At 70.9% G+C, this 57,671-nt stretch carries 49 protein-coding genes (2 of these 49 running past the window's edge); 29 read left to right on the top strand and 20 right to left on the bottom strand.

The features are described from left to right. On the bottom strand, positions 1-213 hold the beginning of the coding sequence (locus ACPPVO_RS42825; RefSeq protein ID WP_426504284.1) for a LysR family transcriptional regulator. It extends 657 nt beyond the left edge of the window; only the first 213 of its 870 coding nucleotides appear in the window; it begins with the start codon at positions 211-213; its stop codon lies off the left edge, out of view. A gap of 74 nt (positions 214-287) precedes the next feature. Here ACPPVO_RS42825 and ACPPVO_RS42820 point away from each other — a divergent pair, with 74 nt between their 5' ends. From ACPPVO_RS42820 to mctP, 3 genes are all read left to right on the top strand, one after another. After that, on the top strand, positions 288-1,202 hold the full coding sequence (locus tag ACPPVO_RS42820; protein ID WP_426504283.1) for a threonine ammonia-lyase: 915 nt from the start codon (positions 288-290) through the stop codon (positions 1,200-1,202). 130 nt (positions 1,203-1,332) lie between these two features. Continuing rightward, the gene (locus tag ACPPVO_RS42815; protein ID WP_426504282.1) at positions 1,333-1,551 is read left to right on the top strand and encodes a DUF3311 domain-containing protein; all 219 of its coding nucleotides are present in this window, start codon (positions 1,333-1,335) and stop codon (positions 1,549-1,551) included. Between the two features lie 6 nt (positions 1,552-1,557). Continuing rightward, the gene (gene mctP / locus ACPPVO_RS42810) at positions 1,558-3,216 is read left to right on the top strand and encodes a monocarboxylate uptake permease MctP (RefSeq protein ID WP_426504281.1); all 1,659 of its coding nucleotides are present in this window, start codon (positions 1,558-1,560) and stop codon (positions 3,214-3,216) included. A 53-nt stretch (positions 3,217-3,269) separates the two neighbouring features. Here mctP and ACPPVO_RS42805 read toward each other — a convergent pair whose 3' ends face one another. Next, positions 3,270-4,064 carry a GntR family transcriptional regulator gene (locus ACPPVO_RS42805; protein ID WP_360382319.1) on the bottom strand — a complete coding sequence of 265 codons (795 nt, stop codon included), beginning with the start codon at positions 4,062-4,064 and terminating at the stop codon, positions 3,270-3,272. A 56-nt stretch (positions 4,065-4,120) separates the two neighbouring features. Between ACPPVO_RS42805 and ACPPVO_RS42800 the strand changes: the two genes are divergently transcribed. After that, on the top strand, positions 4,121-5,125 hold the full coding sequence (locus tag ACPPVO_RS42800; protein WP_426504280.1) for an NADP-dependent oxidoreductase: 1,005 nt from the start codon (positions 4,121-4,123) through the stop codon (positions 5,123-5,125). 681 nt (positions 5,126-5,806) lie between these two features. Then, complete coding sequence (locus ACPPVO_RS42795) at positions 5,807-7,708, top strand: DUF4118 domain-containing protein (protein ID WP_426504279.1); 1,902 nt, start codon at positions 5,807-5,809, stop codon at positions 7,706-7,708. 282 nt (positions 7,709-7,990) lie between these two features. Here ACPPVO_RS42795 and ACPPVO_RS42790 read toward each other — a convergent pair whose 3' ends face one another. Beyond that, a complete protein-coding gene (locus tag ACPPVO_RS42790) occupies positions 7,991-8,749 on the bottom strand; it encodes a DUF6928 family protein (RefSeq protein WP_426504278.1) in 759 nt (252 codons plus the stop codon). A 361-nt stretch (positions 8,750-9,110) separates the two neighbouring features. Then, entirely contained in the window at positions 9,111-9,317 is a 207-nt protein-coding gene (locus ACPPVO_RS42785; protein WP_426504277.1) for a hypothetical protein, read from the bottom strand. Positions 9,318-9,617: 300 nt separating this feature from the next. Here ACPPVO_RS42785 and ACPPVO_RS42780 point away from each other — a divergent pair, with 300 nt between their 5' ends. From ACPPVO_RS42780 to ACPPVO_RS42765, 4 genes are all read left to right on the top strand, one after another. Continuing rightward, positions 9,618-10,688: a protein NO VEIN domain-containing protein gene (locus ACPPVO_RS42780; RefSeq protein WP_426504276.1), complete on the top strand. Its 1,071-nt coding sequence runs from the start codon at positions 9,618-9,620 to the stop codon at positions 10,686-10,688. A gap of 282 nt (positions 10,689-10,970) precedes the next feature. Then, the gene (locus tag ACPPVO_RS42775) at positions 10,971-13,562 is read left to right on the top strand and encodes an Hsp70 family protein (RefSeq protein ID WP_426504275.1); all 2,592 of its coding nucleotides are present in this window, start codon (positions 10,971-10,973) and stop codon (positions 13,560-13,562) included. A 287-nt stretch (positions 13,563-13,849) separates the two neighbouring features. Continuing rightward, positions 13,850-14,329, top strand: a complete 480-nt coding sequence (locus ACPPVO_RS42770) for a hypothetical protein (RefSeq protein ID WP_426504274.1) — start codon at positions 13,850-13,852, stop codon at positions 14,327-14,329. Between the two features lie 653 nt (positions 14,330-14,982). Continuing rightward, positions 14,983-15,306, top strand: a complete 324-nt coding sequence (locus ACPPVO_RS42765) for a hypothetical protein (RefSeq protein WP_426504273.1) — start codon at positions 14,983-14,985, stop codon at positions 15,304-15,306. A gap of 75 nt (positions 15,307-15,381) precedes the next feature. Here ACPPVO_RS42765 and metH read toward each other — a convergent pair whose 3' ends face one another. Both metH and ACPPVO_RS42755 read right to left on the bottom strand, forming a co-directional pair. Continuing rightward, positions 15,382-18,894: a methionine synthase gene (gene metH / locus ACPPVO_RS42760; protein WP_426504272.1), complete on the bottom strand. Its 3,513-nt coding sequence runs from the start codon at positions 18,892-18,894 to the stop codon at positions 15,382-15,384. A 9-nt stretch (positions 18,895-18,903) separates the two neighbouring features. Next, positions 18,904-20,535, bottom strand: coding sequence for a hypothetical protein (locus tag ACPPVO_RS42755; RefSeq protein WP_426504271.1), 1,632 nt, complete (start codon positions 20,533-20,535; stop codon positions 18,904-18,906). Positions 20,536-20,682: 147 nt separating this feature from the next. Between ACPPVO_RS42755 and ACPPVO_RS42750 the strand changes: the two genes are divergently transcribed. Further along, entirely contained in the window at positions 20,683-21,564 is an 882-nt protein-coding gene (locus tag ACPPVO_RS42750) for a PAC2 family protein (RefSeq protein WP_426504270.1), read from the top strand. Between the two features lie 16 nt (positions 21,565-21,580). Then, a complete protein-coding gene (locus ACPPVO_RS42745) occupies positions 21,581-24,643 on the top strand; it encodes a hypothetical protein (RefSeq protein ID WP_426504269.1) in 3,063 nt (1,020 codons plus the stop codon). A gap of 2 nt (positions 24,644-24,645) precedes the next feature. Here the strand turns inward: ACPPVO_RS42745 and ACPPVO_RS42740 are convergent, their stop codons facing one another. Further along, complete coding sequence (locus tag ACPPVO_RS42740; protein ID WP_426504268.1) at positions 24,646-25,860, bottom strand: pyridoxal phosphate-dependent aminotransferase; 1,215 nt, start codon at positions 25,858-25,860, stop codon at positions 24,646-24,648. A gap of 81 nt (positions 25,861-25,941) precedes the next feature. On the opposite strand from ACPPVO_RS42740, the gene ACPPVO_RS42735 reads away from it, so the two are divergent. Further along, entirely contained in the window at positions 25,942-26,904 is a 963-nt protein-coding gene (locus ACPPVO_RS42735) for a ketopantoate reductase family protein (protein ID WP_426504267.1), read from the top strand. Between the two features lie 130 nt (positions 26,905-27,034). Further along, a complete protein-coding gene (locus ACPPVO_RS42730) occupies positions 27,035-27,673 on the top strand; it encodes an HAD family hydrolase (protein WP_426514797.1) in 639 nt (212 codons plus the stop codon). Positions 27,674-27,804: 131 nt separating this feature from the next. On the opposite strand, the gene ACPPVO_RS42725 is transcribed toward ACPPVO_RS42730, so the two are convergent. The 7 genes from ACPPVO_RS42725 to ACPPVO_RS42695 form a co-directional block, all read right to left on the bottom strand. Continuing rightward, on the bottom strand, positions 27,805-30,357 hold the full coding sequence (locus tag ACPPVO_RS42725; protein ID WP_426504266.1) for an ABC transporter permease: 2,553 nt from the start codon (positions 30,355-30,357) through the stop codon (positions 27,805-27,807). Between the two features lie 5 nt (positions 30,358-30,362). Further along, positions 30,363-31,118 (bottom strand): ABC transporter ATP-binding protein, encoded by a 756-nt coding sequence (locus ACPPVO_RS42720; RefSeq protein ID WP_360382335.1) that lies wholly within the window; start codon positions 31,116-31,118, stop codon positions 30,363-30,365. 248 nt (positions 31,119-31,366) lie between these two features. Further along, positions 31,367-33,928 (bottom strand): ABC transporter permease, encoded by a 2,562-nt coding sequence (locus ACPPVO_RS42715; protein ID WP_426504265.1) that lies wholly within the window; start codon positions 33,926-33,928, stop codon positions 31,367-31,369. A 5-nt stretch (positions 33,929-33,933) separates the two neighbouring features. Further along, entirely contained in the window at positions 33,934-34,713 is a 780-nt protein-coding gene (locus tag ACPPVO_RS42710; protein ID WP_426504264.1) for an ABC transporter ATP-binding protein, read from the bottom strand. A 91-nt stretch (positions 34,714-34,804) separates the two neighbouring features. Then, positions 34,805-35,410 (bottom strand): LuxR C-terminal-related transcriptional regulator, encoded by a 606-nt coding sequence (locus ACPPVO_RS42705; RefSeq protein ID WP_426514796.1) that lies wholly within the window; start codon positions 35,408-35,410, stop codon positions 34,805-34,807. A 65-nt stretch (positions 35,411-35,475) separates the two neighbouring features. Beyond that, positions 35,476-36,684: a sensor histidine kinase gene (locus ACPPVO_RS42700; RefSeq protein ID WP_426504263.1), complete on the bottom strand. Its 1,209-nt coding sequence runs from the start codon at positions 36,682-36,684 to the stop codon at positions 35,476-35,478. 863 nt (positions 36,685-37,547) lie between these two features. Then, complete coding sequence (locus tag ACPPVO_RS42695; RefSeq protein ID WP_426504262.1) at positions 37,548-38,393, bottom strand: RecB family exonuclease; 846 nt, start codon at positions 38,391-38,393, stop codon at positions 37,548-37,550. Between the two features lie 71 nt (positions 38,394-38,464). Here ACPPVO_RS42695 and ACPPVO_RS42690 point away from each other — a divergent pair, with 71 nt between their 5' ends. From ACPPVO_RS42690 to ACPPVO_RS42680, 3 genes are read left to right on the top strand one after another with little or no spacing between them, the layout of a single operon-like run. Then, positions 38,465-39,676: a site-2 protease family protein gene (locus ACPPVO_RS42690; protein ID WP_426504261.1), complete on the top strand. Its 1,212-nt coding sequence runs from the start codon at positions 38,465-38,467 to the stop codon at positions 39,674-39,676. Further along, positions 39,673-40,620, top strand: a complete 948-nt coding sequence (locus tag ACPPVO_RS42685; RefSeq protein WP_426504260.1) for a tRNA (adenine-N1)-methyltransferase — start codon at positions 39,673-39,675, stop codon at positions 40,618-40,620. The genes ACPPVO_RS42690 and ACPPVO_RS42685 overlap by 4 nt, the downstream gene beginning before the upstream one ends. Continuing rightward, complete coding sequence (locus tag ACPPVO_RS42680; protein ID WP_223094089.1) at positions 40,598-41,167, top strand: hypothetical protein; 570 nt, start codon at positions 40,598-40,600, stop codon at positions 41,165-41,167. Before ACPPVO_RS42685 ends, ACPPVO_RS42680 begins: the two co-directional genes overlap by 23 nt. A 56-nt stretch (positions 41,168-41,223) precedes the next feature. Here ACPPVO_RS42680 and ACPPVO_RS42675 read toward each other — a convergent pair whose 3' ends face one another. Continuing rightward, positions 41,224-41,514 carry a ferredoxin gene (locus ACPPVO_RS42675; protein ID WP_426514795.1) on the bottom strand — a complete coding sequence of 97 codons (291 nt, stop codon included), beginning with the start codon at positions 41,512-41,514 and terminating at the stop codon, positions 41,224-41,226. Positions 41,515-41,723: 209 nt separating this feature from the next. Between ACPPVO_RS42675 and arc the strand changes: the two genes are divergently transcribed. From arc to prcA, 5 genes are all read left to right on the top strand, one after another. After that, positions 41,724-43,490: a proteasome ATPase gene (gene arc, locus ACPPVO_RS42670; protein WP_426504259.1), complete on the top strand. Its 1,767-nt coding sequence runs from the start codon at positions 41,724-41,726 to the stop codon at positions 43,488-43,490. 116 nt (positions 43,491-43,606) lie between these two features. Beyond that, positions 43,607-45,124 carry a depupylase/deamidase Dop gene (dop, locus tag ACPPVO_RS42665; protein ID WP_426504258.1) on the top strand — a complete coding sequence of 506 codons (1,518 nt, stop codon included), beginning with the start codon at positions 43,607-43,609 and terminating at the stop codon, positions 45,122-45,124. Between the two features lie 46 nt (positions 45,125-45,170). After that, positions 45,171-45,386 (top strand): ubiquitin-like protein Pup, encoded by a 216-nt coding sequence (locus tag ACPPVO_RS42660; RefSeq protein ID WP_345129507.1) that lies wholly within the window; start codon positions 45,171-45,173, stop codon positions 45,384-45,386. Positions 45,387-45,679: 293 nt separating this feature from the next. Continuing rightward, entirely contained in the window at positions 45,680-46,420 is a 741-nt protein-coding gene (gene prcB, locus ACPPVO_RS42655; protein ID WP_426514794.1) for a proteasome subunit beta, read from the top strand. 50 nt (positions 46,421-46,470) lie between these two features. Further along, positions 46,471-47,322, top strand: coding sequence for a proteasome subunit alpha (gene prcA / locus ACPPVO_RS42650; protein ID WP_426504257.1), 852 nt, complete (start codon positions 46,471-46,473; stop codon positions 47,320-47,322). 50 nt (positions 47,323-47,372) lie between these two features. Here prcA and ACPPVO_RS42645 read toward each other — a convergent pair whose 3' ends face one another. The 4 genes from ACPPVO_RS42645 to rfbB form a co-directional block, all read right to left on the bottom strand. After that, complete coding sequence (locus tag ACPPVO_RS42645; RefSeq protein ID WP_426504256.1) at positions 47,373-48,074, bottom strand: glycosyltransferase family 2 protein; 702 nt, start codon at positions 48,072-48,074, stop codon at positions 47,373-47,375. Then, entirely contained in the window at positions 48,061-48,453 is a 393-nt protein-coding gene (locus ACPPVO_RS42640) for a DUF2304 domain-containing protein (RefSeq protein WP_426504255.1), read from the bottom strand. Before ACPPVO_RS42640 ends, ACPPVO_RS42645 begins: the two co-directional genes overlap by 14 nt. Further along, positions 48,450-49,295, bottom strand: coding sequence for a dTDP-4-dehydrorhamnose reductase (rfbD, locus tag ACPPVO_RS42635; protein WP_426504254.1), 846 nt, complete (start codon positions 49,293-49,295; stop codon positions 48,450-48,452). Before rfbD ends, ACPPVO_RS42640 begins: the two co-directional genes overlap by 4 nt. A gap of 80 nt (positions 49,296-49,375) precedes the next feature. Beyond that, positions 49,376-50,368 carry a dTDP-glucose 4,6-dehydratase gene (gene rfbB / locus ACPPVO_RS42630; protein WP_426504253.1) on the bottom strand — a complete coding sequence of 331 codons (993 nt, stop codon included), beginning with the start codon at positions 50,366-50,368 and terminating at the stop codon, positions 49,376-49,378. A 95-nt stretch (positions 50,369-50,463) separates the two neighbouring features. Between rfbB and rfbA the strand changes: the two genes are divergently transcribed. The 5 genes from rfbA to ACPPVO_RS42605 all read left to right on the top strand — a co-directional run bounded on the left by rfbA (position 50,464) and on the right by ACPPVO_RS42605 (position 54,245). Continuing rightward, complete coding sequence (gene rfbA, locus ACPPVO_RS42625; protein ID WP_426504252.1) at positions 50,464-51,333, top strand: glucose-1-phosphate thymidylyltransferase RfbA; 870 nt, start codon at positions 50,464-50,466, stop codon at positions 51,331-51,333. 34 nt (positions 51,334-51,367) lie between these two features. Further along, the gene (locus ACPPVO_RS42620; protein ID WP_426504251.1) at positions 51,368-51,967 is read left to right on the top strand and encodes a dTDP-4-dehydrorhamnose 3,5-epimerase family protein; all 600 of its coding nucleotides are present in this window, start codon (positions 51,368-51,370) and stop codon (positions 51,965-51,967) included. 35 nt (positions 51,968-52,002) lie between these two features. Beyond that, entirely contained in the window at positions 52,003-53,361 is a 1,359-nt protein-coding gene (gene pafA / locus ACPPVO_RS42615; protein WP_426504250.1) for a Pup--protein ligase, read from the top strand. A gap of 96 nt (positions 53,362-53,457) precedes the next feature. Further along, complete coding sequence (locus ACPPVO_RS42610; RefSeq protein WP_360382375.1) at positions 53,458-53,667, top strand: hypothetical protein; 210 nt, start codon at positions 53,458-53,460, stop codon at positions 53,665-53,667. Next, positions 53,664-54,245, top strand: a complete 582-nt coding sequence (locus ACPPVO_RS42605; RefSeq protein ID WP_426504249.1) for a hypothetical protein — start codon at positions 53,664-53,666, stop codon at positions 54,243-54,245. The genes ACPPVO_RS42610 and ACPPVO_RS42605 overlap by 4 nt, the downstream gene beginning before the upstream one ends. Positions 54,246-54,441: 196 nt before the next feature. Here ACPPVO_RS42605 and ACPPVO_RS42600 read toward each other — a convergent pair whose 3' ends face one another. Beyond that, on the bottom strand, positions 54,442-55,524 hold the full coding sequence (locus ACPPVO_RS42600) for a DUF3866 family protein (protein WP_426504248.1): 1,083 nt from the start codon (positions 55,522-55,524) through the stop codon (positions 54,442-54,444). Positions 55,525-55,631: 107 nt separating this feature from the next. Here ACPPVO_RS42600 and ACPPVO_RS42595 point away from each other — a divergent pair, with 107 nt between their 5' ends. The 3 genes in view from ACPPVO_RS42595 to ACPPVO_RS42585 are tightly spaced (at most 10 nt apart) and all read left to right on the top strand, a layout consistent with a single transcriptional unit that may run on beyond the window. After that, positions 55,632-56,630, top strand: a complete 999-nt coding sequence (locus tag ACPPVO_RS42595; protein WP_426504247.1) for a helix-turn-helix transcriptional regulator — start codon at positions 55,632-55,634, stop codon at positions 56,628-56,630. After that, the gene (locus ACPPVO_RS42590) at positions 56,627-57,574 is read left to right on the top strand and encodes a helix-turn-helix transcriptional regulator (protein ID WP_426504246.1); all 948 of its coding nucleotides are present in this window, start codon (positions 56,627-56,629) and stop codon (positions 57,572-57,574) included. The genes ACPPVO_RS42595 and ACPPVO_RS42590 overlap by 4 nt, the downstream gene beginning before the upstream one ends. A 10-nt stretch (positions 57,575-57,584) precedes the next feature. Next, positions 57,585-57,671, top strand: the 5' end (the start) of a protein-coding gene (locus ACPPVO_RS42585; protein ID WP_426504245.1) for a hypothetical protein. 192 nt of this gene lie beyond the right edge of the window; 87 of the gene's 279 nt are visible here — the first part of the coding sequence; its start codon is at positions 57,585-57,587; its stop codon lies beyond the right edge, outside the window.

The raw sequence follows: 57,671 nt of genomic DNA, 5'->3' as shown, positions 1-57,671 counted from the left end.
CTCCTCGCCCCGCTCGGCCAGCAGCCGCCCGGCCGGCGTCAGCCGCACGCCGCGGCCCACCCGCTGCAGCAGCTGCGCCCCGGTCTCCGTCTCGAGGCGGGCCAGGTGGTGGCTGACCGACGGCTGCGCATAGTGCAGCGCCTCGGCCGCCGCCGTCACCGAGCCGTGCCGCGCCACCGCCACGAGCACCCGCAACCGCGTCAGATCCAGCATCCATCAATCGTGTCTATGAAAATTCCGCAAAACAAGCATTAGACCTATCAGTTGTACCGGTGGAAGCTCACCCCATGCTCACGATGCGCGACGTGCTCCAGGCCCGCCGGACCATCGCCGGCCACCTGCCGCCCACCCCGTCCTGGTCCTACCCGCTGCTCGACGCGGCCGCCGGCCGCCGGGTCGTGCTCAAGCACGAGAACGCCCAGCCCACCGGCGCGTTCAAGGTCCGCGGCGCGCTGAACCTGCTGGCCGGGACCGAGGCCGGCGACGCCCTCGTCACCTACTCCACCGGCAACCACGCGCGCGCCATCGCGTACGCCGCGCGCGAGTACGGCCGCCCCGCCACGATCGTCATGCCCGAGCACGCCGACGAGGTCAAGGTGCGGGCCGTCGAGGCGCTCGGGGCGGCCGTCGTGCGGCACGGCGCCGACATGGGCGAGGCCGAACGGTTCGCGCAGACCCTGCCCGGCCGCCTGGTCAGCCCGGGCGACGAGCCGGCCCTCATCGCCGGCGTCGCCACGTTGTACCTCGAGCTGCTCGAACGCCACCCCGAGCTCGACACGCTCGTCGTGCCCGTCGGCTCGGGCACCGGCGCGGCGGGCGCCTGTCTCGTCGCGGCCGCGGTGGCGCCCGGCTGCCGGGTGATCGCGGTGCAGTCGCAAGCCGCTCCGGCCGCGCACGACTCGTGGCGGGCGGGCTCGTGCGTGTACCGCCAAAATCGCACGACCATCGACGGGCTCGCCACCGGGCGGGGCTTCGCCGGCCCGCAGGAGATCCTGCGCGCGCACCTGTCGGACTTCGTCCTGCTCGGCGACGACGCGATCGGCGACGCCCGGCGGCTGCTCGCCCGCCGCGCGGGCACCCAGGCCGAGGGCGCGGGCGCGGCGGCCCTCGCGGCCGTGCTCGCCCGGCCCGAGCTCATGGGCTCCGCCGTCGGGGTGGTAGTGACGGGGGCCAACGCCACCGAATTGGAGCTTGCCCGTTGAGCGCATCGTTCGTACCGTTCGCCGATTTCCGGCCCGGCCGTGCTCGGCCGGTGACGGGAATCCGGTTACGTCGATCATTACGGACCTGCCGCCCAGGTCCGGAACACCCCCGTCGAAGGAGAGGTCTGTCGTGACCGGTCCTGAAGAGCGGAAGGCCCCGGCGAGTGACCGCAGTCCCTGGAATTGGCTGCTGTTCATCCCGATCGTGGTACCGCTGCTCACGTTCTTGTTCAACGCCGACGGACCCCGGTTCCTCGGCTTCCCGCGGTTCTACTGGCTCCAGCTGGCCTTCATCCTTCTGGGCGTGGGCGTCACCACGCTCGTCTACCAGATGACGAAGAAGAGGTGAGCGGCCATGTGGCGTGACCATGTCCTCGAAATCGTCATCTTCGTCGTGCTGTTCCTCACGGTCAGCGCCATGGGCTTCTTCGCCGCCCGCTGGCGCCGCCCCGACACGCTGAACCACCTCGACGAGTGGGGCCTCGGCGGCCGCAACTTCGGCGGCTGGATCACCTGGTTCCTCGTCGGCGGCGACCTGTACACCGCGTACACCTTCGTCGCCGTCCCGGCCCTGCTGTTCGCCTCGGGCGCGGCCGGCTTCTTCGCGGTGCCGTACACGGTGATCATCTATCCGCTGGTGTTCCTCGTGCTGCTGCGGATGTGGTCGGTGTCGCACCGGCACGGGTTCGTCACCCCGGCCGACTTCGTGCGGGCCCGGTTCCAGTCCCCGACGCTCGCCCTGGTCATCGCGATCACCGGGATCGTGGCGACGATGCCGTACATCGCGCTGCAGCTCGTCGGCATCGAGTCGGTCCTCAAGACCATGGGCGTCACCGGGTCCGGCACCCTCGCCCGGCACCTGCCGATCATCATCGCCTTCGCGATCCTGGCCGCCTACACGTACTCCAGCGGCCTGCGCGCCCCGGCGCTCATCGCGTTCGTGAAGGACATCCTGATCTACGTCGTCATCCTGGTCGCGGTCTTCTACCTGCCGTCCAAACTCGGCGGCTGGGGCGCGATCTTCGACGCCGCCGACGCGAAGTTCGCCAAGACGCCGGCCACGACGGACGGCATCCTGCTCAACGGCAACAACCAGGTCCAGTACTTCACGCTCGCCCTCGGCTCGGCCCTGGCGCTGTTCCTGTACCCGCACAGCATCACCGGGGTCCTGGCGAGCCGGAACCGCGACGTGATCAAGCGGAACATGTCGGCGCTACCGGCGTACAGCTTCCTGCTCGGCCTCATCGCCCTGCTCGGCTTCGCCGCCATCGCCGCGGGCGTGACCCCGCTGACGAACCCCAACGGCACCAACGACAACAACACCGTGGTACCGCTGCTGTTCGACAAGCTCTTCCCGGACTGGTTCGCGGGGGTCGCGTACGCCGCGATCGGCATCGGCGCCCTGGTGCCGGCGGCCATCATGTCCATCGCCGCCGCGAACCTGTTCACCCGCAACATCTACCGCGAATACCTCAAGCGCGACGCCACGCCCGCCCAGCAGGCCACGGCCTCGAAGGTGATGAGCCTGCTGGTCAAGTTCGGCGCCCTGCTCTTCGTCGTCTTCGTCGACCCGCAGTTCTCCATCGACCTGCAGCTCATCGGCGGCGTCATCATCCTGCAGACCCTGCCCGCGGTGGCGCTGGGCCTGTTCACCCGGTGGTTCCACCGCGGCGCCCTGATCGCGGGCTGGATCGCCGGCATGGGCCTGGGCGTGTGGATGCTGTACAAGGTGGTGAACCCGACGACCCACCACCACTTCGCGAGCTCGGCGTTCCCGCTGAGCGAGTGGGGCTTCGACACCAAGAAGACCATCTACGTCGGCTTCGTGGCGGTCCTGGTCAACCTGGCCGTGGCCGCGATCGTGACGCTGATCCTGCGCGCCTCCTCGGTGGCCGACGGCGGCGACGACACGACCCGCGACGACTACTTCGCGGACGAGGGCGACCCGCGCATCAGCGACACCCCGACCTCCCCGGCCCCGGTGGCGACGGCCGCCCCCGACCCGATCACCTGACCGCTCCCGACCGGCGCCGGCCCTGCGACCCAGGGCCGGCGCCCGGACAGGGCCTAACCCAGCGCGAGGCCCGGCTCGTCGTCGGGCAGGCCGGGGCGGGGCGCCGGGATCCGGTACTCCTCCGTCAGCTGCGTCATCGGCCCCGGCCAGGCCGCCTGGGCGACCTCGAGGACCTTGTGGTCCTCGTCGTACGCCACGTGCAGCAGCACCAGTACCGGCGTGTCCGGCCGGATCTGCAGCAGCTCCGACTCCTCGCGCGAGGGCAGCCGGGCGCTCACCTGGTCGCGTGCGCTCGCGTAGCGGCGGCCGAGCTCCTCCTCGACCTCCTGGTACAGCGGGCGGTCGAACACGTCCGGGCGCTCGATCGAGGTGCCGCGGACGTCGTTGGGGCGGAACCACGACGCGCCGACCTCGACGGGGGAGTCGCCGGTGCGCACCAGGTGCCGGCGCACGAGCAGCGGCGCGCCGGGGTCGACGCCGAACGCCTCGGCCACCTCGGCCGGCGCCGGCATCTGCGCGACGATCATGAGATGCTGGCGGTACCGGGCCGCGAGCTCCGCGTGGTAGCCGCGCTGGGAGCCGTAGCGGCCGCGGGAGAGCCGGTTCATGCGCCGCTTCGTGCCGCGCACGAACGTGCCCGACCCGGGGCGCGTGATCAGCAGCCCCTCGATGCGCAGCTGGTCGATCGTGCGCTGCACCGTCTGCTTGGCCACCCCGAACTGCGCGGCCAGGGCCGGGATCGACGGCAGGCGCTCGCCGGGGGCCCAGTCGCCGCGCTGGATCTGCGCGCGCAGCTGCGCCCCGATCTGCCGGTGCGGAAACTCGGCGGCGCCCGGGTTGATGGTCATAGGGCTCAAACTAGCCTCCTAGGAAGCCGAGCGCAACGTGTTCGAGGGGGAGTTTGGTGCCGGCCGCACGAGGGCAGCGGGGCGACGTGACGAACGAGCCGATGAGCACGATGCACGCCGTGCGGGCCCACCGCCGCGGCGGCCCCGAGGAGCTGGTGTACGAGGAGGCGCCGCGCCCCGAGCCGGCGCCCGGCGAGGTGCTTGTGGCCGTGCACGCCGCGTCGATCACCCCCGGCGAGCTCACCTGGGACGCCACCTGGACCGACCGCCGTACGCCGGGGGGCCGCGAGCGCACGCCGATCGTCCCCGCGCACGAGATGTCGGGCGTGGTCGCCGCGCTCGGCCCGGGGGTGACCGGGATCGCGGTGGGCGACGAGGTGTTCGGGCTCATCCCGTTCGTGCGCGACGGGGCCGCCGCCGAGTACGTCACCGTGCCGGCGGACGTCCTGGCCGCCAAGCCCGCGACCGTCGACCACGAGGCGGCCGCCGCCGTCCCGATGCCCGCGCTCACGGCCTGGCAGGCGCTGGTCCGCCACGCCGGTCTGCAGGCCGGGCAGCACGTGCTGGTCCACGGCGCGGCCGGCGGCGTCGGCTCGCTCGCCGTGCAGGTCGCGGCGGACCTGGGGGCGCGGGTCACCGCGACCGCCGGCGCGCGGGACCGGGGCTTTGTGACCGAGCTCGGCGCGCACGAGGTCGTCGACTACGCGACCGAGCGCTTCGAGGACCGCGTCACGGGCGTCGACGTGGTCCTCGACCTGGTGGGAGGCGAGACGCAGGAGCGTTCGTGGGCCGTGCTGCGGCCGGGGGGCGTGCTGGTGAGCGTCGCCGCCCCGCCGGATGCCGGGGAGGCCGCGGCGCACGGGTCCCGCGGGGTCTTCTTCATCGTCGAGCCGGACCGCGCCGAGCTCGAGACGATCGCGCGGCTCGTCGAGACCGGCCGGCTGGCCCCGGTGGTGGACCGGGTCGTCCCGCTGGCCGGCGCGCGCGCCGCCTACGAGGAGCTGGAGACCGGGCACCGGCGCGGGAAGGTCGTCATCGGCGTGGCCCGGCCGGCCGCCTGATCGGGGCCGGCCGGGCGGTGCCGGCTACTTCGCGTTGCAGTGTCTCCACTCTGCCGCAATACCGGACGAACGCCGTGGATTGAGGGCCTGAGCTGCACGGACTCTTACCATCGATGGTGGTCTTTGGTGACCTTTGGCCGACGTCTGACGGCCTGGCGACGGCCTGGAAAGCATCTCGATGTGGACCAACGACGCCTTGACCCCAGCGACGCGCAATGGGTCTGCGGGCGGCTCTTTCCGAGCTTGCAACGCTCGATGAGGTTCTATGTGGGTGGCACTGGGTTGGTCGGCTGGTGTGGTCTGGCTGCCTGTGGTGTGCGGCGGGAGGCCGCGGCGGATCTTGGCATCCCGGAGCGTCGGGTCCAGGGCGGGTAGCCCTGGCCGCGGAGGCCGCCATTTCCGGGTCGTAGGGCCGGAGGCCCTACCCGCCGGAGGCATCGCGTCGTCTTCCGCCCGCCCGGCGCGTTCGTGGTTCGAGCGTCGAGCCGGTCAACCGGTCGGTTGTCACCCTTCGTTTCGCTCGATCGCGCCGGGTGAGCGGCATGGCATGACGTGCGGTGGCCGACATGATGGTGATGGGGGTAAGCACAACGCCCTCATCCCGGGCGTCCAAATAGCGAAGGCGGGATGGTCGCTGGGGGCAACGCGGGCGCATCGCTCGCGTTGCACCACGAACTGGTCGTGAGCGCGACCAGAGAGGACGCTGGTGGTGGGGCGATCGAGAGTGGGCGGTCGGTGATGTTGGTACGCCTGGCCGGCCGGCTGCTACGGCCGTCACCGCCACCGCTGGCGTTGGGGATCGCGGTCGCCGCGCTGCTCGTCGTGTTCGAGATGCTGCTGGCCTATGCGCTCGGACGCGTAGCGTCGAGGGACATCCTGGTGGTGTTCTTCCTGCTCGGCGTGCTGGCGATCTCCACGATCTGGGGCCTGCGGCTGGCGTTGCCGATGGCGTTCGTGAGCGTCGCGGCCTACGAGATCGGCTTTGTCCCGCCCGTCCGGGACCTCGCTGTCAGGCAGACACGGGCGTGGGCGGAACTCACGGCGTTCCTCGTCGCGACGGTACTGGCCAGCTTGATGGGCGAGGTTGCCCGCGTTCGAGCGGTCGAGGCGATCGAGCGCCGCGAGGAGTCCGACCTCTTCGCCGGGGTGGCCCGGCTCTTTCTGGCTGTGCACGATCTGCGGTCGGCGCTGCCGGAGGCGTCGCGCCGCCTGGCGCGGACGTTGCGGCTGCCGTTCGCGGCGATCGAACTCGACAGCGTCCCAGCCGACGAGCACCAAGTGGCACTCCCGCTGCGGTACGGCTCGCAGACCGGCACCCTGCTCGTCCCCGCCGACCTGCCGGAGCCGGTCCAGCAGCGGCTGCGCGAACGAGTGGTGTCAAAGTTGGAGTTAGTCCTGCGGGCCGCGGCCGAGCGCGATGCCGTGGGCCGCTCGCTGCGCGAGCTGGCGGCGGAACAGGCCAGCCTGCGGCGGGTGGCGGTGCTCGTCGCGCACGGTGCGCCGCCCGAAGAGGTCCTGCCCGCGGTCGCCGCGGAGACGACGTCGCTGCTGGAGGCGGACGCCTCGAGGCTGGTGCGCCACGAGGCGCCCTCCGGCACGGTCAGCGTCATCGCCGAGTACGGCATGGAGAGCGTGCCGGGCCTGCGATATCCCGTCGAAGGCAGTGCCGCGGAGCTCGTGCAGCGCACCGCGCTGCCGGCCCGGGTGGACAGCTACGACGACCGCCCTGGTGCCTTCGCCGCCGTGGCGCGCAAGGAAGGGTTCCATACATCGGTTGCCGCGCCGATCATGATCGAAGGCAGGGCGTGGGGGTCACTGGTTGTCCTGTGGAAGCGGCGAACGCCGTCACCACCCGGCACCGAGGACCAGCTGGCGCAGTTCACCGAGCTCGTCGCCACCACGATTGCGAACGCTGAGAGCCGCGCGCAGCTCGACGCGTCGCGGGCCCGGATCGTCATGGCCGCCGACGAGGCCCGCCGCCGGATCGAACGCGACCTGCACGACGGTGTCCAGCAGCGCCTCGTGTCGCTCGGTCTCGAAATCCGCGCGGCCGAGGCGTCCATTCCGGGCGAGCTCGATGAGCTCAAGGCGCGGCTCGGCCGGACGGCCGAAGGCCTGGCCAACACGTTTAAGGAACTGCAGGAGATCTCGCGGGGCCTCCACCCGGCCATCCTCTCCCAGGGTGGCCTCACGCCGGCGCTGAAGGCGCTCGCCCGCCGCAGCCCCATCCCGGTCACGATCAACCCAGCCGCCCAATGCCAGCTACCCAGCAGCGTCGAGGTCGCCGCTTACTACATCGTGTCCGAGGCACTCACGAACGCGGCCAAGCACGCCCACGCCACCAAGATTGACGTGGAGGTCGACATCACCACCGACGACGACACGGCCCGTGAGGTCCTCATACTCTCTGTCCGCGACGACGGGGTCGGCGGCGCCGACCCCGCCCTCGGCTCGGGGCTCACGGGTCTCGTCGACCGGGTCGAGGCGCTCGGCGGACACCTGCAGCTCTCAAGTCCAGCAGGTGCCGGGACGACGATGCTCGCCACGCTACCGACGGACATCGGCCCAGCGTCTACTGCTTGACACTCCAGTCCGCTGATCGCCCCGACTCCTCACGGTGTGGATGTCCGGGGCTTCGGCGTGTCCGCTCGGGCTCGCGCGTCCGCCGGGGGCCGCCGCGCCGGGAGCGAAGCGGCAAGGCATGGCGAGTCCCCCGAGCGGGCGCGCAGCGGCCCGAAGGGCCGCCTTGAAGACGTATGGAAAGTTTGCGCCCGGTGGAGTGCGGCATGTGTCCGGTCTCGGGACCTGCGTGACACATCGGTATCAGGACATGCGTGACACTCTGCCGACCGAAGGGCAGGCCAATCAAAGGCTGTCGCGGCTGACCTCGTGCCACGTCCCGTCCGGTCCCAATTTGAACGTCTGCCGCCGCATCGTCCGTGCCAACGCGAGCATGGCTCCGCGCGCAGCCTGTTCCTCTCCGGACGGGTCGGTTACGTGGAAGCCGTGCAGGTGAACCGCTTCTGTGTCGATGTCGTCCGGGTCGGGACGGCCCTCGATGACGAAGCCAAACAGCGCGCGCAATGCTTCCTCGCCGAGTTCAAGGGGATGGAACGGCAGTGGGTACGGGCCCTGGCCGGGCAGATCGCCGGGACCGGGTTCGACTGGATGCTCGCCTGCCCAGTACGGCAGTTCGAAGTCATAGGGCTTGCCGATGTTTTCCTGGATGCCGCCGTCGGGTGAGAGGCTCAACGATCTGATGAGCGCGCCGTCTTCCCAGACGGCGAAACCGAGCCAGTCCGCGGCCGAATGCATCCCGTGCATGATGATTCGTCTGCCCGCTCCGGCTTGGCGCAGGTGTTCCGGCAGCTGAGATGGGCGGTCGAGCACGAGCCGTCGATCGCAGTACAGCTCGGCCCCGGCCAGCAAGGTCGCGTAGGTGATGTCGTCGGGAGGGTATTCGTTCTCGAACAGTGTGCCGTCGTCGGCGGGCGCGACGACGTAGCCGGGGTGGACCTGACGTACCAGTGCCTCGGTCTCGGCTCGGTCCGAGCGCGTCGCGCCGCGCAACGCGGGTCTGATGTCCCCGTCGGCGAACGCCAGCAGGCCTGTCTTTGCGCCCACGTCGCTCCTCCAGGTCGTTGGTTGCGGAGAAACGCCTGCACAGTACATGCCCGACAAGCCTTCGAGTCAGGCGCTCGGGAGGTCCAGCCGGGATCATCTAGCCGGACGTGTCACCCATGTCCCGAGACTGATCTGTCACGCACGTTCTGAGACCCGACATGGAGTGCGGCATGGAGTGCGACATGGAGTGCGGCGCCCAGCAGGTCACGTGCCGGTGATGAATTCCTGTACGGGATCAAGGCGCCGCTGACGCGGCGCACCGCGGCGCCCGGGGGGCGCTTCGCGCCCTGCCGCTTCGGCTGGCGCCTCCGCGGCAGGCAGGCCCCCGGCGTCCGCACCGGAGTCAGCGACGCAAGATCGATCATGAGTGTTGGCGATACAAGGCCCACCCTGCGTGCGTCAGCGCCCAGTACCCACGCCCAGCCGACTTGACGGGCTGTAGAAGCCCTTCTTTCACCATGGTGTTGCGCTCAAACGAGGTACGGTTCGCCCAGTTGGCTTCGAAGGACCGCTCCGACGGCGAGCGCCAGTCCTCCTCGGTGAATCGGCCGTGGAAAGCCTCCTCCATTGCTCGAAGGACCGCACTTCGCGTCGCCCTTCCGCCACTTGTCTGTCTCGGGGCGGCGACCGACACCCTCGGTCTGACCAACGTCGGCAGCGGCCTTGGTTCGTGCGGGTCTACGCCGCCGAGCGGCCGACAGCAACAACGACAGCAACCGCCGCGCACAACGACGATCGCCACCGACACCGGCCGGACACCCGAGCGCAGCACTCAGCCGTCTGACCGTTGCGACGTTCGTGTCTTCTAATCCCATGGTCGGGAGCGCCGGGATCAATCCGTAGGGGACCGGTACGGCAGGATGTCGGCATGGACGCCTTCTGGTGGTCGGGACGGGCCGATGAGAACCTGTTCATGGAGATCACGCGGCGGGAGGACATCGGACGTGATCTCAGAGCTCCACTCGCCGCACGGGGTGGGGTGGACACGCCCGGCTACACGCTCGTCAGCGCGGTCCAAGCAGGCAGCGTCGTCGTTCATTACGACAGCGCAGCCGAGCAGATCGTGGGCGTCAGCCGTGCGACTGGCGAGCGCTTCAACCAACCGATTTGGTGGGCTGCCCGAGGGTCATACGCGCGGAAGGCAGGTGTCAGGCCCGAGTGGCTCCCAGGTCTCGTCGTCGCGCTAGAGGACTACCGGCGGCTGGCCACCCCACTGTCGCTAACGGCAATCCGCCAACGCCGAGCAGCTCTGCTTGCTATCCGAGACGCACTCCAGGCTGAGCATCCAGGACACTCGCTGTACTTTCCCTGGATCCCATACCAGGGCTCGCTGCGAACGTTCCAGACGTACCTTGCCAAATTGCCGCGGGCGGCGCTCGACGTCCTGCCCGAGGTACGCACGGCCGCGGCCGAGCTGGTCGATGAGCCGTCGCTCCCAACGTCCGTTCAGCCCGAAGTTGACGAAGCCGAGCGTGACGTCGCTTCGGCTGCCGGCCGCCCACGGCCCCCTCGCAAGGGCAAAGGTCAAGGCTTCGCTACGAGCCAACGAGCGAAAGTCGTCGTTGAGGCTTACGCGATGAACGCGGCCCTTCTCTACTACGGCAAGATCGGCAAGGTTACTGACACATCCCGGACTGAGAGCTACGACTACGTTATCGAGATCAACGGCGAATTGTGGCACGTTGAGGTCAAGGGCACGACGGGCGATCCGGAGGATGTACTCCTAACGCCCCGCGAAGTCGAACATGCCAACAAATACCCTCGTGTGTCCCTGTTCGTACTGAGTAACATCACCGTGACCCGCGACGAGCATGATGAGCTCACGGCGAGCGGAGGCAAAATGTCGGTCTTCCATCCTTGGTCGCTTGACCCGTCTCGACTGTCACCCCTGGGGTATAAGTACCGGCTGCCCGAAAAGGGCAAGCTGTCAGGTCTTTAGGACGTACAGCAGCGGAGTACAGCAACCGACCGGACCGAGCCCAACTCAATCCTGCCTATAAGTGTTGTAGCGCAACGGGATCAACTGCACCGAACTCCATTGCCGGGAATCGGAAGGTTGGCGGCTTCTCGGTCCGAGCGGGCCGCGGTGCGCGGTCCGAGTGTCGCTGGACGGCGTCTGGCTCCGCCCGGGCGACTTGACCGCCGCCCGCGAGCCGGTTCATCGCCTCCGATGGCTCGCAACCCCAATAGCGCCGATTCGGCCGATGTCGTGGCTAGTTGCGTGGCCCTACTGTTGCTGCGCGTGGCGGATCTTCATCTGGGTATCGATTACGGCACCTCCAACACGGTCGCGGTGCTGCGGTGGCCGGACGGGCGGAGTCGGCCGTTGCTGTTCGACAGTTCGCCGTTGCTGCCCTCAGCGGTATTCGCAACCGTGGACGGCCGGTTGCTAGTCGGTCGTGACGCCGAACGAGCCGCCCGCAATGACCCGGCCCGGTTTGAGCCGAACCCGAAACGTCGCATCGACGAGCTTGACCTGCTGCTTGGCGACCGCGTCTTTGCGGTGGCCGAACTGGTCGCGGCGGTGCTGGAACGGGTGGGCATCGAAGCCCGAAGGATCGCCGATGGCCCAGTCGACCGGGTCACCCTCACGCACCCCGTGGCGTGGGGGCCGACGCGGCGCAAGGTGCTCATGGACGCGGCGCAGCGGGCAGGGCTGCCAGCGCCGGTGTTGCTGGCCGAGCCGGTCGCCGCCGCCGCCTACTTCACTACGGTGCTGGGCAACAGGGTCGGCGTGGGGCAGAGCGTCGTGGTCTACGACCTAGGTGCGGGCACGTTCGACGTGAGCGTCGTGCAGCGCACCGGCGACGGGTTCGAGACGTTGGCCTACCGCGGGTTCGACGACATCGGCGGCCTGGACCTGGACGCACTGGTCGTGTCGCATGTCGGAGCAGTGCTGGCCGATTCGGCGCCGCAGGTCTGGCGGACCCTCGACGACCCGACGAACGCGGACGACCGTCGCCACCGCCTGCAACTATGGCAAGACGCGCGCGAGGCCCGAGAGATACTGACCCGCGAATCGACCGCAATGATCTACGTAGCCGCGGCCCAGCGCGACGTGATCCTCACCCGGGAAGAGTTCGAACGCGCCGCGACCGACGTGCTCAACAGGACCATCGCGACCACGCTGGCAACAGTTCGGGAGGCCCGCGTCCGGCCGGACAGCGTGGCGGGCTGGTTTCTGGTCGGCGGCGCTACCCGCACACCGCTGGTGGCCACGATGCTGCACCGGGCGACCGACCAACCCGCAACGGCAATCGAGGAGCCACAACTAGTCGTCGCCGACGGTGCGGTCCACTCGACCTCAGCCGAACCTGTCAACGGCACAATCCCCGCTGTCGCCTCCCGCCAAACTCAGCCTCCGTCGGACGCTGCCGACCATCCACACCAGCCTTCGGCCCTGGCACCTGCGCTGGAGGCGGCCGTTGCATCAACGGCGATGGCTGCGGCCAGCGTCGACGACTGGACGACACGCCCCGTTATCGCGGCAGAGATCACCGTCAACACGCCGCAAGATGCAGGCCTCAATACCGGCACGTCTCCGACAGAGACACCGCTGGCCGACAACATCGCGACTGGCGATACGTCCGCGGTCGCGCAGGTCCTACGCGCCGATATTTCCGACGTTCCGACGCCGCCACGAGGCCTCAGTGATATCTCCAGACGGATCCGCCAACCCGGACCGCTACGCTCGCGTCGCTGGCTTGTCGCCGGCCTAGCCGCCATCGTTGTTGTCCTCGCCCTCACTAGCCTGCCATTCCTGACCCGACCTGGCGACGCCACCGGAGGAGGCTCCGGTCACCCGAGCGGTTCCGCCCACCCGGCCGGTTCCGTCAGCCCTTCAAGCCCGTCCCAACCCGCCGGCGCCCCCGGCTCGTCGAGCCCGACTATCCGGACGCTCACCGCCACCCTCACCGGCCACACCGAGTCCGTGGAATCGGTGGCGTTCAGCCCCGACGGGCGCATCCTGGCCACCGCCAGTCTGGACAACACCGCCAGGCTGTGGAACATCACCGATCCGACCCACCCCACGCCCACCGCCACCCTCACCGGCCACACCAACAACGTGTTCTCGGTGGCGTTCAGCCCCGACGGGCGCACCCTCGCCACCGCCAGTCTGGACAACACCGCCAGGCTGTGGAACATCACCGATCCGACCCACCCCACGCCCACCGCCACCCTTACCCAGACCGACAGCGTGACCTCGGTGGCGTTCAGCCCCGACGGGCGCACTCTGGCCACGGTCACCTACCACGACACCGCCAGGCTGTGGAACATCACTGATCCGACCCACCCCACGCCTGCCGCCACCCTCACCGGCACCGTGACCTCGGTGGCGTTCAGCCCCGACGGGCGCACCCTAGCCACCGTCGCCAATCTGGACGCAAACGCCAGGCTGTGGAACATCACTGATCCGACCCATCCCACGCCTATCGCCACCCTCGCCCACACCGACTGGGTGGACTCGGTGGCGTTCAGCCCCGACGGGCGCACCCTGGCCACCGTGTTGCGGGACAAGGACAACACCGCCGGGCTGTGGAACATCACTGATCCGACCCACCCCACGCCTATCGCCACCCTCGCCCACACCGACATGGTGTCCTCGGTGGCGTTCAGCCCCGACGGGCGCACCCTGGCCACCGCTAGCTACGACAAGACCGCCAGGCTGTGGAACATCACCGATCCGACCCAACCCACGATCACCACCACCCTCACCGGCCATACCTCCATCGTGGAATCGGTGGCGTTCAGCCCCGACGGGCGCACCCTGGCCACCGCCAGCAACGACAGCACGGTCAAGCTGTGGCGGTAAGATGACAGCGCATCCTCGGCCAGGTCGTGCCGGTCCGACCGGAGTTGCAGGTGACTTCAGGCGCGACGTACAGCAGTGGAGTACAGCAACCGACCGGACCGAGCCCAACCCGGTCCGGCCCATACCCGTTATGGCGCAACGGGATCGACTGCACCGAACCTTATCGCCGGGAATCCCTTTGTCCGGGGTTGGCCCCGGGTGCTGATGCCTTCATAACGACACTTATGAGGGCATTGAGGCTCGCAACCGGGACAGCGCCGTTTGCGCCGTCCATCGATGATGATCGGGTGAAGGTGTCCTGGGATGCGCGTAGCACCGATCCGCCGCTGCCCGACCGTTCGGTGGTCGACGGCGCCACCCTGGCGGAGCCGGTCACCTTGGTCGTCGAGCAGCTCTTTGTCCACGACCGTCGGCGGCAGGTCCGCATTCCGTTGCTGGCCGCCCAGGAAGAGCGGTTCCTTTCGCACGGCAAGGGTTTGCCCAACGACGTTGTACAGAATTGGTTCGTCCTGGTTCTTGTCGCTTTCAACCTGTTCGGCGTCGTGAGCCTCTTCTTCACACCCGACGCCATCCGCATATGGACGGGGATATCCACGACAGCCAAGATCATCGTTGCCTTGTGCGTCGTCTCCCTGGTCCTGCGGCCCTGGCTACGACCACCGCAGTACCCCCTCCGGTGGCGCGGACGGATCATCCTCCGGAAGGTGCACCCGGAGACAGCGCGCGAATGGCAGCGGGTCGCCGGCGACGCGATACGCATCGAATGATGATCGCGTGAAGGTGTCGTGGGACGCGCGGCGAGCAGCTGCCCCCAGTCCGCGAACGCGTCGCTGGCCCGAACACCTGGGCAGGCTCGGGTCGCCGATTCACCCGGAAGGGGCGCTGTCCGACAGCAACGATGACAGCAACCGCAGCCCACATCGACGGTCGCCGCCATCACCAGCCGGATTCGCGAGTGCTGACCGCGACAGTCCGACCGTTGCCGCGATCGTGTCTTCTAATCCCAAGGTCCGACTCCCAGGGCTGCGCTCGGGTGTACAGCAGCGAAGTACAGCAACCGATGGTGCCGAACCCGGCCCAGTCCGGCTTGCAGCCGTTGCAGCGCAACGCGATCGACCCCACCGAAGCGCATCGCCGGGAATCCCATTGGTAGGTGGCCGGCCGACAGCGACGCTGACAGCAACTGCCTCAGACGCGAAGCGTTCAGGTACAGGACCGTAATCGTCGGTGAAAAGGAGGTCGTTGTCGCCAAGTCCGGCTGTGGTAGGGGAATGCGTTATCGGGTTCGCTACATTGCCCCGGACGGCACAGAACGGTCGGAGTCGTTCCCGGACCGGCGCAAGCGGGACGCTCAGGCGTACTTGGCCAAGGTGCAGGCAGACATTCTGCGGGGTGCATACATCGACCCTGACGCGGGACAATGACATTCCGCCGCTACGCGACTGAATGGCTGGCGTCGGCCCGATCGGACCAGAACACCCGGGATCGCCTGGAGCGCGAGTTCCGACTGCACGTGTATCCCGTCTTCGGCGACCGGCCGATGAGTACTGTGCAGCCGGCGACGGCACACCTACGCGTCGGTCCTGCTCGACGCCGGCGAGAGCGTCAAAGCGCTTTCGCTGTATCTCGGCCACGCCGACCCGGGCTTCACCCTGCGTACTTACACCCACCTGCTGCCGGCCAGCGACAGCCGGACCCGGCGGGCGATCGACCATGCGCTGGGCTACCAGTCGTCGACGGTTGACGGCCTGGAGACGGCCTGATGTCGAAAATCGGCCGTCTCCAGGAGCGTTTCCGCAGTTCAGCTCTGGTGTTGCGCTTACTTCGCGTTGAAGTACGACGCGTCGGGGTGGTGCACGATGATCGCGTCCGTCGCCTGTTCCGGCGTGAGCTGGAACTCCTCCGTCAGGGTCACGCCGATGCGGGACGGGTCGAGCAGGGCCACGGTCTTCGCGCGGTCCTCGAGGTCGGGGCAGGCCGGGTAGCCGAAGCTGTACCGGCAGCCGCGGAAGTCGGTGCGCAGCAGGCCGTCGAGGTCCTTCGGGTCCTCCTCGGACATCGGGCGGCCGTCGGGCAGGACCAGCTCCTCGCGCACGCGCTTGTGCCAGTACTCGGCCAGGGCCTCGGTCAGCTGCACCGACAGGCCGTGGACCTCGAGGTAGTCGCGGTAGGCGTTGCCCGCGAAGAGCTTCGCGGTGTAGTCCGCCACCGGCTGGCCCATGGTCACCAGCTGCAGGCCGATGACGTCCAGCGTGCCGGCGTCGCGCGGCTTGAAGAAGTCGGCGATGCACAGGCGGCGGTCGCGGCGCTGGCGCGGGAAGGAGAACCGGGCCCGCTCGCTGTTCGCGTTCTCGTCGAGCACGACCAGGTCGTTGCCCTCGGAGTAGCAGGGGAAGTACCCGTAGACGACCGCGGCCTCGAGGACCCGGTCGGAGGCGAGGCGGTCCATCCAGTACCGCAGCCGGGGCCGGCCCTCGGTCTCCACGAGCTCCTCGTAGGAGGGTCCGGTGCCGCCGCGGGCGCCGCGCAGGCCCCACTGGCCCAGGAAGGTGGCGCGCTCGTCGAGCATGGACGCGTAGTCGGCGAGCGGGATGCCCTTGACGACGCGGGTGCCGAAGAACGGTGCCACCGGTACCGGGGCCGAGTAGTCGATGTCGGACTTCACCGAGGTGTCGTCCAGGGCCGGCAGGTCCTCGCGGATCTCGACGGTGCGGGCGCGGCGCTCGCGGCGGGCGGCCAGGGCGGCCTCCCGCTCGGCGTCGATGACGGGGGCGCCGCCGCGCTTGGCGGTCATGACCCGGTCCATGAGGGAGAGGCCCTCGAAGGCGTCGCGGGCGTAGTGCACGTCGCCGTGGTAGATGGCGCGCAGGTCGTCCTCGACGTAGGCGCGGGTGAGGGCGGCCCCGCCCAGCAGCACCGGCCAGCGCTCGGCGACGCCGCGGGTGTTCATCTCCTGCAGGTTCTCCTTCATGATCACCGTGGACTTGACGAGGAGGCCCGACATGCCGATGGCGTCGGCCTGCTTCTCCTCGGCGGCCTCGATGATCGCGGAGATCGGCTGCTTGATGCCGATGTTGACGACCTCGTACCCGTTGTTGGACAGGATGATGTCGACGAGGTTCTTGCCGATGTCGTGCACGTCGCCCTTGACGGTGGCCAGCACGATGCGGCCCTTGCCGGCGTCGTCGTCGGCCTTCTCCATGTGCGGCTCGAGGTAGGCGACGGCCGTCTTCATCACCTCGGCCGACTGCAGCACGAACGGCAGCTGCATCTGCCCGGAGCCGAACAGCTCGCCGACGGTCTTCATGCCGTCGAGCAGCACGTCGTTGATGATCGCGAGGGCCGTCAGGCCCTGCAGGGCCTCGTCGAGGTCGGCCTCGAGGCCGTTGCGCTCGCCGTCGATGATGCGCCGCTTGAGCCGCTCGTGCAGGGGCAGCGCGGCGAGCTCCTCGGCGCGGGAGGCCTTGGCCGAGGCGACGTCGACGCCCTCGAACAGCTCGATGAAGCGTTGCAGCGGGTCGTAGCCCTCGCGCCGGCGGTCGTAGACGAGGTCGAGGGCGACCTCGCGCTGCTCGTCGGGGATGCGGCTCATCGGCAGGATCTTCGAGGCGTGCACGATGGCGCTGGTCAGCCCGGCCTCCTGGCACTCGTGCAGGAAGACCGAGTTGAGCACCTGGCGGGCGGCGGGGTTGATGCCGAAGGAGACGTTGGAGATGCCCAGGGTGAAGTTGATCCCGGGGTACAGCCGGGTGATCTGCCGGATCGCCTCGATCGTCTCGATGCCGTCGCGCCGGACCTCCTCCTGGCCCGTGGTGATCGGGAAGGTGAGGCAGTCCACGAGGATGTCCTGGACCCGCAGGCCCCACTTGGTGGTGAGGTCGTCGATGAGCCGGGCGGCGACGCGGACCTTCCACTCGGCGGTACGGGCCTGGCCCTCCTCGTCGATGGTGAGCGCGACGACGGCCGCGCCGTGCTCCTTGACCAGCGGCATCATCCGCGCGTAGCGGGAGCCGGGGCCGTCGCCGTCCTCGAAGTTGACGGAGTTGACGATGCAGCGCCCGCCGAGCATCTCCAGGCCGGCCGCGATGACCTCGGGCTCGGTCGAGTCGAGCATGATCGGCAGGGTGGAGGCGGTGGCGAAGCGGCCCGCGATCTCGCGCATGTCCTGGGCGCCGTCGCGGCCGACGTAGTCGACGTTGACGTCGAGCATGTGGGAGCCGTCGCGGGCCTGCTGGCGGGCGATCTCCACGCAGGTCTGGTAGTCGGCGGCGAGCATCGCATCGCGGAACGCCTTGGAGCCGTTGGCGTTGGTCCGCTCGCCGACCATGAGGACGCTGGCCTCCTGGTGGAACGGCACGTGGTGGTAGATGCTCGCGATGCCCGCCTCGATCTGCGGCTCGCGGCCCACCGGGGCCCGGCGGCCGAGCTTGCGGGCGACGGCGCTGATGTGGGCCGGAGTCGTACCGCAGCAGCCGCCGACGAGCCCGGCCCCGTAGTCGACCACGAAGCGCTGCAGCGCGTCGGCGAGCTCGTCCGGGGTCAGCGGGTAGTAGGCGCCGTCGGCGGTGAGCTGGGGCAGGCCGGCGTTGGGCATGACCGACACGGGAACCTTGGCGTGCTGCGCGAGGTACCGCAGATGCTCGCTCATCTCGGCCGGCCCGGTCGCGCAGTTGAGCCCGATCAGGTCGATGCCCAGCGGCTCCAGGGCGGTGAGCGCGGCGCCGATCTCGGAGCCCAGCAGCATGGTGCCGGTCGTCTCGACGGTGACGTGGCAGATGATCGGCACCGTGACGCCGGTGGCGGCGAAGGCCCGCTGGGCGCCGATGATCGCCGACTTCGTCTGCAGCAGGTCCTGGCAGGTCTCGATGATGAGCCCGTCGGCGCCGCCCTCGATGAGCCCGGCGGCGTTGTCGAAGTACGCGTCGCGCAGGGCGGCGAAGGGGGCGTGCCCGAGCGTGGGCAGCTTGGTGCCGGGGCCGATCGAGCCGAGCACGAACCGGGGCCGGTCGGGGGTGCTGTGCGCGTCGGCGGCCTCGCGGGCCAGCCGGGCGCCGGCCTGCGACAGCTCGCGGATGCGCGATTCGATGCCGTACTCGCCGAGGTTGGCCAGGTTCGCGCCGAAGGTGTTCGTCTCGACGGCGTCGGAGCCGGCCGCGAAGTACTCCTCGTGGACCTGCCGCACCACGTCGGGGCGGGTCACGTTGAGCACCTCGTTGCAGCCTTCGTGGCCCTCGAAGTCCTCGAGGGTGAGATCGGCCGCCTGCAGCATGGTGCCCATCGCGCCGTCGGCGAGGAGCACCCGCTCAGCGAGGGTCTTCAGTAGGTCCGCCATACCCAAAGGCTATCGGGCTCCGGGGGCCGACTCCGCCCCGGGCGGACGCGATTCCTGCCACGTATCGGAACGCAACTCCCGCTGGCTGGGAACTTCCGTGGTCAGGGGGTCACTCCCAGCAGCACTTTTCGCGGCCGGCGCTTCGGCCGGCGCCTCCTCGTGGGGCACCCGCCAGAACACGGCGGCGGTGAAGACCAGCCCGGCGACCATGATCAGCAGCGGGGTGACCGAGCCGGTCGCCGGGTGCCACTCGCCCGCGAGGGGGTTGAACCAGCCGAGCCCGGCGCTGTTGGGCAGGCCGCGCTGCCAGCGCACCATCGCCCAGACGAGCAGCACGAAGTGGATCGGCAGCAGGAAGATGATCATCGTGCGGGTCAGGGTGCGGGACTGGGCCGCGTCGAACAGCCGCCGCTCCAGCGTCCACGCCGCGAGCAGCGGCAGGCCGGCCAGCAGCGGCAGCATGTACCGGCCGTTGATGATGAATCCGGTCATGTTGGCCTGGCTGACCTGCAGCATGCCGGGCAGCGCGACGCCACCGAGCAGGATGACGAGGTACCGCCACCGGGTCGTCCAGTCGCCGAAGATTCCGCCGAGGAAGACCAGCCCGCCCACGAGCAGCGCCCAGACGACGTAGAACGGCGCCCACATGAGCACGTCGAACCAGCCGGCCACGCCGATCATGCCCTCGATGTACACCCACCAGCTGTTCACGTAGATCGCGATGGCCTCGCCGGTCTTGTACTGGTACAGGCCGGGGGGTGGCGGGACGAGCTCGCCGGTCTTCATGCCGACGATCCAGGCGGCCGAGAGCACCGCGGCCAGGATGACGCCGCCGACCCACAGCTTGACGCGCAGCAGCCGCCAGTACTCCCGCAGCCACTTCCACCGCACCGGCACCGCGAGGGCGAAGAACGCGAACGCGAACCAGGCCGGCCCGGCCGAGCGCAGCGTCAGCAGCAGCACCGAGCTGATCCCGAGCAGCGTGATCAACGATCGCTTGCGTACCAGGTCAGGCGGCTCCAGCAGCAGCGGTATGCCGGCCGCGAAGAATGCGATGCCGGCCGCGATCTCGACCGAGTTGGGGTTCACGCCGCCGGCCAGGTGCGCGAGCATCGGGGTGGCCACGCCGAGCAGCGTGGCGGCGGCCAGGCCGAACCGGCTCCAGCGCAGCAGCGACACGAACGCCGAGGCCAGCAGGGCCGCGCAGATCGCCGAGCTGATCAGCCGGGCGACGACCAGGCCGCCCCAGTTCGGCCACAGCCGCAGCGGCACGCCGACGGCGAAGTAGTAGAGCGGGTTGTACCGCCCGGCGCTGGTGCTGACCTCGCCGACCGGCCCGCCCTGCAGCCCCTTGGAGCAGGCCGCCGACACCTGGGGCTTGAACCCGAAGCACACGGCGTGGGCGTCCATGCCGACGGGTACCCGCTGGTAGGCGCCCATCCCGTCCTTCTCGAACGCGTCCGGGACGGTCCTCGGCCGCGCGAAGATCTGCCCCGGGTCGAAGGAGGCGACCCCGGCCGCGCGGATGGTGTGCTGAACCTCGTCCGCGGGCCCGTCGAAGGGTGCGGCGAAGCACCAGGCCCCGAAGACCAGGAAGAACGCCGAGAAGGCGAGCAACCAGGACCTGCGTCCGTTTCGCATTCCCGGATGCTATCGGGAGATCTTGGGCGCTCTGCTACTGGGCGTGACAATCACCCGGCCCCGGTAGCCCTCGGTATCCACTTTCGTCGGGGTCTTCCGGGCGCGGTCGACGGGCCATTGCGCGGGCATCCACGTAGGCTGGGTCTCGTGACCGAGTTCGACGGCCTGCCCGTGTTGCGCTCCCCTGTCGCGATTGCCGCGTTCGAAGGGTGGAACGACGCTGCCGACGCGTCGACCGCCGTCGTCGAGCATCTCGAGCAGGAGTGGGGTGCGGAGACCATCGCCTCGCTCGACCCCGAGGACTTCTACGACTTCCAGGTGAACCGGCCGACGGTCGTGATGTCGGAGGGCGAGACCCGGCGCATCGAGTGGCCGACGACCCGCTTCTCGGTCGCGCGCCCGCCCGACGCCGAGCGCGACATCGTCCTGATCCGCGGCATCGAGCCGAGCATGCGCTGGCGCACCTTCTGCGAGGAGGTCCTCGAGGTCTGCCACTCCCTCGAGGTGAGCCGCGTGGTGCTGCTGGGGGCCCTGCTCGCCGACGTGCCGTACACCCGCCCGCTGCCGGTGAGCGGCTCCGCCCCGGCCGGCGCCTCGACGGAGACGTCCGAGCGGCTGGGCCTCATTCCGACCCGCTACGAGGGCCCGACGGGCATCGTGGGCGTCCTGCACGACGCGTGCGTGCGCGCCGACCTCGAGGCCGTCTCGTTCTGGGTGCACGTGCCGCACTACGCGAACAACCCGCCCTGCCCGAAGGCGACCCTGGCCCTGCTGCACCGCGTCGAGGAGATCCTGGACCTGCCGGTGCCGACGGGCGACCTCGCCAAGGAGGCGGCGGAGTGGGAGGAGCGGCTCAAGCAGGCCGCCGAGCAGGACGCCGAACTCGCCGAGTACGTGCGGGAGCTGGAGGAGCGCTCGGGCGACGCGGGCCTGCAGCCCCTGTCGGGCGACGAGATCGCGCAGGAGTTCGAGAAGTACCTCCGCCGCCGCGGCGGCCAGGCAGGCCCCTCGGCCACCGGCGCCTGGTAGTCCGCTCCGGTCGTACATGTCCGAATTCTCGGTCGACATCACCCACAGCGCCGGCATCCAGGTCGGCGACCACAACACCCAGATCTTCAACGCACCCGCGTTGCCGACCCTGGACCAATGGTGGTCGCAGGTCTGGCTGCCCCTGACCGACCCGCCCCTGACCGAGGAGATCGTGCTCGCGGGCCGGCAGGACACCGCGGCGCAGCTGCGCGCCGTCCTCGACGACGGCCAGGCGCTGCACGCCGTGCAGGGTGATCTCAGCGTGCTCGAGCTCAAGGCGTTCATCGCCGCGGCGCTCGGACCGGGGCGGGACCGGGCGGTGTTCGTCCACGACGCCGCGGAACTCGCCGCCGCGCCGGCCGGGCCGTCCCTGGTCGTCCTCGCCGCGGGCTCGAGGCCACGCGAACTGGCGGTCGGCGGGCCGCGCCGGTTCCTGCTGTACGGCCGGGAGGTCGCCCACCCGTCCGTCCGGGTACCGCGGGTGAACGGCGACGACGTCGGCGGCCTCCTGGCCGCGGGCGGGCTGTCACCGGCCCGGGCGCGGGCCTTGGGAACGCTCGCGCGGCGGGGCCTCGAACAGCTTCGCCGCGCCCTGACCCGGTACCCCGGATATCCGGAGGCGGCCTGGGCCACCGAGCCGGACCGCGCCACCCGCCGCCTGGCTCTGCTCGGCGCGTTCATCGAGGCCGACCGTGACCTCGTCGCCGGCTTCACCGGCCTGACCCCGGCCGAGCTTCCCGACGCCGCCCATCGCCTGGCCGCCGACCCGGACACCCCGCTGCTCGGGCGCCTGCACGACCACTGGTACGTCAACGCCCCCGAAGACGCCTTCGTCCTGATCATGGGCGCGCTGCACGACGACGACCTGGCGGCGTTCGCCACGCTCGCCGCCGGTGTGCTCGGCGGAGCCGTCGCCGGCTCCGCGCCGCTGCGGCGCGGCGTCGCCGAGACCCTGGTCCTGATGGCCGTCCACGGCGGCGACATCCGCCACGGTCGCCGTCTCGTCGCCGACGCCGCCCGCCTCATCGTGCGAGACCTGCTGGCCGGCGCCCCGGCCGGGCGGTGGGCCGCGCTCACGGACGTGATCCAGCTGCTGGCGGAGGCGGCGCCGGAGGAGTTCCTGACCGCGTTGTCCGGTTCGCCGGACTGGCATGCCGGCATGTTCGCCCAGGACCGGACCTATCCGCCGGTCCTCTGGGCGCTGGAGATGCTGGCCGGCCCGGCCGAGTACCTCGGCCCGGCGGTCGGGATCCTGGCCCGGCTCGCCGCGGTCGACCCGGGCGGCCCGCTGTCGAACCGCCCGGCAAACTCCCTCGCCCGGATCTTCGACTGCCTGTTCCCGCAGACCGAGGCGGCCCGGCCCGTGCGGCTGCGGGAGCTGCGCCGGCTCCTGCGAGGCCAACCGACGGTGACCCGGACGCTGCTGCTCGACCTCCTGCCAGACGGTCACATGATCCGGACCGTCCATCCACGGCCGCGGTTCCGCGCCTGGCCGGCACCGGCCGTGGCGTCGGCGGACGAGGCCCGTCAGGGCCTCCGGGATGTCGCGGGCCTGGCCGTCGACGACGCGGGCACCGACCCCGCGCGCTGCCTGCGGCTCATTCCCCGGATGGCCGGGATGCCGCTGGAGGAGCGCACCGCGTTCGCCGGGGCACTGGCGACGCTCGACCTTCCCGACGACCCGATGCGGCGGGAGCTCCACGAGGCCCTTCGCGACCTCGTCGCCCGCCACCGCGAGTTCGCGCACGCGGCCTGGGCGCTGCCCGCGGCTGAGGTCGACGCGCTGGCCGGCCTCGCCGCCGTGCTGCGGCCCGGCCGCGCCGCCGACCGGCATCGCTGGATGTTCGCCGACGACTGGCCGGACGGCGTCGCCGGCCCCGAAGACCTTGCCCGGCGGCGGGCCGGCGCGGCCCGCGAGATCCTGGCCGAGGGCGGCCTCGACGCCGCGGCCGCGCTCGCCGACGACACGAACGCGGCCGCGGCAGTCGGGGCGGCCCTCCCGGCGCAGGACGACGAGCAGCAGCTCATGGCCTGGCTGGCCGGCGAGCGCCCCGAGCTCGCCGCCGGGTACTTCGCCGCCCGGATGCGCGAGGAGCCCGCGCGCCGCGACGACCTGCTCCGGCGCGCCGGCGACGCACCTCGGCGGGCGGCGATCCTGCTCGCCGCGGGCGATCCACGCTGGGCCTGGAGCGAGCTGGCCGGCCTGGACTCCGGGACCGCCGATGCCTACTGGGCCGGGTTCTCGCCGTACGGCCTGGGCAGTGACTTCGACGGCGTCGCCGAGGCCGCCGCCGGGCTCAACGGCGCCGGCCGGTTCGACGCCGCGCTGAACCTGATCGCCGTGTACGCCCGCCGGTTCGACTCCCCGGACATCGCGGCCCAGGCGCTCATCGCGGCGGAAGAATTTCGGACGGCCGGCGGCTGGGTGCGGCCGCACCTGCTGCAGGTGGTGGTCGACCTGCTCTGGCGGCATCGCGACGCGATCGAGCTCGCGCGCCTCACCGCCGTCGAACTGGGCCTCGCCGACCGGCTCGGCTACGGGGCCTCGTTGCCGGCGACGTCGGCCCGGCTCGGGACGGACCCCGAATTCTTCGCCGAGCTGGTGGCCGCCCGGTCGGACGCGGCCTACCGGGCGCTGCACGCCTGGGCCGTGTGCCCCGGCACCGCCGGCGACGGCACCGTGGACGTCGCCGTGCTGCGCGACTGGGTCGTGCGAGCCCGCGACTCACTCGCGGCGGCCGGCCTTGCGGCGCTGGGCGACGCCGAGATCGGCCGGATACTCGCGGTGGCACTGCCCTCGCCCCCCGACCCGGTCTGGGAGGTGCTGGAGGACGTCGGCCGCGACGACCTCGACCGCGCCGTCTGGCGCGGGCTGTTCAACAAGCGCGGCGTCACGAGCCGCGGCCTGACCGACGGCGGCGAGCAGGAGCGGGCGCTCGCCGAGGACTGCCGGGAGCTTGCACGGCAGGCGGCGGACTACCCCCGGGCCCGCCGCCTCCTGCTGAACCTGGCCGGGACGTACGCCCGGGAGGCTCTGCAGGAGGACGACGAGGCCGAGGTGTTCCGGCGCGGAATCTGAGTTCAGTCCTGCACGTAGGTGCTGAGGAAGCGCCCGAGGCGGGTCACCGCGTCCTCGAGGTCCGCCACGCGCGGCAGGGTCACGATGCGGAAGTGGTCCGGGTGGTGCCAGTTGAACCCGGTGCCCTGCACGACAAGCACCTTCTCCGCCTTCAGGAAGTCCAGGGCGAAGCGCAGGTCATCCTTGATCGGGTGCACCTGCGGGTCGAGGCGCGGGAACATGTACAGCGCGCCGCGGGGCTTCACGCAGGACACGCCCGGGATGTCGTTGAGCATCTTCCAGGCCACGTCGCGCTGCTCCAGCAGGCGTCCGCCCGGCAGGATCAGATCATTTATCGACTGGTACCCGCCCAGCGCCGTCTGCACCGCGTGCTGCGTCGGCACGTTCGGGCACAGGCGCATGTTGGCCAGTATGTCGAGGCCCTCGATGTAGCTCGTCGCGTGCGCCTTCGGGCCGGCCAGGACCATCCATCCGGTGCGGAAGCCGGCCACGCGGTACGCCTTGGAAAGGCCGTTGAACGTGATCGTGAAGACGTCGGGCGCGACGGCCGCGGTCGAGGTGTGCTCGGCCCCGTCGAAGAGGATCTTGTCGTAGATCTCGTCGGAGAAGACGATCAGGTCGTGGCGCCGGGCGACCTCGGCGATGCGCTCCAGCATCTGCCGGCTGTACACCGCGCCGGTCGGGTTGTTCGGGTTGATGACCACGATCGCCTTGGTGCGCGGGGTCACCTTCGCCTCGATGTCCTCGACGTCGGGCATCCACTCGTTGGACTCGTCACACACGTAGTGCACGGGCTTGCCGCCGCACAGCGAGACCGACGCCGTCCACAGCGGGTAGTCGGGGGAGGGGATGAGCACCTCGTCGCCGTTGTCGAGCAGCGCCTGCAGCGACATGACGATGAGCTCGGAGACGCCGTTGCCGAGGTACACGTCCTCGATGTCGACGCCGTACACCTCTTTCTGCTGGTAGTACTGCACCACGGCGCGCCGGGCCGACAGCAGCCCCTTCGAGTCGCCGTACCCGTGCGCGGCCGGCAGGTTCAGGATGACGTCCTGCAGGATCTCCTCCGGCGCCTCGAAGCCGAACGGCGCCGGGTTGCCGATGTTGAGCTTGAGGATGTGGTGGCCGTCGGCCTCCATGCGCTTGGCGGCGGCCATGACCGGTCCGCGGATGTCGTAACAGACGTTGGCCAGCTTCGCGGACTGAGTCACCTGCATGCAGGCACCCTACGGCCTGCCGTCGACGGCGACGGTAGCCAAATCTCAGGATGTGGCCCCGCGGACGGTACCGTCAGGGGCGTGCGATTTGTGATCATTGGTGCGGGCGCGGTCGGTGGGGTGGTCGCCGGGCGCCTCGCCGGTTCCGGCGCGGACGTGGTGCTCGTTGCCCGCGGCGCCCACCTCGAGGCGATACGCCGCGACGGCCTGCTGCTGCGCGAGGCGGATGGCGACACGCGGCACCGGCTGCCCGCGTACCCGGCCCCGGCCGAGGTCGGCTGGCGCCCCGGCGACGTCGCCGTCCTCGCCGTCAAGAGCAACGACACCCAGGCCGTCCTCGAACAGCTGCCGCGCGACGTGCCGGTGGTGTGCCTGCAGAACGGCGTCGCCAACGAGCGCGCCGCGCTACGGCTCTTCCCCGACGTGTACGGCATCTGCGTCATGCTGCCCTCCGCCCATCTCGAGCCGGGCGTGGTGGTGGCCCAGTGCGCGCCGGTTCCCGGCATTCTGGACATCGGCCGTGTACCCGGCGGAGTCGACGACACCGCCCGCGAGATCGCCGCCCACCTGGTCAAGGCCGGCTTCGTCGCCGAGGCGCGGCCCGACATCATGCGCCGCAAGTACACGAAGCTGCTCATGAACCTGGGCAACGCCGTCGAGGCCCTCTGCGGGCGGGTGGACGGCATCGACGAGGTCGCGGCGCTGCTGGGCGCGGAGGGCGAGACGGTCCTGCGGGCGGCGGGCATCGCCTACGCCACGGCGGAGGAGGACCGGCAGCGCCGAGGGGAGATCCTGCAACTGGTACCGGTGGCCGGCCAGATGCGCGGCGGCGGCTCGACGTGGCAGAGCCTGGCGCGCCGGACCGGTGCGGTGGAGGCCGACTACCTCAACGGCGAGATCGTGCTGCTGGGGCGGCTGCACGGTGTTCCGACACCGGCGAACGAAACGGCGCGCCGGCTGGTGGTGGACGCCGCCCGGTCCGGGACGGCCCCGGGCGCGCTGTCCCCTTCGCAGCTGCGGGCCGCCATCGACGACGTGCGGTAGTCCGCCGCTTTCGGCTCAGACCGCCAGCGCGGGCGTTTCGGCGTGTCGTGAGTTTGCGCACGTAAGCGGGCGGCGAGCGGCAAGCGGCAACCCGCAGCGGGCAGGATCCGGAACCGTGGCGATGCAGGCGGTGCTCTTCGACATGGACGGAACGCTCGTCGACAGCGAGAAGATCTGGGAGGTGGGCCTCAACGAGCTCGCCGACCACTACGGCCGTACCCTCTCCGTCCAGGCCCGGCGCGCCATGGTCGGCACCAACATGACCGACTCGATGCGCATCCTGCACGAGGACCTCGGCCTGCCCCTGACCCGCGCGGCCATGGACGTGAGCGTCGTGTGGCTCGAGGAGCGGGTGAAGGAGCTGCTGCGCGCGGGGGTGCCGTGGCGGCCGGGGGCGAAGGAGCTGCTCGGGGCGCTCAAGGCGGCCGGCGTACCGCTGGCCCTGGTCACCGCCACCCACCGGCACCTGGTCGACGTCGCGCTGCTCACCATCGGGGCCGGGCACTTCGACGCCGTCGTGGCCGGCGACGAGGTGGATCGGACCAAGCCGCACCCGATGCCGTACCTGACCGCGGCGGCCATGGTCGGCGCCGAGGCGGCGAACTGCGTGGCGGTCGAGGACTCGCCCAACGGGATCGCGAGCGCGCGGGCGGCCGGGTGTGCCGTGCTGGCGGTACCGTGCGAGGTCGCCCTCGACCCCGAGGGCGTCACGCTGATCGGCTCCCTGCTCGACGTGGACGTCGACTACCTGCGCAAGCTGGTCGCCTGACGCGGCGGTGCAGGGTTTGAGGGGGTGTGGGTGGAGCGAAGCTCCCCCACCGCGAGCGCCAGCGAGCCAGGAATACAGCCAGACGCCCGCGACCCCTGAAGGGCCGCGGGCGTCCACCCCCGATGTACCGATCAGTCGTGCGCGATGGCCTGCAGGACGTTCACCCGCGCGGCCCGGATCGACGGCAGCACCGCGGCCACGACGCCGACCAGGGCCGCCAGCACCAGGTACGTGCCCATCTGGGTCCACGGGAACGCCATGCGGGTGAAGCCGTCGTCCTTGAGCGCGTGGACCACCGCCGAGCCGAGCCCGATGCCCACGCCCAGGCCGAGCAGGGCGCCGAAGACCGAGATGACCACGGCCTCCACGGTGACCATGCGCATCGTCTGCGCCCGCCGCATGCCGATCGCGCGCAGCAGGCCCAGCTCGCGGGTCCGCTCCAGCACCGACAGCGCCAGGGTGTTGACGATGCCGAGGACCGCGATGAGGATCGCCAGGGCCAGCAGCACCTGGATCATGGTGAGGAGCTGGTCGAACTGGGCCGACTGCGCCGCCACGTACTCGGCGCGGTTGGCCACCGACACCTCCGGGTTGTCCTTGAGCAGGGTGTCGACCTGCCGCTGGACGTCGGCGACGGCGGTGCCGGGGGAGACCTTGAGGTACCCCCAGGACGGCTGCTGCACCCGGAAGTCCGGGATCAGGTCCTTCGAGACGATGATGCCGCCGGCGACGTTGCTCTTCGTGTAGATGCCGACGATCGTCACGTGGTGCACGTCGCCGTGGGTGAACTGCATGTCCACGCTCCGGCCGACCGTGTAGCCGTGCTCCTTGGCGGTGTCCGGGTCGACGACCGCCTGGTCCTTGCCGGTGAACTGCAGCGCGCCCTGCTGCGGGGTCAGCTTGAACATGCCGGCCCACGCGGGGAGGTCCGGCACCGCCGAGACGCTGTGGCGCTCGGTGCCGACCTGCCCGTACTCCCAGTACTCCGACGCCGCGCTGGAGACCCCCGGGATGTGCGCCGCCGAGTCCATCACGGCCGGGTCGAAGGTCGCCGGGCCGTTCTGGTCGCCGTCGCCGGAGATGATCAGGTCGACGGTGACGTCCTTGGCGGCCTGCTGGGTCAGGCTCGACTTGGCCGAGGCGAGGATGACGTTGACGCCGGTGATGAGGGCCAGGCCGACCATGAGGGCGGCCGCGGTGATCGCCGTGCGGCGCGGGTTGCGGCCCGAGTTGAGCCGGCCCAGCTTGCCCGGCACCGACCAGGAGAACAGCCGGCCGAGCAGGCTGACGACCGGGCGGGCCAGCAGCGGGGTGAGCAGCGCGACGCCGATGAACGTCACGAGCACGCCGCCGAGGATCAGGAACAGCGTGGTGTTGCCGCTGCCGGTGCCGTTGAGGCCCAGGCCCAGCAGGGTGCCGCCGGCGGCGCCGACGACCGCGCCGCTGACCGTGAGCTTCGTCAGCGGCCGGTCGGGCGTGGACACCTCCTGCAGCGCGGCGATCGGCGGGATGCGGCTGGCGCGCAGGGCCGGCAGTACCGCCGCCACGACCGTCACGACCAGACCGACCACGAAGGCGCTGATGACCGCGGCGGCGGGCACGCCGACGGAGGCCAGGGCGACGCCCGTGAGGTTGCCGAAGAGCCAGGCCAGCAGTACCCCGACGCCGACGCCGGCGGCGAGCCCCAGCACGGAGGCGACCAGCCCGATCGCGACCGCCTCGGTGAGCACCGAGCCGAGCGTCTGGCCGCGGCTCCCGCCGAGAGCCCGCATGAGGGCCAGCTCCCGGGTGCGCTGGGCGACGATGATCGAGAACGTGTTGAGGATCAGGAAGGTCCCGACGAACAGCGCCACGCCGGCGAAGCCGATCAGGATGTTGTTGAAGAAGCCGAGGCCGGCCTTGAAGTCCTTGCTGGTGGCGGCCTGCATCTCCTCGTTGGTCTGGACCTTGTAGTCGGCCCCGGCCATCGCGGCGATCCGGTCCCGCAGCTGCGCGTGCGTGACGCCGGGCTCGGCCTTCACGTCGATGCTGCTGAAGGCGCCCGGCTGGCCGAGCATCAGGTCCTGGGCGACGGGCGTGGTGAACATGACCTCGAGCGCCCCGCCGATGGAGTCACGGTCGCCGCTGTACCCGAAGATGCCGACGAGCGTGAAGGTCTTCTTCGGCTGCAGGGTCAGCACCCCGACCTGGTCGCCGACCTTGATCCCGGCCGCCTTGGCCGTGGCCGCGTTGACCACGATCTCGTTGTCGGCGGCGGGAGCGTGGCCCTCGCGCAGCTTGAGCAGGTCCGTCTCGCCGGTCCAGTTCTCGCCGAGGCGCGGCGGGCCGAACGTGGTGACGACCTTGCCGTCCTTGCCGACGACCCGGGCCCCGTCGGCGCCGACCTGGGCGGTCACCGCGGCCACGCCGGGCACCGCCTTGACCTTGTCCGCGAAGGCGGCGGGGATGCCGGTGCTCTGCTGCTGCGGGCCGTCGAACCCGGCGTCGCCCAGCGGCGGCTTCTTGGTGACCTGCACGTCGATGCCGGCGTAGGCGGAGGCGAACAGGCTGTCGAACGAGCGGCCGAGGGTGTCGGTGAGCACGAACGCGCCCGACACGAACATGACCCCGAGCACGACCGCGAGCCCGGAGAGCACCAGCCGCAGCTTGCGCGACAGCAGGCTCTTGAGGGTGGCCTTCAGCATGGTGCTCAGACCACCTTGTCGAGGCGCTTGAGCCGGTCCAGGACGGCGTCGGCGGTCGGCGCGTGCAGCTCGTCGACGATGTGGCCGTCGGCGAGGAACACGACGCGGTCGGCGTAGGAGGCCGCGTTCGGGTCGTGGGTCACCATGACGATCGTCTGGCCGAAGTCGCGGACCGAGTTGCGCAGGAACGACAGCACCTCGGCGCCGGAGCGCGAGTCGAGGTTGCCGGTGGGCTCGTCGGCGAAGATGACCTCGGGCCGCGAGACCAGGGCCCGGGCGCAGGCGACGCGCTGCTGCTGGCCGCCGGAGAGCTGGCTCGGGCGGTGCGAGAGCCGGTCGCGCAGGCCGACCGTGTCAATGACGGTGTCGTACCAGGCCGGGTCGGCCTTGCGCCCGCCGATCGACAGCGGCAGGAGGATGTTCTCCTCGGCCGTGAGCGTCGGCAGCAGGTTGAACTGCTGGAAGATGAAGCCGACCTTGTTGCGGCGCAGGTTCGTCAGCCCCCGGTCCGACAGGTCGGTGATCTTCGTGTCGCCGACGTACACCTGCCCGCGCGTCACCGCGTCGAGGCCGGCGAGGCAGTGCATGAGCGTCGACTTGCCCGAGCCCGACGGTCCCATGATGGCCGTGAAGTGGCCCTTCTCCAGCTCCACCGACACGCCCGCGAGGGCGTTGACCTGCGCCTCGCCGGAGCCGTAGACCTTCCATACGTCGACCGCCCGCGCGGCCACCTCGGTGCGCGTCGCAACCGATGCAGTCATGATTCCCCCTGGTGAATGGTGTGCCTGAATCTTCTCGGCGATCGGGCCGGGAATCGTCCGCCGCGGGGTAGTAGCGGCCACCGATATTGCGCTGGGGGAGCAGCCCCGAGCCGGGACGGGGCGGTTGGGGGAGCATCCCTTAGGCGATGTCAGGGACAACCCCGAAACGGCACTCACAGCTTTCTCAGACGCGCAGAAAAAGGGCCGCGGCCACCCCGAGGTGACCGCGGCCCGATGTTTCCGGAGCGCTATTCGTACGCGATCGCGCCGAGCACGTTCAGGCGCACCGCGCGCACCGACGGGATGAGGCCCGCGATGCCGCCGATGACGATCGAGGCGATGAAGTACACCACCATGAGCATCCACGGCAGCGTGATCGCTCCGAACCCGATCGCGTCCTTCAGCGCCGTCACGATCGCCGCGCCCAGCGCGGCCCCGACGGCCAGGCCCAGCACGGTGCCGAAGACGGTGATGACGATCGACTCGGTCGTCACCATCCGCCAGGTCTGGCCGCGCCGCAGCCCGACCGCCCGCAGCAGGCCCAGCTCCCGGGTGCGTTCGATGACCGACAGCAGCAGCGTGTTGATGACGCCGAGGACCGAGATGGCCAGGGCGATGAGCAGCAGCACCTGCACGATGACCAGGATGCTGGTGAACTGCTGCTGGTTGCTGCTGATGTACTCGTCCTTGGTGTAGGCCTGGACCTTCGGGTTGTCCTTGACCACGTCGTTGGCGGCGTCCTTGACCCCGGTGACCGAGGCGCCGTCCTTGGCCGCGAGGAACGCCTGCCACGCCTGCGGGAAGGCGAAGCCCGCCTTCGCGTCGGCGTAGTCGACCACGATGCCGCCGCCGACGTTCGTCGGGCCGCTGATGCCGACGAGCGTGAGCGTCTTCTGCTGGCCCTTGGCGAACGTCACCGTGATCGTGCTGCCGAGCTTGAAGCTGCGGTTGTCGGCGGTCTTGCGGTCCACCATGAACTCGCCGGGCCCGAGCCGGTCGATGCGCCCCTCGTCGGTCTTGAGCTTGAGCACGGTCGCGACCGCGGCCGGGTCCAGGTACGAGGTGACGAACTCCTGCTTGCCGTCGACCTGCACCGCGTCGGCGCTGAACGCGGCGACCGTCTGCACGTCGGGCAGCTGCTGGAGGCCCTTGAGCTGGTCGTCGGTGATGAGGGGCGGGATCTCGTTGGTCCGCTGGCCCAGCACGACGACGTCGGCGGCGAGGTCCTGGTCGAGCGTGTCGCCGAGCGCCGTGGACAGCGAGGTGAAGATGGTGCTGATCGCCGTCACGATCGCGATGCCGATCATGACCGCGCCGGCGGTGATGGCCGTGCGGCGCGGGTTGCGCGAGGAGTTGCGCCGCCCGAGCTTGCCCGGCACCGACCAGGACAGCGCCGAGCCCAGCGCCGCCACCAGCGGCTTGGAGATGATCGGGGTCAGCAGCGCGACGCCGATGAGCACGCCGAGCACGCCGCCGAAGACCAGCGCCAGGGTGGCGCCGCCGGCCCCGGTCAGGCCCCAGACCAGCGCGCCGGTGGCCAGCGCGGTGACGATCGCGCCGGAAACAGTGAGCCTGGTCAGCGGTCGGTCGGGGGTGGCCGATTCGCGCATCGCCGCGATCGGGGCGACCCGCGACGCCTTCACCGCCGGCATGAGCGCGGCGACGATCGTCACGCCGATGCCGATGACGAACGAGGCGATGACCGCCGAGATCGGGAAGCCGAGGCCGGCGACCTGGGCGCCGTCGGCGAGGCCGACGAACAGCTGGGCGCCGAGGGCCCCGAGGCCGAGCCCGACGAGGAAGCCGAACAGCGAGCCTACGATCCCGATCAGGACGGCTTCCAGCAGTACCGAGCGCAGGATCTGGCCCCGCGCGGCGCCCATCGCCCGCAGCAGCGCGAGCTCCTGCGTGCGCTGGGCCACGATGATCGAGAACGTGTTGAGGATCAGGAACACGCCCACGAGCAGCGCGACGGCGCCGAAGCCCAGCAGGACGTAGTTGACGTACTTCAGGATGTTCTTGATGCCCTGGCTGGACTGCTCGGACAGCTCCTTGCCGGTCTGCACCTCGAACTGGCCGCCGAGGCTCGCCTTGACGGTGTCGCGCAGCTGCTCGTCGCTGACCCCGGACGCCGCCTTGACGTCGATGGCGTTGTACTGCCCGGGCGCCTGCAGCATCGCGGACTGGGCCTGGCGGGTGGTGAAGAAGACCGCGCTCTCGCCGGCCATCGAGTCACGCCCGCCGGCGTACTGCATCAGCCCCACGATCCGGTAGGTCGCGCGCTGCTGGTCGCGGGTGATCACGTCCATCGTATCGCCGACCTTGACCTTCGCGGTCTTGGCCAGGCCGTTGTTGACGACGATCTCGTCGTCGGCCTGCGGCCCGCGGCCCTGGTACAGGTGGACCAGGTCGTCCTCGCCGCTCCAGCTCCCGCCGAACTGCTGGCCGGTCTGGTTGACCACGACCTTGCCGTTCTTGCCGATCGGGGTCGCGCCGTTGAGGAAGACCCCGCCGGTGGCCTTGGCCACCCCGGGCAGGGCCGCGACCTTGTCCACGGTCGCGGCGGCGATCGGCGTGGTCGGGTCGGTGGCCCCGCCGCCGCCCTGCTGGGTCGTGACCGCGGGCTTGGCCGAGACCTGCACGTCGGTGTACGTGAAGATGTTGGCGAACAGGTTGTCGAAGGTGCGCCCGAGCGTGTCGGTGAGCACGAGTGAACCGGACACGAACATGACCGACAGCACGACCGCGAGGGTCGACAGCGTCAGCCGCAGCTTGCGCGCCAGGAGGCTCTTCAGCGTCGCCTTGAGCATGGCGGTCAGGCCACCTCGTCCGCGAGCCGGCCGGCGGCGTTGTCGAGGCCCTTGAGCTTGTCGAGCACCGCGTCGGCGGTGGGGTCGCGCAGCTCGTCGACGATGCGGCCGTCGGCCAGGAAGATGACCCGGTCGGCGTACGAGGCCGCGTTCGGGTCGTGGGTGACCATGACGATCGTCTGCCCGAACTCCCGCACCGAGTTGCGCAGGAACGACAGCACCTCGGCGCCGGAGCGCGAGTCGAGGTTGCCGGTGGGCTCGTCGGCGAAGATGACCTCGGGCCGCGAGACCAGGGCCCGCGCGCACGCGACGCGCTGCTGCTGGCCGCCGGAGAGCTGGCTGGGCCGGTGCCCGAGCCGGTCGCCGAGGCCGACCGTCTTGATGACGGTGTCGTACCACGCCGGGTCGGCCTTGCGCCCCGCGATCGACAGCGGCAGGAGGATGTTCTCCTCGGCCGTGAGCGTCGGCAACAGGTTGAACTGCTGGAAGATGAACCCGACCTTGGTGCGGCGCAGGTCGGTGAGGGCCTTGTCCGACATGCCGGTCAGCCGCGTGTCACCGATCAGGATGTCCCCGCGCGTGACCGAGTCCAGGCCCGCCAGCGTGTGCATCAGCGTCGACTTGCCCGACCCGGACGGGCCCATGATCGCGGTGTAGCGGCCGCGCTCGAGCTCGACGCTCACCCCGTGCAGCGCGATGACCTGAGCCTCGCCGCTGCCGTACACCTTCCACACGTCGACCGCGCGCGCGGCGATGCCGTTGCCGGTCGTGACGTTCGTGGTCACCCTCGGTTTCCCCTCGTGAGGTGGTTCCCCTACCTTGTCCACCTCACGCTAAGACCGCCGCGCACGAGATCCCTCGTCCCTGGGAACGACCTCAGGACCCGGGCCGGACCAGTCCCGTCTCGTACGCGAGGACGACGGCCTGCACCCGATCGCGTAGACCGAGCTTCGTCAGTACGTGCCCCACGTGCGTCTTGACGGTCGTCTCGCTCACGGAGAGTGCCCGCGCGATCTCCGCGTTGGACAGCCCCTTGGCCAGCTGCACGAGCACCTCCCGCTCCCGGTCGGTGAGCACCCGCAGGTCGTGGGGCGGCTCGGCGGCCGGGTCGGGCAGCGTGTCGGCGAACTTGTCGAGGAGCCGCTTGAGGATGCGCGGCGCCACCACGGCCTCGCCCGCGGCGACCGTCCGGATGGCGATCACGAGGTCGTCGGCGGGCACGTCCTTGGCGAGGAACCCGCTGGCCCCGGCCCGCAGCGCCCCGACGACGTACTCGTCGAGGTCGAACGTCGTCAGGATGAGCACCCGGACCGGCAGCTTGGCGTCGACGATCGTGCGGGTGGCCGCGACCCCGTCCATGCGGGGCATGCGGATGTCCATGAGCACCACGTCGGGCAGCAGCCGCCGGGCCAGCTCGACGGCCTCGACCCCGTCACCGGCCTCGGCCACGATGTCGAGGTCGGGCTCCCCGCCGAGCACCATCCGGAACCCGGTGCGCAGCAGCGGCTGGTCATCGGCGAGCAACAGCCGGATCGGACGCGCCTGAGTCAACTCGCCAACTGCCTCTCTGCGGGCACCTCGATCGGAATGCGGGCATGCACACGATATCCGCCGCCCGGCCGGGGCCCGGTCCGCAGCGTCCCCCCGTACAACATCACGCGCTCCCGCATCCCCAGCAACCCGTGCCCGACGGCCGCCGTCCCGAGCTGCGGCCCCCGCCCGGTATCGCAGATCTCCACGGTCACGTCGGCCGGCGTGAAGGCCAGCCGGACCTCGACGGTGGCGGCCCCGGCGTGCTTGAGCGCGTTGGTGAGGGCCTCCTGCACGATGCGGTACAGCGTGAGCGAGACCCCCGGGTCGAGCACGCCCGGCTCCCCGTCGACCCGCAGCGTGGCCGGCAGCCCCGCCTCCCGGATCTGCTCGACCAGCCCCTCGATCCCGGCCAGCCCCGGCTGCGGCGCGAGCTCGCCGGCCGGCTCGGCCTCGGTACGCAGCACGCTGAGCAGCCGCCGCATCTCCCGCAGCGCCGTACGCCCGGTCTCCTCGATTGTCGCGAGGGCCTCGTCGGCCGCGGCCGGGTCCCGCCCGAGCATCCGCCGCGACCCGGTGGCGAGCACCCCCATGACGCTGACGTGGTGCGCGACGACGTCGTGCAGCTCCCGGGCGATGCGCCGCCGCTCCTCGGCCACGGCCTTCTCGGTCAGCGCCCGCTGCGTGGTCTCGGCCGTCCGGGCCCGATCCTCGAGCGCGGCGATATAGGCGCGCCGCGTCGCCACGGTCCGCCCGACCGTGAAACAAATGAGCGCACTCATGGCGTTGAATACGAAGAAGATCTTGGAGTCCGGATAAAATGCGCTGGCCCCGGTGCGGCCGACAACCATCGCCAGCGTCATTCCGGGCACCCACATGGCGGCGGTGGCAAGAATCGCGGCCCGGATCGGCAGATAAGCGGCGGCGGTATAGGTGACGACAATGACACCGAGCCCGCCGTCGACGAGTTCGAGCTGCCCGGCGAACGGCACCAGAATGTGCAGCGACGTCCACCCGATGGCGACCCAGAGCGCCCGCCGCCGCAGCGCGACGGCGACCATCCCGATACAGTCGTAGGCGAGCTGGGCCGGGAGGTCGACGACCCCGAACGCCCGCCGCGCCAGCGACTCGAGCAGCGCACTGACGCTCATGAGCAGCAGCGCGAGCGCAACGTCCTGAGCGAGCGCGTTCCCGCGCCGCCCGAGCAACTCCCTGACCCTGCGCACGCTATCGACGGTATAGGCCCGCGAGCCAACCACGTTCATCGCCGCGCGCGACGGGGCCCTCGTCCGCAAGGATGAGAGGGCATCATCCGCAGCGGCACCCGGCAACCGCAAAGTCGGACCCGCCCGCCGCCCACGCCCGACTCGGACCGGCACCACGGCCCGATCGGCCGCCGCGCGGGCTCAAGCCGGACCAGCGCCGCGGGCTGCGGGCCGATCGGTCGCCGAGCCGGCCCGGACCGGCGCCGCGGGCTGTGGGCTGGTCGGTCGCCGGGTGCGGGTCGGGTCGGACTGGCGCTGCGGGCCGGTCGGTCGCCGAGCCGGCCCGGACCGGCGCTGCGGGCTGCGGGCCGATCGGTCGCCGAGCCGGCCCGGACCGGCGCCGCGGGCTGTGGGTCGGTCGGTCGGTCGCCGAGTCGGCCCGGACTGGCGCTGCGGGCTGTGGGCTGCTCGGTCGCCGGGTCGGCCCGGACTGGCGCTGCGGGCCGGTTGGTCGCAGCGCCGACTCGGACTGGCGCCGTGGGCCGGTGAGGGCGCGCCGGCTCGGATGGGCGCCGCAGGTCAGTCAGCCGCCGCGCCGACCCGGCGGTCCGGGCGCCCCGAATCGCCGATTTGCACCCGGCGCAGCGAAGACCGCCGCCGCCGGGACGCGCACGAGACGCAGCTCGCATGGCGTTCTGGGCCGGCGGTGTCCGTCGCGCCGACCCGCCGATCCGCATCTGGCACGGCGACGACCGCCGCCGGCGCGATGCGGACCGCGCAGGAAGCCAGGAGACGCAGCCGACGCTTCAGTCCCGCTCGACCCGCCGCCCCGGCTGACCTCTCCGTTCCGCTCGACCCGCCGCCCCGGCGACGCCGGTGACCCCTCAGTCCCGCTCGACCACCACCGCCCCCGAGTCCGAGGCAACCGCCGGAAACGCCGGCGGCGTCCCCCCGTAGGCCGGGCAAAGCGCCTGATGCGCGCACCACCCGCACAGCCGCGACGGCTTGGCCCGGAAGTCCTGCGCCGCCGTCGCCGCCGAGATCGCCTCCCACAGCGCGAGCAGCGTCCGCTCGAAGCGCTCCAGGTCGTCGGCGTCCGGGGCGAAGTCGCAGACCTCCTGGTCCCGCAGGTACATCAGCCGCAGCACCCGTGGCACGACGCCCCGGGTCCGCCACAGCACCAGGGCGTAGAACTTGAGCTGGAACATCGCGCGGGCCTCGAACGCCTCGCGGGGCGCCCCGCCCGTCTTGTAGTCGACGACCCGCACGTCCCCGGCCGGGGACACGTCGAGGCGGTCGATGATGCCGCGGATCACCAGGCGGCCGTCGACCTGCGCCTCCACGTAGGCCTCGCGGTCGGCCGGCTCCAGCCGGTTGGGGTCCTCGAGCGCGAAATACCCGCCGAGCAGCTCCCGGGCCTCGTGGAGGAACTCGTCCAGGGTGAGCGGCGACCCGGCGAAGATCGACGCCAGCTCCGGCTCCTCCTCGACCAGGCGCGCCCACTGCGGCGCCGCGAGCTCCGCCGCCCGGGCCGGGGTGCGCTCCCCGGCCGGGCTGTCGAAGAGCACCTCGAGCACGGCGTGGACGAGGGTGCCCCGGGCCTGGTCGGGGGTCGGGCGCTCCGGCAGGCGGTCGATGCTGCGGAAGCGGTACAGCAGGGGGCACGTCTTGAAGTCGGCGGCGCGCGACGGCGACAGGGTTGGCAGGGCGGAGGTAACGGGCACCGTCATGTCCAAGAGGTTAAACGGGGGGTACGACAGAAAAGTCGCCGCGAACCGCCGAACCCGTAGCATCGGGGGCAATGGACGAACACCGCACGGCACCCGCGCCGGCGTCGCCGGCGGCCCGCCCGCAGCCCCGGGAGCGGGGGGCGGGGATCCCGCTGGGCCGGATCGCCGGCGTCCCGATCTCCCTGGCGCCCTCCTGGCTGCTGCTCGCCGCCCTGATCACGATCACGTACGGCCAGTACCTCTCGGCCCGCTCCGTCCGGCTCACCCTCACCGCGGGGCTCGCCGTCGGCTTCGGCTTCGTCGTGTGCCTGCTCGTCTCGGTGCTGCTGCACGAGCTCGGCCACGCCGTCACCAGCCGGCACAGCGGCATCGGTGTGCGGGGGATCACCCTGGAGATGCTCGGCGGCTACACCGAGATGGAGCGCGAGGCCCCGCGGCCCGGCATCGAGCTGTACGTCTCGCTGTCCGGGCCGGCCGTCTCCCTCGTGCTCGGCCTGCTCGCCGCGGGCGCCGCCGCCGTCCTGCCGCCCGGCGGCATCCCGGAGACGTTCGCGTTCCAGCTGGCCCTGTCCAACATCGTCGTCGCCGTCTTCAACGCCCTGCCCGGGCTGCCGCTGGACGGCGGACGGGCCCTGCAGGCGCTGGTCTGGAAGCTGACCGGCGACCCGAACACGGGCCGGATCGTGGCCGGCTGGGTCGGGCGGCTGCTCGCCGTGGCGACCGCCGGCGTGGCCCTGCTCCTGCTGTTCTCGCCCCTGGTCAAGGGGTACTTCGGCGTCCTGTTCACCCTCCTGGTCGCGCTCACCATGTGGGTCGGGGCCGGTCAGGCGATCCGGCACGCGAAGGCGGTGGGCCGCCTGCCCCCGTTCAGCGCCCGCGAGCTGGCCCGGCCCCTGGTGGCCCTGACCGCGCACACCCCGCTGTCGGAGGCGGACCGGATCGCGGCCCTCGGCGACGACGGCCGGCCGGTGGTCGCGGTCGTCGAGTCCAGCGGCAGCCTGCTGGGCTTCGTGCACGGCGCCTCGGCGCGGGCGGTGCCGGCCGAGCGGCGGCCCTGGGTGCCGCTCGGCGACGTCACCCGGCGTATCGACCGCCAGCACGTGCTCCCCGGCGATCTGCGCGGCGCCGACCTGCTCGCGGCGATCAGGGACGACCCGGGCGGCGACTACCTGGTGGTCACCGGGGAGGATGTGCACGGCGTCCTGCGCGGCGCCGAGCTCGTCTCCCTCGTGGCCCCAGGTCGGCGGCCGCGCCGGCCGACATCCCGGAGGAACAGCACGTGACCGTGGAAAGCCCCGCCCAGACCCCGTCCGCCGTCCGTAGGGGCGCGTTCGTCCCCGGCGACCGGGTCCAGCTCACCGACCCCAAGGGCCGGATGCACACGATCGTGCTGGAGCCGGGCAAGGAGTTCCACACCCACCGCGGGCGACTCGCCCACGACGAGCTCATCGGCGCGCCCGACGGCAGCGTGGTGAACTCCACCGGCGGCACCGCCTACCTCGCCCTGCGCCCGCTGCTGAGCGACTACGTGCTGTCCATGCCCCGGGGCGCTCAGGTGATCTACCCCAAGGACGCCGCCCAGATCGTGGCCATGGGCGACGTCTTCCCGGGCGCCCGCGTGCTCGAGGCCGGGGCCGGCTCCGGCGCGCTGACCTGCTCGCTCCTGCGGGCAGTGGGGCCCGGGGGGAGCGTGACGTCGTACGAGATGCGCGAGGACTTCGCCGCGATCGCCCGGCGCAACGTCGAGGCGTTCCTCGGCCCGCAGCCCGGGTGGACCCTGCGGGTCGGCGACGTGGCCGGCTGCGAAGACGACGGGTTCGATCGGATTATCCTTGACATGCTCACTCCGTGGGAGATCCTGCCGCTCGTGTCGCGGGCGCTGATCCCCGGCGGGGTGTTCATCGGCTATGTGGCAACTACACCCCAATTGTCGGAGTTGGTGGAGGCCTTGCGCGAGGATGGTGGGTACACCGAGCCTCGTGCATGGGAGAGTCTGGTGCGTGACTGGCACGCGGAGGGCCTGGCCGTGCGGCCCGACCACCGCATGATCGCGCACACGGCGTTCCTGGTCAGCGCCCGCAAGCTCGCGCCGGGCGTCACCGCGCCGCCGCGCCGGCGCAAACCGAGCAAGGGGGCCGAGGCGTACGCGGCACGGCGGCTGGCGGCCGCCGCGGCCGCACGGGCAGACGAGGAGGCCGAGGGGCATGAGCCGACCGAGCTTCAGTGACCTACCCGCGGTCTTTCCCGACTGGTCGCCGTACCCGGACCTCGAGTCGGCGGCCCGGGCATACCTGCGCGATCCGGACATCGCGCTCGACGCCATGGCCGGCGTCCTGCGCGGCCAGAGCGTGCTGGGCTTCACCCTGGAGCGATTCGTCAACGACGTGAACGGGGTCTGGCAGGAGGTCGTCGTCTGCGACGGCAACCGGCTGATCCTCTGGCACGGCGAGGACATCCCGCCGGAGGAGGCGCCGCCGGGCTCGATGACCTCGTCGCTGCGGGTGGTGGCCCTCTCCGCGGTGACCGAGGTCGGCTGCCGCCGGCGCATCAGCCGCAACCCGAACGGCACCCACCGGGTCGACAGCGTCGACGTGTACCTGCTGCTCACGTCCCTCGACGAGGCCAACGTGGCGGCCGAGGAGGCGGGCTCGGTGATCCGTCACGACGCGCTGCGCTTCGGCAAGACCCTCGACGACGGCGGCGCGGGCCAGATCGCCCGGCTGGAGGAGTTCGCGCGCCTGGTGAGCTCCCTGGTCGGCAAACCTATGCTGTAAGAAATTTCATTCAGCTTCATTCACGCATGGCCGGCCGGGGGAGAAACGCCCCCGGGTCAGTCCTCCGCGTTGGGGCCGGCCACGGGCGCGTCGTCGGACTCGCGGTGCACGTGGATGCAGTCGCCGGGGCACTCCTTGGCCGCGTCGATGACCTCGAGCCGCAGGTGGGAGGGCACGCCGACCCGGCTGCCGGGCGCCAGCTGCAGCTCGCCGTCGTCGCCCTTCACGTAGGCCAGGCCGTCCACGTCGAACTCGAAGACCTCCGGGGCGTACTGCACGCACAGCCCGTCGCCGGTGCACAGGTCCTGGTCGACCCACACCTGCAGGCTGTCCTGGGTAGTCTCCACGCTCACCAGCATGACGCTACCCGACACCGCCGAGGCCGTGCACCGGACCGTGACACACGCCGCAGCGGGCCGGAAAAGGGCGTGCATAGGGCCCTTCGAGTATCCCGGATTTGTAAACACCCTGTGGCGCACGTGTTCGAGGGGGCCTGAACCGCCGATCAGCAGTTAGTGTTAGAGCACAACGTTCAAAGCCCCCGGGGAGGTGGGACGTGGCACGCAGCGACGACGCGGAGACGCGCGCCGCACGATGGGAGAAGGACGCCCACGATCTCTCCACGCAGGTCGCGTTTCTTCAGGAGGAACTCGCCCTGGTGCGGCGCAAGCTGACGGAGACACCGCGACACGTGCGACAGCTCGAGGAGCGGCTAGCCGCAGCGCAGGCGCAGATTGCCCGGCTGACCGAAAACAACGAGCGGCTCGTAGCCACCCTCAAGGAGGCCCGAGCCCAGATCGTGACGCTGAAGGAGGAGGTCGACCGCCTGGCACAGCCGCCGAGCGGATACGGCGTCTTCCTCGCCCGCCACGACGACGGCACCGTCGACGTGTTCACCGGCGGGCGCAAGCTGCGCGTGGCAGTCTCCCCGGCGATCGAGACCGAGGAGCTGCGCCGAGGCCAGGAGGTCCTGCTCAACGACGCCCTGAACATCGTCGACGCGCTCGGCTACGAGCGGGTCGGTGAGGTCGTCATGTTGAAGGAGGTCCTCGAGGGTGGTGACCGGGCTCTCGTCGTCTCGCACGCCGACGAGGAACGGATCGTCCACCTGGCGCACACCATCGCCGACGCGCCACTGCGCGCCGGCGACTCGCTCATGATCGAGCCGCGGTCGGCGTACGCCTACGAGCGGATTCCCAAGAGCGAGGTCGAGGAGCTCGTCCTGGAGGAGGTGCCCGACGTCGACTACCACGACATCGGCGGACTGTCCTCGCAGATCGAGATGATCCGCGACGCGGTGGAGCTGCCCTTCCTGCACGCCGAGCTGTTCCGGGAGCACAAGCTGCGCCCGCCGAAGGGCGTGCTGCTCTATGGCCCGCCCGGCTGCGGCAAGACCCTCATTGCCAAGGCGGTGGCCAACTCGCTGGCGAAGAAGATCGCCGAGCGGCGCGGCGAGGAGAAGCAGACCAGCTACTTCCTCAACATCAAGGGTCCCGAGCTGCTCAACAAGTACGTCGGCGAGACCGAGCGGCACATCCGGCTGATCTTCCAGCGCGCTCGGGAGAAGGCCGGCGAGGGTACGCCCGTCATCGTGTTCTTCGACGAGATGGACTCCGTGTTCCGCACGCGCGGCTCCGGCGTCTCCTCCGACGTGGAGAACACGATCGTCCCCCAGCTGCTCAGCGAGATCGACGGCGTGGAGGGCCTGGAGAACGTCATCGTCATCGGCGCGTCCAACCGGGAAGACATGATCGACCCGGCGATCCTGCGCCCCGGCCGGCTCGACGTGAAGATCAAGATCGAGCGACCGGACGCCGAGGCGGCCAAGGACATCTTCTCGAAGTACATCCTGACCGACGTGCCCCTGCACAAGGACGACGTCACCGAGCACGGCGACTCGAAGGACGCGACGGTCGCGGCCATGATCGACGCGGTCGTGCTGCGGATGTACTCCGAGACCGAGGAGAACCGCTTCCTCGAGGTGACCTACGCCAACGGCGACAAGGAGGTCCTGTACTTCAAGGACTTCAACTCCGGCGCGATGATCCAGAACATCGTCGACCGGGCCAAGAAGATGGCGATCAAGGACTTCCTCTCCAACGGGTCCAAGGGCGTACGCCTGCAGCACCTGCTGGACTCGTGTGTCGACGAGTTCCGGGAGAACGAGGACCTGCCCAACACCACCAACCCCGACGACTGGGCCCGCATCTCCGGCAAGAAGGGCGAGCGGATCGTGTACATCCGCACGCTCGTCTCCGGCGGTAAGGGCGCCGAGGCCGGCCGCTCGATCGAGACGGCCACCAACACCGGCCAATACCTGTAGTTCACGATGTGCCGATGAGCGGGCGGTGACCTTTTGGTCACCGCCCGCTTAAGCTTGCAGGCAAGCTGGCCCGTCCGAGTGGGCCGGACGGCCGACGATACGACTAGGGTTGTCTCATGAGTGTGCGGCGCGTGATGGGCACCGAGGTCGAGTACGGCGTGTCCGTGCCCGGCCAGCCGGGTGCGAACCCCATGGTCACGTCCTCCCAGGTGGTCAACGCCTACGGGGCGCGGCCCGAGCTCACCAAGGGCGGACGCGCCCGCTGGGACTACGAGGAGGAGTCGCCGCTGCGCGACGCCCGGGGGTTCACCTACTCAGGTGCCCTCTACGATCCGGCGGAGGCGCTGGCCGACGAGGACCTCGGCCTGGCCAACGTGATACTGACCAACGGCGCCCGGCTCTACGTCGACCACGCCCACCCCGAATACTCCACGCCCGAGGTGACCACCCCCCGCGACATCGTGCTGTGGGACAAGGCCGGCGAGCGGGTGATGGCCGAGGCCGCCCGGCGCGCCGCCACCATCCCGGGCACGCTGCCGATCCACCTGTACAAGAACAACACCGACAACAAGGGCGCCAGCTACGGCGCGCACGAGAACTACCTCATGCGCCGGCAGACCCCCTTCGCCGACATCGTCATGCACCTCACCCCGTTCTTCGTCACGCGGCAGATCGTCTGCGGCGCGGGGCGGGTCGGCATCGGGCAGGACGGCACCGGCCCGGGCTTCCAGATCTCCCAGCGGGCCGACTTCTTCGAGGTCGAGGTCGGGCTGGAGACGACGCTGAAGCGGCCCATCATCAACACGCGCGACGAGCCGCACGCCGACGCGGACAAGTACCGCCGGCTCCACGTGATCATCGGCGACGCGAACCTGTCGGAGATCTCGACGTACCTCAAGGTCGGCACCACGTCGCTCATCCTCGCGATGATCGAGGACAAGGTGCTCTCGGGTGACCTGGGCATCGCCGACCCGGTCACCGAGCTGCGGTCGGTCAGCCACGACCCGTCGCTCAAGCACCTCATCCGCATGCGTGACGGCCGCCGCCTCACCGCCCTGGACATCCAGTGGGCGTTCTACGAGCGGGCCCGCGCCTTCGTCGAGGGCCGCGAGGGCGACGACGCCGACGAGATCACCCTCGACGTGCTCAACCGCTGGGAGGACGCGCTCGACAAGCTCGGCCGCGACCCGATGCTGTGCGCCGGTGAGCTCGACTGGGTCGCCAAGCTGCGCCTGCTGGAGGGGTACCGCGAGCGCGAGTCGCTGGGCTGGAGCTCGCACAAGCTGCAGCTCGTCGACCTGCAGTACTCCGACGTGCGCCCCGAGAAGGGCCTCTACCATCGCCTGGTCGCCCGTGGCTCGATGGAGACGCTGTTCACCGAGGAAGAGGTCCAGCGCGCGATCGTCGAGCCGCCGGACGACACCCGCGCCTACTTCCGCGGGCGCTGCCTGGCCAAGTACCCGGCCGAGGTGGTGGCCGCGAGTTGGGACTCCGTCATCTTCGACGTGGGCCGCGAGTCCCTCGTCCGGGTGCCGATGATGGAGCCCGAGCGGGGGACGAAGAAACACGTCGGCGCGCTGTTCGACAAATGCCCGAGCGCGAAGGATCTGCTCGAAGCGATCACTTCCGGGTAAGTTCGAAGCAGCGGTTCTATGGTGGTCCCCCCGAGGAGGATGAGGCATGGCTACGAGGGATACGGGTGGGCAGTCCCAGTCCGGTAAGTCCCGGCGCGACGAGGAAGAGGATGTCGCTGCGCCAGAGGTCAACCCGGAGACGGCCGAACGGGTCGAGCAGCTCGGCGAGGACGTCGATGACCTCCTTGACGAGATCGACTCCGTGCTCGAGGAGAACGCCGAAGAGTTCGTCCGCGGATACGTGCAGAAGGGCGGCGAGTAGCCGCACCACGACGCCGCCCGTCCGGGTCACGCCGGGCGGGCGGCGCCTGTTCGCCCGCGGCCGGCGCCGGCCGATCGCGTCCCCACCGACGGGGTCTGTGTCATTGAGGGTTGTGGCGCGCCGCTCACCGGCGCGGCCGCGGCGTATTGTTGTCGCACCACAGTCGATCACCACGCAACCAAGGAGGGGCTCCGTTGCCGTCGGGTCTTGACCACTCAGGGCGCCCGCCCGCCGCGTTCCACGCTGCCGGGACGTCGTCCTTCACTGAGTTCCTGTCGAGCGTGGCACCGGAGATGCTCCCGGGCCGGCGGCCGCTGCCGCCGGGGATGGCGGCCGACGTGAGCGCCCACGCCACGACCATCGTCGCCATCACCTGCTCCGACGGCGTGCTCATGGGCGGCGACCGGCGCGCGACGATGGGCAACCTCATCGCCCAGCGCGACATCGAGAAGGTGTTCGCGGCCGACGCCTACTCGCTCGTCGGCATGGCCGGCACCGCGGGCTTCGGCCTGGAGATGATCCGGCTGTTCCAGGTGGAGCTCGAGCACTACGAGAAGATCGAGAGCAGCATGCTCTCCCTCGAGGGCAAGGCCAACCGCCTGGCCAGCATGGTGCGCAACAACCTCGGCGCGGCGATGCAGGGCCTGGCCGTGGTGCCGCTCTTCGCCGGCTTCGACACCGACGCCAAGAGCGTCGACAAGGCCGGGCGGATCTTCAGCTTCGACGTCGCCGGCGGGGTGTACGAGGAGCGCGGGTACGACTCGATCGGCTCCGGCTCGCTGTTCGCCAAGTCGTCGCTGAAGAAGCGCTTCCGGCGCGGCGTGACCACCGACGAGGCCGTGAAGCTCGCCATCGAGGCGCTCTACGACGCCGCCGACGACGACACCGCCACCGGCGGCCCCGACCTGCTGCGCAACATCTTCCCGGTGATCATGACCGCGACGGTCGAGGGCACCCGGCGGCTCAGCGACGACGAGACCCGCGCGGCCGCCGAGCAGGTCATCGCCGAGCGGCGCGACAACCCCGACATCTGAACCCAGCCCCAGCAGCCCGCCCCACCACCAGCGAAGGAGAACCCGCCACCGTGGCCATGCAGTTCTACGCCTCGCCCGAGCAGATCATGCGGGACCGCTCGGAGTACGCCCGCAAGGGCATCGCTCGTGGCCGCAGCGTCATGGTGCTCAGCTACGAGGGCGGCGTGCTGTTCGTGGCCGAGAACCTCTCCACCGCGCTGCACAAGGTCAGTGAGATCTACGACCGCATCGGCTTCGCCGCCGTCGGGCGCTACCCGGAGTTCGAGGCCCTGCGCTCCGCCGGGGTGCGCCTGGCGGACCTGCACGGGTACTCCTACGCCCGCGGCGACGTGACCGGCCGGCAGATCGCCAACTTCTACGCGCGCAACCTCGGGGCGATCTTCACCCAGGAGCAGAAGCCGTACGAGGTGGAGATCTGCGTCGCCGAGGCGGGCCTCACCGCGGAGGACGACGAGCTCTACCGGATCACCTACGACGGCTCCGTCCAGGACGAGCAGGGCATGGTGACCATGGGCGGGCAGTCCGACGCCGTCGCCACCGCCGTGAAAAGCCGCCTGCGGCCCGACCAGACGCTCGCTGAGGCCCTGAAGCTCGCGGTGGACGGTCTGGGCAGTGTCGGCGGCGAGAACGGCCAGCCGCGCAAGCTGGCGGCCCACCAGCTCGAGGTCGCGGTCCTCGACCGCAACCGCCCGGGCCGCACGTTCCGCCGGCTCACCGGCCTCGCCCTGACCGCCATCCTCGAGGACACCTCGGCCGCGGGCGCGCAGGACGTCGAGGAGGGCCTGGAGGACAAGCCGCAGCCGCCCGCCTCGCCGAGCACGCCGGCCGACAACGCCTCCGGCGGCACCGAGGCCCCGGCCGAGGAGAGCAAGCCCGAGGAGAGCAAGTCCGAGGACGAGTAGCGCCTTGATGGTGGGGTCCGGCCGGACCCCACCATCGCCAGGCGAAGGCGTCAGGCCCGGATGATCGCCAGGAGCAGCACGACGAACGCCCGCCCGAGGTAGATCGTCGCCTTGACGGGGGAGTTGCTCGGCGTCCCGGCCATCCGCGGGCGCATCGCGACCGGGATCTGCGTGATCCGGAAGCCGTTGCGCGCCAGCCGGACCAGCACCTCGATCGTGTCGCCGAGGTACTCGGCCGGGTACCAGTGCGCGAAGAACTCGATCGTGCGCCGGTTGCACGCGCGGTGCCCCGACGTCGTGTCGGTCAGTCGGGTTCGCGACAGCCGCGACAGTACCGCCGAAAGCATTTTCATCGCCCACTGGCGCGGACCCTTGACGCTGTAGCCGCCCTCGCCCGCGAACCGGGCCCCGATCACCAGGTCGTGATCGTCGAGCGCGTCGACAAGCTTCGGGATGTACCGCGGGTCGTGCTGCCCGTCCGCGTCGACCTGGATCGCCACGTCGTAGCCGTGGTCGCGGGCGTAGCGGTACCCGGTGCGCATCGCCCCGCCGACGCCCAGGTTGAACGGCAGCTTCGCCACGATCGCCCCGGCGTCGGCGGCCTTGATCGCGGTGTCGTCGGTGGAGCCGTCGTCGACCACGATGATGTCGACCGACGGCAGCTCGCCGTGCACCTCCCGGACCACCTCGCCGATCGACCCCGACTCGTTCCACGCCGGGATGATGATCAGGACCTTCTTACCGTTGATCATCGCGGGCCGCCTCGATCGCCTCGTGCGGGATCTCGTCCTGTGGCTTCGGGCGCCCCAGCTCGCTGCGCAGCAGCGCGAGGTCCTCGGCCAGCGTCCGGGTCTCCTCCTCCAACCGGCTGACCTCCCAGCTCAGGTGCACCGTGACCAGCAGCAGGAAGACGATGCCGAGGAACAGCACCAGGCTCACGCCGGAGGCGATGCCCAGCAGCTTCGCCGTGCGGTCGGTGATGAACGGGAAGAACGCCAGCGGCAACATGACGATGCTGACGACCAGCCAGAGGATGGCGTACTTCTCCTGCAGCTGCCGCCGCCGCAGCAGCTCGACCATGAAGGCGAGCACCGCCAGCGCGGTCAGACCGGTGACGATCGTGAGCTTCACCGGGCACCTCCGGACACCATGTCATGCAGCATGGCACGCCAGTCCCGCATCGGGGCCAGCCCGGCCCCGGCCCAGCGCTCATGGCCGAGCACGCTGAACGCGGGCCGCCGCGCCGGGCGCACGTACGCGGCGCTCGTGGTGCGGCGCACCCGGGCCGGGTCGTGCCCGGACTCGGCGAACACCGCCTCGGCCAGCCCGTGCCAGGAGACGCGGCCGGAGGCGGTGCCGTGGTACACCCCGGCGGGCGCCCCCGACTCCGCCAGCGCCACCAGGCGCTCGGCCAGGTCGCGCGACCATGTCGGCTGCCCGACCTGGTCGTCGACGACCTCGACGAAGTCGCGCTCCCGGGCCAGCTGCAGCATCGTGCGCACGAAGCTGCGGCCGTGCTCGCCGTAGAGCCAGGCGGTCCGCACGACGTACCCGGTCCCGGGCAGCGCGTCGAGCACGGCCCGCTCGCCGGCGAGCTTGCTGCGGCCGTAGGCGTTGATCGGCGCCGTCGGGGCGTCCTCGGCGTAGGGCTCGGCGGCGTCGCCGGGGAACACGTAGTCGGTGGAGACGTGCACGAGCCGGGCCCCGGCGGCGGCGCACCCGGCGGCCAGGACGGCCACGCCGGTGCCGTTGACCGCTGTCGCACCGGCCTCGTCGGCCTCTGCGCCGTCGACGTCGGTCCAGGCCGCGGCGTTGAGGACCACGTCGTGGCCCTCGACCACGGACCGGACCTGCGCCGCGTCCGTGATGTCCAGCTCCGCCCGGGTTGCGGCGGTCACCTCCCGGCCGTCGAGCACGGCCAGCAGGTCGCGGCCCAGCATCCCGCCGGCCCCCGTGACGAGAAAACGGGTCATGCGCCCTCCGCTTCGCTCCGGCCGCACGACCCCCGAGCCGAGCCCATCATGACCGGCCCCTCCGCTCCGCTCCGGACCGGTCATGAGTTCAGCGCCGCCTGCGCCTTGAGCGGCTCCCACCAGGCGCGGTTGTCCTGGTACCAGGCGACCGTCTCGGCGATGCCCTGCTCGAACGTGACCTGCGGGGTGTACCCGAGCTCATTGCTGATCTTGTCGATCGACAGCGAGTACCGCCGATCATGGCCCTTGCGGTCCTCGACGTAGCGCACCGACGAGTCCCAGTCCCGCCCGGTGGCGCCGAGCAGGACCTCGGTCAGCTCCCGGTTGGTCAGCTCGCGGCCGCCGCCGATGTTGTAGACCTCGCCGGCCCGGCCCTTCTCCAGCGCGAGCTGGATGCCGGCACAGTGGTCGGAGACGTGCAGCCAGTCGCGGATGTTGCCGCCGTCGCCGTAGAGGGGGACGGTCCCGCCGTCGATGAGGTTGGTGACGAAGAGCGGAATCACCTTTTCGGGGAACTGGTAGTGGCCGTAGTTGTTCGAGCAGCGGGTCACCACCACCTCCATCCCGTGGGTGCGGTGGTAGGCCAGGGCGAGCAGGTCCGAGCCGGCCTTCGAAGCCGAGTACGGCGAGTTCGGGGCCAGTGGCCACTCCTCGGTCCAGGAGCCCTCCTGGATCGAGCCGTACACCTCGTCGGTGGACACGTGCAGGAAGCGCCCGACCCCGGCCGCCCGGGCCGCGTCGAGCAGCACCTGGGTGCCCAGCACGTTGGTGGTCACGAACGGGCCGGCGCCGAGGATCGAGCGGTCGACGTGGGACTCCGCGGCGAAGTGCACGACGGCGTCGTGGCCGGGCATGAGCCCGGTGACGAGCTCGGTGTCGCAGATGTCGCCCTCCACGAACGTGAGCGCGGAGTCGTGCTGAACCGGGGCGAGGTTCGCCCGGTTACCCGAATAGGTGAGCTTGTCGAGGACGGTCACGGCCGCGCCCGCGTACGCGGGGTAACCGCCGCTGAGCAGGGTGCGCACGTAATGGGAGCCGATGAAACCGGCTCCGCCGGTGACGAGGATTCTCACGGGTTCGAGAGTCTAGTGGACCCGCGCTGGTTCCCCGGTTGACCCTGGGCGCGTCCGGGTCGACCCCGGTGTTGCCCGTCCCGTACGGTGGCCGGGTGCGCGGCATCATCCTCGCCGGTGGGACCGGCTCACGTCTGTGGCCCCTGACCAAGGCCGTGTCGAAGCAGCTGATGCCCGTCTTCGACAAGCCGATGATCTACTACCCGCTCACCACCCTCGTCATGGCGGGCATCCGCGACATCCTCGTGATCACCACCCCCGAGGACCAGGACCAGTTCCTCCGGCTGCTCGGCGACGGCTCCCAGTGGGGGCTCAACCTGCAGTACGCGGCCCAGCCCCGCCCCGAGGGCCTGGCCCAGGCGTTCATCATCGGCGCCGAGTTCATCGGCGGCGACAGCGTGGCGCTGGTGCTGGGCGACAACATCTTCCACGGCGGCGCGCTCGGCCAGCGGCTCGCCGACAACGCCGAGATCATCGGCGGGCGGGTCTTCGCCTACCCGGTGTCGAACCCCCAGGACTACGGCGTCGTCGAGTTCGCCCCCGACGGGCGGGTGCTCTCGATCGAGGAGAAGCCGATCCGGCCCAAGTCCCGCTACGCGGTGCCCGGCCTGTACTTCTACGACAACCGCGTCGTGCAGATCGCCCGCGACCTCAAGCCCAGCGACCGCGGCGAGCTCGAGATCACCGCCGTGAACGCGGCCTACCTCGAGCGCGGGGAGCTGCACGTCGGCGTCCTCGACCGCGGTACCGCCTGGCTGGACACGGGCACGTTCCACACCATGGTCCAGGCGGCCGAGTTCGTGCGCGTGATCGAGGAGCGGCAGGGCTTCAAGATCGGCTGTGTCGAGGAGGTCTGCTGGCGCGCCGGGCTCATCGACGACGACCGGCTGCGCGAGCTCGCCGAGCCGCTGCGCAAGAGCGGATACGGGGAGTACCTGCTCGACCTCCTCGATTGGCAGAATTGACACCGCACCACGACCGACACGCTGGAGTGAGCACGTGAAGATCCGACAGCTCTCGATCGGCGGCGCCTGGGAGATCACCCCCGTCCTGCACGGGGATCCCCGGGGCCTGTTCACCGAGTTCTACCGCTTCGACCACCTGACCGAGGAGGTCGGCCACCCGCTGCGGCTGGCCCAGGGCAACCTGTCGGTCTCGGCCCGCGGCGTGGTGCGCGGCGTCCACTACGCCGACGTGCCGCCCGGGCAGGCGAAGTACGTGACCTGCATCCGCGGCGCCGTGCTCGACGTGGTCGTGGACATCCGGGTCGGCTCGCCCACCTTCGGGCAGTGGGACAGCGTGCAGCTCGACGAGGTCGACCGCCGCGCCGTGTACCTCTCCGAAGGCCTCGGCCACGCATTCTGTGCGCTCACCGACGACGCCACGCTCACCTATCTGGTGTCGGAGACCTACAACCCGTCGGGGGAGCACGACCTGCACCCGCTCGACCCCGACCTCGCCATCGCGTGGCCCGTCGCCGAGCCGGTGCTGTCGGCCCGCGATGCCAAGGCCCCCACGCTCGCGCAGCGCCTCGAGGAAGGGCGCCTGCCGGACTACGCCACCTGCCAGAGGTATACCGAAAGTCTCCGCTCCCAATAGGTTCGAATCGGCGTTCAGGCGGCTAATGTCTGTACATGGACCGGCGAATTTTCGGCCTTGAGACCGAATACGGGGTCACGTGTACCTACCGGGGACAGCGCCGCCTGTCGCCGGACGAGGTCGCCCGCTATCTGTTCCGGCGCGTCGTGTCGTGGGGCCGTTCCAGCAACGTGTTCCTGCGCAACGGCGCGCGCCTTTACCTTGATGTGGGCTCCCACCCGGAATACGCCACGCCCGAATGCGACTCCGTGCCCGACCTGGTCGCCCACGACCGGGCCGGCGAGCGCATCCTCGAGGGCCTGCTCGTCGACGCCGAGCGCCGGCTGCACGACGAGGGGATCGCGGGCGAGATCTACCTGTTCAAGAACAACACGGACTCCGCCGGCAACTCGTACGGCTGCCACGAGAACTACCTGGTCAGCCGGCACGGCGAGTTCGGCCGTCTCGCCGACATCCTCATCCCGTTCCTGGTCACCCGCCAGCTGATCTGCGGCGCCGGCAAAGTGCTGCAGACCCCGCGCGGCGCCGTGTACTGCCTCTCGCAGCGCGCCGAGCACATCTGGGAAGGCGTGTCCTCGGCGACCACCCGGTCCCGGCCCATCATCAACACCCGCGACGAGCCGCACGCGGACGCCGAGCGGTACCGCCGCCTGCACGTCATCGTCGGCGACTCGAACATGAACGAGGTCACCACGCTGCTCAAGGTCGGCACCGCGGACATCGTGCTGCGGATGATCGAGGCCGGCGTGGCCATGCGGGACCTCTCGCTGGAGAACCCGATCCGGGCCATCCGCGAGGTGTCGCACGACATCACCGGCCGCCGCCGCGTGCGCCTCGCCAGCGGCAAGGAGATCTCGGCGCTGGAGATCCAGCAGGAGTACTACGACAAGGCCACCGAGTTCCTGGACCGCCGCGGCGCCGATGCGGCCACCAAGCGGGTCATGGACCTGTGGGGCCGCGTGCTGGGCGCCGTGGACAGCGGCAACCACAAGGAGGTCGAGCGCGAGGTCGACTGGGTGACCAAGCTCGGGCTGATCGAGCGGTACCAGGCCAAGCACGACCTGCCGCTGTCCCACCCGCGGGTGGCGCAGATGGACCTCGCCTACCACGACCTGCGCCGCGGCCGCGGCCTCTACGGGCTGCTGGAGAAGCGCGGCTCGGTCGACCGCGTCGCCACCGACCTGGAGATCTTCGAGGCCAAGGAGACCCCGCCGCAGACGACCCGGGCCCGCCTGCGCGGCGAGTTCATCCGCCACGCCCAGGAGCGCCGCCGCGACTTCACCGTCGACTGGGTGCACCTCAAGCTGAACGACCAGGCGCAGCGGACCGTGCTGTGCAAGGACCCGTTCCGCGCCTACGACGAGCGGGTCGACCGCCTGATCGCGAGCATGTGACGGCCGGCGCCGGTTTTCGCGGCCGAAAGGCGTGACAAACCGGCGCCGACCGTCGTGTAACGCGTTGCGCTTCGGGGGCGTTATTCTGGCCGGGTTATGGACAACCTGCCGGACCCGCCCCCGAAGCTCAACGCCGACTTCAATCCGGACCGTCCCGCCACGAACCGGTTCGGCCGGCGCCTGCAGCGCATCCGCGAAGAGGTCGAGCGGAACCGCACGATCGGCCCGAAGTACCCGACCTGGCTGCTCGCCCTCGTGCTGATCGCGGTCATCGTGTTCTTCACCCTGATCGTGATGTACGCGTGATCCGCCGCCTGGCCGCGGTCGTCCTGCTCGCGGCCTGCCTGTCCGGCTGCACCGACGACGGCCCGAAGCGCACCCCGCTGCCGGCCGGCCCGACCGGCGGCGCGGAGGTCTCCCACCAGCCGCTGGCCTCGCCGACGCTGCCCCCGGTCGTCAACTCGGACGGCTGCCAGGGCCTCATCGGCGCCACCCAGGTCCAGCAGTCCACCGGCCTGCCGGTCCAGCCGAGCCAGGGCGACGGCGCCGCGGCCGTCGCGCAGTACGGCCAGGCCGTGCAGACCCTCGGCCTCAACGCGCGCGCCCGCATGTGCCCGTTCGGCAGCCCGGCGGGCGACCAGGTGACCGTGGTGGCCCTGACGTTCACGGACCCGGCGCAGGCGCAGAAGCTGTGGACGACCATCGCGTCGCTGGAGGCCGTGGGCGGGGTGGGGGAGGCGGCGTTGAGCGACAAGTCCAAGACGCTGCTGACGCGCCGGGGGAAGGCGATCGTGGCGGTGTACCTGGTGGTGGCGGCGGCTCCGGAGGCCGACCATCTGTCGCAGCTCCGCTCGGTGGCGAACACGGCGCTGTCGAAGGCCTGAGAAACCGAGCCCGCGTCGTCTGTCCCAACTCGGCGCCGTCGCGGGCCTGACCTACCTGCCCGCGGAAGTTGATCTCGATATGTCGGGCGCCGGCGCGCCGCGACATATCCGATTTATCGCCTGTCAGGGTATAAATCCGAAAAGTCGCGGCGCGGAGCGCCCGACTTTTCGTGCTGAACGGCGACAGCGAGCGGAATCAAGCCGCGATAGTCGCCGCGTGACGGCCCGCTGCCGCGGCCGACAGGAAGTACGCGGTGTCGGCCGCCAGGTCGCGGCCCATCGTCGAGAGCTTCACCGGCAGGTCGCCCAGCGCCGCGCCCAGGTCGGCCGACGGCACCTCCACCAGCGTGTGCGGCGGGCACAGGGCGGCCAGCGCCGCGCGTACCACCTCCGCCAGGGCCGGAGCCAGGTCCGACGGCATCACCAGGTCGGCCGGGGCCAGCGCCACGCGGCCGAAGGCGGTCAGGCTGTGGTGCGAGACGCCGTGGTGGCGCGGGCGCGGGTCGGCGTCGGAGATGCGCGGGGCCGCCACCGGGCGGCCGCCCAGCGCCGCCACCGCGTTGACCGCCTCGCCGGCCGCGACACCGGAGAAGCCCCAGCTCGTACCGGTGCCGAGGTTGCCCGGGCCCTGGGTGACGACGGCCAGGTCGGCGTGCAGGCCGTGCCGGGCCGCGAGCAGGCCGCTGTGCACGTTCGTCGACTCGAGGTCGCCGCCGAAGGACTGGCCCGTGGTTACCGTACCGGCGAGCAGCGGGCGCAGGCCGTCCAGCGTGCGCGAGAACCAGGCGGGCAGGGCGCCGCCGTCGGTCATGACGTACGCGACGCGCAGGTCCGGCCGCTGGGCCCGGGCGCCGGCCAGCACCGCGGGCAGCGCCGAGTGCAGGTCGGCCACGACCACCGGCATGCCGCCGAGGTCCACCGCGCCGGCCAGGTCCGCGCGCAGGGGGGAGGCCTCCTCGTCGGCGGCGAGCACGATCGTCTGCAGCGGGGTGTACCGCGCCTTGACCACGTGGCCGGGGACGTCCACGTCGTCGGGCAGCCGGTCCGGTACCGCCACGACGAGCGCGTACCCGCCCGTGCCGAGGCCGAGCGCGAGCGCGTTCAGGTTCAGCAGTACCCGGTCGCCCGGCTGCGGGGTGCCCACGAGGGCGGGGTAGGCCAGTGCGCGTACCGAACCGGGATCTTCCGCTCGTCGCTTCTCGACGGTGACGTCGAGCTCCAGGCTGCCGCGCCACTCGCGGCGGGACTGCACGACGGTTCCCCAGCGCCAGCGGATCACGGCGCACACAGTAACGCAGCGACAGAGCGCGCCGCCGCGGTGACGGTGCGAAACGCCAACCGCAGGGGTGGCGCAGGACGGGCGTTCGGGCTGGTACGTTCGCTTCCGTGTCGCGTCCTCGAACCGAGCGCCTGGTGAATCTGGTGATCTGCCTGCTCGCTACGCGGCGTTTCCTGACCGCCGAGCAGATCGCCGCGATCGTCCCCGGCTACGAGCACGATCCCAACGACGAGCGCGACCACGAGGCGTTCCAGCGCAAGTTCGAGCGCGACAAGTCGGAGCTGCGCGAGCTCGGCGTGCCGCTGGAGATGGGCACCGCGAGCATCTTCGACAACGAGCAGGGCTACCGCATCGCCCGCCGGGAGTACGCGCTGCCCGACATCAACCTCGCCCCCGACGAGGCGGCCGCGGTCGGCATCGCCGTGCGGCTGTGGCAGCAGACCGGGCTGGCCGCGGCGGCGTCCTCGGGCCTGGCCAAGCTGCGCGCCGGCGGCATCGACGTGGACCCGCACGCCACCCTCGGCGTCGAGGCGGTCGTCACCGTCGACCCGGCCTTCGAGCCCCTCACCGCGGCGGTCCGCGACCGCCAGGCGGTCACGTTCTCCTACGAGGTCCCGGAGCGCGACGCCGCCGGGGTGCGCCGGCTGCAGCCGTGGGGCGTGGTGTGCTGGCGTGGCCGGTGGTACGTCGTCGGCCACGACCTCGACCGCGCCGCCGAGCGCTGCTTCCGCCTGTCGCGGATCGTCAGCGGGGTGCGGCGGCTCGGCCGGCGGGGCGCCTACGAGCCGCCCCGGACCGACCTCATCGCCAAGGTCGCGGGCTTCAGCGGCCCCGTCGAGCGCGTCGGGCGCGCCACGGTCCTCGTGAAGACCGGAAGGGCCGCGGGGGTACGACGCTGGGCCGAGGACTGCGTCCCCGGGCCCGACGGCGACCGGCTCACCCTGAGCTACTCCGACGCGGATCTGTTCGCCGGGTGGCTGGTGGGCTACGGCGCCGATCTGCTCGTCCTCGACCCGCCCGAGGTGCGCGACCAGGTCGTGCGCCGGCTGCGGGCCATCGCCGCCGCCTACGACCCGGCCGCCGCCCAGGTCGGGGTGCCGGCGTGACGAACTCCGCGGACCGCCTCGCCCGGCTGCTCAACCTGGTGCCGTACCTGCAGGCCCGACCCGGCATCACGATCGCCGAGGCGGCCGCGGACCAGGGCATCACCGACCGTCAGCTGCGCGAGGACCTCGAGCTGCTGTGGATGTGCGGGCTTCCGGGGTACGGCCCCGGCGACCTCATCGACATGGCGTTCTCCGGCGACAGCGTGACGCTGACCTACGACGCCGGCATCGGCCGCCCGCTGCGCCTCACGCCCGACGAGGCGCTCGCGCTCATCGTGGCGCTGCGGATGCTCGCCGAGACCCCCGGGGTCACCGCCGGTGACGGCGTCCACCGGGCCCTGACGAAGATCGAGCACGCGGCCGGGGACCTCGCCGACGCGCCCGTCGCGGTGCGGCTGCCCGGCGCCTCCGACCGGCTCGAGGAGCTGCGCGGGGCCGTGGACCGGCGGCGGGCGCTGCGGATCACGTACTACTCGGCCACCCGCGACGAGACCACCGAGCGCGTCGTCGACCCGATGCGCGTGCTCGTGGTGGGCCGGTGGGCGTACCTCGAGGCCTGGTGCCGCCGCGCGGAGGCCGTCCGGCTGTTCCGGGTCGACCGCATCGACGCCTCGACCGAACTCGACGAGGCCGCGCAGGTACCGCGGCAGGCCCGGCCGACCGACACGCGCACCGGCACGCTGTTCACCCCGACGCCCGACCTGCCGCTGGTGACCCTGCGCGTCGGGCGGGCGGCGCGGTGGATCACCGAGCAGTACCCGTGCGAGACGGTCGAGCGCGGCCCCGGCGAGTTCTGGACGGTCTCCCTGCGCGCCTCCGACCTCGACTGGGCCCGCCGGCTCGTGCTGCGCCTCGGCGCCGAGGTCACCGTCGTCGCCCCGGCCGCGCTCGCCGCGGCCGTCGTCGCCGAGGCGAACGCGGCGCTCGCGGCCTACGTGCATTAAGGTCGGTCACGTGCTGTGGTGGATCTCGGGCGGCATCGTCCTGCTCGCGCTCGTCGTCCTTGTTCTCGTCGCGGTGAGCGTGATGGGCCGGTTGCGC

This window comes from Dactylosporangium sp. McL0621, assembly GCF_049995355.1.
GTDB lineage: Bacteria > Actinomycetota > Actinomycetes > Mycobacteriales > Micromonosporaceae > Dactylosporangium.
This window is presented reverse-complemented; position numbering and strand designations above follow the sequence as displayed.

Bases quoted from the DNA above. Each gene is read 5' to 3' on its own strand.
- ACPPVO_RS42745 (WP_426504269.1), top strand. From the start codon at position 21,581: ATGTCCGAATTCTCGGTCGACATCACCCACAGCGCCGGCATCCAGGTC.
- ACPPVO_RS42805 (WP_360382319.1), bottom strand. From the start codon at position 4,064: ATGACCATCAACCCGGGCGCCGCCGAGTTTCCGCACCGGCAGATCGGG.
- ACPPVO_RS42755 (WP_426504271.1), bottom strand. From the start codon at position 20,535: ATGCGAAACGGACGCAGGTCCTGGTTGCTCGCCTTCTCGGCGTTCTTC.
- ACPPVO_RS42610 (WP_360382375.1), top strand. From the start codon at position 53,458: ATGGACAACCTGCCGGACCCGCCCCCGAAGCTCAACGCCGACTTCAAT.
- ACPPVO_RS42785 (WP_426504277.1), bottom strand. From the start codon at position 9,317: ATGGAGGAGGCTTTCCACGGCCGATTCACCGAGGAGGACTGGCGCTCG.
- mctP (WP_426504281.1), top strand. From the start codon at position 1,558: ATGTGGCGTGACCATGTCCTCGAAATCGTCATCTTCGTCGTGCTGTTC.
- ACPPVO_RS42680 (WP_223094089.1), top strand. From the start codon at position 40,598: ATGAGCCGACCGAGCTTCAGTGACCTACCCGCGGTCTTTCCCGACTGG.
- rfbD (WP_426504254.1), bottom strand. From the start codon at position 49,295: ATGACCCGTTTTCTCGTCACGGGGGCCGGCGGGATGCTGGGCCGCGAC.
- metH (WP_426504272.1), bottom strand. From the start codon at position 18,894: ATGGCGGACCTACTGAAGACCCTCGCTGAGCGGGTGCTCCTCGCCGAC.
- ACPPVO_RS42695 (WP_426504262.1), bottom strand. From the start codon at position 38,393: ATGACGGTGCCCGTTACCTCCGCCCTGCCAACCCTGTCGCCGTCGCGC.
- ACPPVO_RS42715 (WP_426504265.1), bottom strand. From the start codon at position 33,928: ATGCTCAAGGCGACGCTGAAGAGCCTCCTGGCGCGCAAGCTGCGGCTG.
- prcB (WP_426514794.1), top strand. From the start codon at position 45,680: ATGCTCCCGGGCCGGCGGCCGCTGCCGCCGGGGATGGCGGCCGACGTG.
- ACPPVO_RS42705 (WP_426514796.1), bottom strand. From the start codon at position 35,410: ATGGTGCTCGGCGGGGAGCCCGACCTCGACATCGTGGCCGAGGCCGGT.
- ACPPVO_RS42725 (WP_426504266.1), bottom strand. From the start codon at position 30,357: ATGCTGAAGGCCACCCTCAAGAGCCTGCTGTCGCGCAAGCTGCGGCTG.
- ACPPVO_RS42780 (WP_426504276.1), top strand. From the start codon at position 9,618: ATGGACGCCTTCTGGTGGTCGGGACGGGCCGATGAGAACCTGTTCATG.
- ACPPVO_RS42765 (WP_426504273.1), top strand. From the start codon at position 14,983: ATGACATTCCGCCGCTACGCGACTGAATGGCTGGCGTCGGCCCGATCG.
- ACPPVO_RS42690 (WP_426504261.1), top strand. From the start codon at position 38,465: ATGGACGAACACCGCACGGCACCCGCGCCGGCGTCGCCGGCGGCCCGC.
- ACPPVO_RS42660 (WP_345129507.1), top strand. From the start codon at position 45,171: ATGGCTACGAGGGATACGGGTGGGCAGTCCCAGTCCGGTAAGTCCCGG.
- ACPPVO_RS42740 (WP_426504268.1), bottom strand. From the start codon at position 25,860: ATGCAGGTGACTCAGTCCGCGAAGCTGGCCAACGTCTGTTACGACATC.
- ACPPVO_RS42820 (WP_426504283.1), top strand. From the start codon at position 288: ATGCTCACGATGCGCGACGTGCTCCAGGCCCGCCGGACCATCGCCGGC.
- pafA (WP_426504250.1), top strand. From the start codon at position 52,003: ATGGACCGGCGAATTTTCGGCCTTGAGACCGAATACGGGGTCACGTGT.
- ACPPVO_RS42720 (WP_360382335.1), bottom strand. From the start codon at position 31,118: ATGACTGCATCGGTTGCGACGCGCACCGAGGTGGCCGCGCGGGCGGTC.
- ACPPVO_RS42645 (WP_426504256.1), bottom strand. From the start codon at position 48,074: ATGATCAACGGTAAGAAGGTCCTGATCATCATCCCGGCGTGGAACGAG.
- dop (WP_426504258.1), top strand. From the start codon at position 43,607: ATGAGTGTGCGGCGCGTGATGGGCACCGAGGTCGAGTACGGCGTGTCC.